Origin of the sequence: Billgrantia desiderata (assembly GCF_900108215.1) — a bacterium.
Lineage (GTDB): Bacteria > Pseudomonadota > Gammaproteobacteria > Pseudomonadales > Halomonadaceae > Halomonas > Halomonas desiderata.
In genome coordinates, this window is sequence record NZ_FNVC01000017.1 from 1 (window position 1) to 54,928 (window position 54,928).

Below are 54,928 nucleotides of genomic sequence, written 5' to 3' on the forward strand. Positions count from 1 at the left end.
TTCAGAAACCCAGCTTCGAGAGAGGCTGGGTTTCGCCGTTTGGGGGTCCCAAAACGTCCCCCTGATCGCCAGCGGGACGACCCGATGGTGTGCTTGCCAACCCGGGGACGGCCTCGGACCCTCAAGAAGGAAATCTCAATGGCCTGGTTGTTGTTGGTCGTGGCCGGTCTTCTCGAAGTGGCGTGGGCGTTGGGCCTGAAAGCGTCACACGGCTTTACCCGGCCGCTCCCCAGTGTACTGACCGTCATCGCCATGGTGGCCAGCTTCTACCTGCTGGCACAGGCAATGAAGGTGCTGCCCGTGGGTACCGCCTACGCCATCTGGGTAGGCATTGGTGCGGTGGGTACGGTCTTGCTGGGCATTCTGCTCTATGGCGACAGCGCTTCGCCGCTGCGGCTGCTCAGCCTGGTGTTGATCCTGGCCGGCCTGGTGGGTTTGAAGCTGGCTGCTTAACAATTGATAGGCAAGAAAGTACCCGTATGAAGCAAAGCCCTGGCCGTGAAGGCCAGGGCTTTGTCGTGTTCGGCCGTCGGGAGTCCGACGACCCGGACGGGGCGGCTTATACGACGCCTTGATCGATCATGGCATCGGCCACCTTGCGGAAGCCGGCGATGTTGGCGCCCAGCACCAGGTTGGTGGGCTCGCCGAACTCCTCGGCGGTGCCCGCACACTGCCTATGAATCCCTGCCATGATCGCCTGCAGCTTGGTATCGACCTTCTTCAACGACCACTGCTGCATACTGCTGTTCTGCGCCATCTCGAGCTGGCTGGTGGCCACGCCGCCGGCGTTGGCTGCCTTGCCGGGCCCATAGGCGATCCTGGCTTCGAGGAAGCGGTCCACCGCAGTGGCGGTGGAGGCCATGTTGGAGCCTTCGCTGATGCAGTGGACGCCGTTGCCGAGCAGCGCCATGGCGTCGGCCTCGGTCACTTCGTTCTGAGTGGCGCTGGGGAAGGCAACCTCGCCCTTGATGCGCCATACGGCATGGCCGTCGCTCGGGTAGTCCTGAGCATCGATATACGTCGCCTCGGGATGGTACTCCACATACTCGCGCAATGTGGTCCGCTTGACCTCCTTGAGCAGCTTCAGCGTCTCGAGGTCGATGCCTTCCGGGTGGTGAATCGTGCCGCGGGAGTCCGAGCAAGTAATGGGGCGGGCGCCGAGTTGGTAGAGCTTCTCGATGGTGTAGATGGCCACGTTGCCGGCGCCGGATACCAGGCAGGTCTTGCCGGTGATGCTGTCGCCGCGCGCCTCGAGCATGTTCTGCGCAAAGTAGACTGCACCGTAACCGGTGGCTTCCTTGCGGCCGAGCGAACCGCCCCAGTTCAGCCCTTTGCCGGTGAAGACGCCCTCATAGCTGCCGGTGAGACGCTTGTACTGGCCATACATGTAGCCGATCTCTCGGGCACCTACGCCGATGTCGCCGGCCGGTACATCGATGGTCGCGCCGATATGGCGATACAGCTCGTTCATGAACGACTGGCAGAAACGCATGATTTCGCCGTCGGACTTGCCCTTGGGGTCGAAGTTGGAGCCGCCCTTGCCGCCGCCGATGGGCAGCCCGGTCAGAGCATTCTTGAAGATCTGCTCGAAGCCCAGGAACTTGATGATGCTGGCGTTGACGCTGGGGTGGAAGCGCAGGCCGCCCTTGTAGGGACCCAGGGCCGAATTGAACTGGACGCGATAGCCTTTGTTGACCTGTACCTTGCCGGCATCGTCGACCCAACTGACACGGAACATGATCTGACGCTCAGGCTCGACGATGCGCTCGATGATGCTGTGCTGGTGGTAGCGCGGCACCGTTTCGAGCAGCGGGCGCAGGCACTCGAGGACCTCCTCGGCCGCCTGATAGAACTCGCTCTGGGCAGGGCTGCTCTTTCTCAGCCCTTCGAGGGTGTCGTGCACGTAAGTCATGGCTGTGTCCTGATGGTAAATAGGTGCGCTCACTATAATTCAATGCACCAATATGCAGCAATTGCATAGGCTATGTCGGAATTAGACATTGATATGAGTCGAAATCGCTTTCAAATTGCCGTTTTTTGCGCACCAATATCGAGCATTAGGTAATTTTAAAGGACGATTTTTTAACGATATCGAGATGGCCGACAGCGAAGGCCAGGGCTGGTACCATGCGTCACCAACGAATCCGTGAGAGAAACGCCGATGTCCAGCCTGGCAGAACGCATGGTGCCCGATCAGCTGCTCTTCTACTGTCGTCCTGGTTTCGAAGCCGATGTGGCGGCCGAAGTGGCGGCAAACGTCGAGCGACTCGGCTGGCAGGGCAGGGCCGAGTTCATCGATCAGTCCGGGTTCGTGAACTTGGTCGTCGACGATGAGCGGCCGGCCAATGAGCTGCATCGTCAGCTGGCGTTCGAGCGGCTCATCTTCGCGCGTCAGAGCCTGGTGGCGCTGCCGTCACTGCAGCTGGAGCGTGACGACAGGCTGTCTCCCATCCTCAAGCAGGTGGTGGAGAGCGGCTGGAGTTTCGATTCGATCTGGCATGAGACGCCCGATACCAACGAGGGCAAGGCGTTGGCGGGGTTGATCAAGGCGTTGACGCGCCCGCTCGAGTCGGCACTGCGCAAGCGGGGGGCGCTCCGGCGCAAGGGCGGCGGGCGTCGTTTGCATCTGTTCTGGATGGATGGCGATCTCGTGCAGTTGGGCATGAGCTTTCCGGGTAACCGCAGCGAACTGCCCGGCGGTATTCGCCGGTTGCGCTTCCCCGCGGCGGCGCCCAGCCGCTCGACGCTGAAGCTCGAGGAGGCCTGGCACGAGTTCATTCCGCGCGAAGAGTGGGACGTGCGCCTTTCCGAGGGAATGCAGGCGGCGGATCTGGGGGCGGCACCCGGCGGGTGGACCTGGCAACTGGTCGCTCGGGGCATGCATGTCTATGCCATCGACAATGGCCCCATGAAAGGCGACCTGATGGCCACGGGCATGGTCGAGCATCTGCGCGAAGACGGTTTCGTCTGGGAGCCGCCCTATCGGTTGGACTGGCTGGTTTGCGACATCGTCGACAAGCCCGCCCGGGTCACTGCCATGGTTCAACGTTGGCTGATTCGGCGCTGGTGCCGGGAGGCGATCTTCAATCTCAAGCTACCGATGAAGCGACGCTGGGAGGAGGTGCAGCGCTGCCTGGCGCTGTTGGAAGAGGGGCTGGAGGATGCCGGCGTTCGCGCTACGCTGCGCTGCCGGCATCTCTATCATGATCGTGAAGAGGTCACGGTGCATGTCAGGCTGCTGGACTGATACCGGGCCCGCTGCGGCGGCCAGGTACTGAGGTCAGGTACAGAGGTCAGTAGGACGGCTCGTAGACGCGGATGGTTTCGTCCTCGGTGAGCAGCGGCAGGATGCGCTGCATCACCCTGGCGCGTTCCTCGCTGGTGTACCATTCGTTCCAGGCGTTCAGATCCCGCCACTTGACGATCATCAGGCGTCGGTCGCTGCGGCCGCGTTCGACCAGGGTTTCGCCGCCGACGAACCCTCTGGCACCGAGTGAGAAACGCATCGCCTCACGGGCGGCTTCCTCGTATTCCTCTTCCAGGCCAGGCATGATGCGACGTTCGATTATGATCTTTATCATCTAGCAGTTCCCAACGAGGTCGATCGATGACGAATACCGCCGACTCGCAGCCCGTCCACCAGGTCGAGCTGGACACGACCGGTCTTTACTGCCCGGAGCCCATCATGCTCATGCACAACAAGGTGCGTGACATGCGTCCCGGCGAAATACTCAAGGTGGTGGCGACGGATCCCGCCACCACCCGTGACATCCCCAAGTTCTGCAGCTTCCTGGGCCACGAGCTGGTGGCGCAGGAGGAGTCGGACGGCCACTATCTCTACTTTATCCGCTTGGGCTGATGTACTGCCAGCCCCTGCTGCGTGCCAAGGCTCTGTTTGAAAAGTCGGCGAGCGCAGCCAGTTTTCGGGCAGAGCCTAGCCGTCGGCCCTCACGGCGGTATTGGGCATGACCATCAACGCCAGAGCTTCCAGGGTGCCAGGGTCCTGCTCACGGATTCGATTGGCGATGCTGCGCTGGAAGAAGTAGACCATCCTGTGACGGCTTCGGCCCGGATAGAGGCAGGCGTCGCCGGGCAGGATCGGCGTCGATTCGATGAGCGACTCATCGGCCAGCAGGGCTTCCACGTTACCGTCGCTGTAGAGACGCCAGCCGAACACTTGCTTGAGCTGCCAGGGACGGTCGTCGTCATCGATGCACAGAGCATGGGTGCCCTGAGTGTCGGGAATCTGCTGGATGAGGGTAATGTCGCGCGTCTCTTCGTAGTCGAAGTAGGCGGCGGCATGTTCCAGCTCACAGGCCTTGTGGGGTGGGGGGTATTCGAGCAGCTCTTCGGTTTCGGGGTCGCGATAGCCGACGAAACGGCCATGCTCGGCATCGTCGAGCTGATGGCAGGAGGTCAACGTCTCCATCCAGGGCACCAGGCCCACGACATCGCCATCTTCACGCAGGCCCCAGGCCAGAATGGGCATGCCGTAGAGGGAGTCCGGGTCCGAGGCCAGGCTGTAGACCATTTCAAGGCCGTCGAGCTCGGGGGAGAGGCGCACCAAGCGCCGCTTGGCCTGGAGCTTCTGGCGCATCGTTTCCAGGTCGATGACCCGGGCAGGTCGGGGTGACAGTGTCATACCCATGTTCCTCCCTCCAGATTCTGCATGGGCCGAGCGGCAAGGTCACGGCTGCGGCAAGGCTGACGGGATCGACTCCTACCTTCTCGCAATCACCAATATCACAGAGTTGGCATCCAAGTTAAGCCTGTCGGCACCTTTTTCGTGCAGTGCCGGGTTTCACGTGCAGCGTCTGACCAGGGCTTGCCAATGCTGCCGATGCTCGCTGCGAGCCTGGCGCAGGGCGGGCAGAGGGGCCTCGGGGTTTTCCAGCGACAGCCAGGCATGGCGATAGTCATCAATCGCCTCGGGCGGAGGCACATGGCTTGCGAGGAGGGAGTCGATCGCTTCGAGCCAACGTGTCGCCAGGCTCTCCAACCGGTCCAGCCAGGCGAATGCCGCCATGTCGGCCATCTCTTCGCTCAGCTCACCGGCGGGTGAGGCAAGCGCGGTACAGCCGCGCTGCGACTCGAGGTTGGCGGCGAGCAGTGCGTTTGCCTCGTTCAGGCGCCTTTCGGCGAGCATCAGGGCGCGCAGCAGCTCGGCGGTCAGGGGGCGGCTGCGCAGCGAATTGAGATGATTCTCCAGCGTGCTCGACTGGTGCTGCCATGCGGGATTGAACTGGTTGACGGTGGCTTGATGCAGCCACGCGAGGGCCTCGAACTGTGCCTCGATGCCGCGCGTATCGTCCGGTGCCAGGGGGGAGCTGGCGCGCGAGAAGCTGCGCACCCACTCGTCGGAGTCGAACAGGCTGTTCCAGCTCACCTTCGGCAGTTGCTCGGTCTTGATCAGCGTGAGTCGTTCGAGGCGCTCGCGGTTGGCGTCCGACAAGCTATCGGGCACGTCGCTGTGCCAGCAGGCGTGCAGGCGGCGCCACAGTTCCAGTTCGTATATCCATTGCTGACTGGGTGGCGCCACGCGCCCGAGCTGGTTGTTGCGGGCGGCGACCAGCTGGGTGATGTGGCAATCGCGCAAGGCGTAGACGTTGAGTATGCCCTCGCGGGTTTCGGCAACCTCGAAGAGGCGCTCATCGCGTTCGGGAAAGGCGCCGATGTTGGGTGGCGCCGTCCTCTCCGGCGCCGGTTGTCCCAGGGCTTCGGCGAGCGCCCTTTGGTACTCGATGAGCTTGGCATCGCCCTGTTCGCCGTTGCCGCAGCCTGTCACCAGCAATGCCATCATGCCTGCCGTCAGCAGGCGTTTCGCTTCACTCCAGCGGTATCTCCTGCTTGCCATGCGCGACTCCCTTGGCTCTGCGCCGCAGCCGCTCGCCGAGCAGCAGCGCCGCCACGGTGAGCCCAGCGATCAGGCCGATCCAGTAGCCATGCACTCCCAGCGGTTCGCTCCAGCCGGGCAGGCCGCGGGTACCCAGCCAGTGGCCGCCAGCCAGCCCTACCGCCCAGTAGGCGAACAGGGTGATGACCATGATGATCCGGGTGTCCTTGTAGCCTCTGAGCGCACCGGCCAGATTGACCTGCAGTGAGTCGGACACCTGATACAGCATGGCCAGCAGGACCAGCGACAGGGCCAGGCGTTGCACGGCCGTATCGTGAGTGTAGAGGGCCATGACCGGCTCTGCCGTGAACCACAGCAAGGTGCTGTTGAGCAATGCGATCAGCACCGAGACCAGTATGCCGTTCCAGGCCACCATGCGTGCCCGTTCGGCCTTGCCCTGGCCCAGGGTGTTGCCGACCCTGACGGTCAGTGCCATGCCCAGGGCCAGCGGCAGCATGAATAGAATCGAGGTGTAGTTCAGCGCGACCTGGTGCGCCGCCACCGTCACTTCACCCAGACTGGCGATGAACAGCGAGATCAGCGTGAACAGCGTCACCTCGACGAAGATCGCCACGCCGATGGGCACGCCCACGTAGAGCAGCTCGCCGATCAGACGCCAGCGCGGCGGGGTGGGTGAGTGCCACAGCGAGACGTTGCCGTAGGCCCGCGAGCGCCGCGTGTAGGCGATCATGGTCAGGCACATGACCCACATGGAGAGTGCGGTGGCGATGCCGCAGCCCAGTGCGCCCAGCGCCGGCAGGCCTTGTATCCAGCCGGGCAGCCAGCCGCCGAAAAGCGCCGTGAGTCCGTCGCCGCCGTATATCAACACGTAGTTGCTGGGAATGTTCACCCCGAGCCCTACCAGGCTGATCCACAGCGAGGGGCGGGTGTGGTTCATGCCGTCGGAGAAGGCGCGCAGCGCCTGGAACAGTGCGATGCCCGGCATGCCGAAGGCCACGGCCGAGAGATAGGCCGCCGAGCGGCGTGCCACCTCGGGGGGAACGTCCATCACACGGAAGATCGGCATTACCGTGAACCACAGCAGCAGTGCCGCCACCACGCCCAGGGCGAGGGCCACCCACAGCGCCTGGTGCACGCTGGGGCGGATGCGCTCCGTGGTGCCGGCGCCGAGCAGATGAGCGACGATGGGCGTGAGCCCCATCAAGGTGCCGGTCATGAACAGCATCAGCGGCAGCCACAGGCTTGAGCCCACCGAGACCGCGGCCAGGTCGGTGGCGCTGAGTCGCCCCGTCATCATCACGTCGGCCACACTCATGCCGGCCTGGGCCAGCTGGGCGCCGCAAATGGGCAGGGCGAGACGAATCAGCGGCCGCGTTTCCGTGCGGCTGACGCTCAGCAGGTCGGAGAAGAACGTTGCCAAGGCAGAAGGCTCCATGCGTGTCGAAAGCCTGACCAATGCGTCAGGAGAACCGAATATGTTAGCAATATCCGGTGAATTTCGCTGCGTGCTCGACTCGCCTATACTGTCCCGCCGTTCAGCCACACAGGACGCCAGCGTGACGCATCGCCTCGAGGACGTGATCGCCCTGTTCGACGGGCTCTTCGTGCCGCGCTTCAACACCCGGCTGGTGCGCGGCGGCAACGAGCCGCTCTATCTGCCTGCCGATACGGCCTGTCCCCACCACCGTGTCATCTTCGCCCGTGGCTTCTACGCCAGCGCTCTGCACGAGATCAGCCATTGGTGCATCGCCGGCGAGCGGCGTCGCCAGCTCGAGGACTACGGCTACTGGTATCTGCCCGATGGGCGCGATGCCGAGCAGCAGCGCCGCTTCGAGGCGGCGGAAGTGGCGCCTCAGGCGCTGGAGATGCTTTTTTCACACGCCTGCGGGCTGCGCTTTCACGTCAGCGTCGACAACCTGGGCGGAGACGTGGAGGTCGACCGCGAAGCCTTCGCGGCCCGTGTCACGGCCCGTGCGGCGCGCTACGAGCGAGAAGGGCTCCCCGCCCGGGCGGCGGCCTTTCATGCCGCGCTGCAGGGCTTCTACCGGCAGGGGCTCTCCATCGAGCGTGCCGTGGCCAGCGGTCTCGATCGCTTGGCTCAGGCAGAGCCGGCCGACTCCCATGCCTGCCTGCCGAGCTGAAGCAGCGGCTCGAGGGCGGGCATGGCCTGGCGCGACGGGTAGGCCACGCCGACGGTCTGGCGAATGGCAAGGCCACTGAGCGGCCGGCACTGCACGTCCGGACGATCGAGGATCTCCGGCCAGGCCGGCACCAGCGAAGCACCGACGCCGGCCGCCACCAGCCCCAGGGTGTATTCGATGGTGCGCAGGCGAGCGCGGACCTGACAGCGTACGCCGGCATCGCTCAACGCCGATGCCAGCTGCTCCATGGCGGCGCAGGGGTGGCGCCAGATGAACGGCAGGCCGTCGAGCTCGCTCAAGGTCACCGTCGCTTTCAGCCCCAATGGGTGGCCGCCGGGTAGCGCCAACAGGTAGCTGTCGTGCCAGATGGGCTGAAACGCCTCGCCGGCTGCCAGGTCCTGTTCGCCGATGATGCGGGCGTCGCAGCGCTCCTCGGGGTTGACCAGGGTCAGGGCCAGGTTGTCGCCCTGACCGATGTACTCCTTGAGCAGTGCCGTCATGCGGCTGGCGCCGAGCGAGCGCATCAGGCCCAGGCGCACCGGCGTCGATGGCGCCGGCGTGCGAAACAACCGGCCGATGGCATTGAGGTCTTCACTGACCTGACGTGCCAGGGGGTAGAGCCGGTGGCCCTCTTCGGTCGGCGTGATGCCGCGCCGATGGCGTTCGAACAGCGGCGTACCCAGGCGCTCCTCCAACTGAGCCAGCGCCGTCGAGATCGAGGGCTGCGCCACGTGACAGCGTCGGGCGGCGGCACTGATCGAGCCGCCCTCATAGGCGGCGATGAAGTAGCGCAGGCTGCGAATATCCATAGGCATGACCTATATCTGGGGCAGAAGATCGATATTATCGCTTTGCCTCCCGGGCGCGCTAGGCTAGAGGCATCTACTTCTGCCTGCGGAGTCAGCATGGCGTTCGAACCCCTACCTCAAGAGCAGCGTTTCTACACCGCCCTGCGCAGCGGCGACTGGCCAACCCCCGAGCGCGACTGGTCGTTCGATGAGGTCGGGCTCTCTGCCGCGGGTCTCGCCGAGCTGTTCGAAACCCAACTGATGAGCCGCCACCTGGACCTGCACGCCCGGCGCCTGCAGGCTCGCGGCGAGGCCTTCTACACCATCGGCAGCGCCGGTCATGAGGGCAATGCCGCCATCGCCCGCGCCTTTCGTGCCACCGATCCTGCCTTTCTGCACTATCGCGATGCGGCCTTTCTGATCCAGCGCAGTCGCGGTGTGCCGGGGCAGACCCCGCTGTGGGATCTGCTGCTGAGCTTCGCCGCCTCGGCGGAGGAGCCGGTCTCGGGCGGGCGGCACAAGGTGCTGGGCTCGAAGTCGCTGCACGTGCCACCGCAGACCAGCACCATCGCCTCGCACCTGCCCAAGGCCGTGGGAGCCGCCTACAGCTTCGGCCTGTGGCGGCGGTTGGGCGGCGGCGGCGAGTGGCCCGCCGACGGCGTGGCGATCTGCAGCTTCGGTGACGCCTCGTTCAACCACTCCACTGCCCAAGGCGCGCTCAACGCCGCCGGCTGGGCGGCCTATCAAGGGGCGCCGCTGCCGCTGGTGATGGTGTGCGAGGACAACGGCATCGGCATCTCCACGCCCACGCCAAACGGCTGGATCGAAGCCAGCATGCGTTCGCGCCCCGGCTTTCACTACCTGGCCTGCGACGGCCTCGACCTGCTCGACACCTGGCGGGCGGCCAGGGAGGCCGAACGCATCGCCCGGCGGCGCAGGCAGCCGGTGTTCCTGCACATGCGCTGTGTGCGGCTCTACGGCCATGCCGGCTCCGATGCGCAGCAGGCCTATCTCTCTCCCGCGCGGATCAAGGCCGACGAGACCCGCGACCCGCTGCTGGTCACGGCCGGGCTGCTCGAGCGTCACGGCGTCCTCGGGCGCGATGCCATCGAGGCGCTCTACCGCTCGGTGGCCGAGCGGGTCGCGCATGTCGCCGAGGAGGCGATCCGTCGGCCCAAACTGGAGACGGCCGCTCAGGTCATGGCCAGCATCGTGCCGCCGCCACGAGCCAGTCGTGAACGGCCGTGGCAGGGTGAGGTGGAGCCCACGCCGGCGCCCATGGCCAAGCTGCTGAATCAATCGCTCGCCCGTCTGATGGAGCGCTATCCCCATCTGGTGATGGCGGGCGAGGACATCGGTCGCAAGGGCGGCGTCTACGGCGTCACCCAGCGCCTGCAGGCCCAGTTCGGGCCGCACCGGGTGATCGACACCCTGCTCGACGAGCAGAGCATCCTCGGGCTCGGCATCGGGCTGGGGCAGAACGGCCTGGTGCCGATTCTCGAGATCCAGTTCCTGGCCTACCTGCACAACGCCGAGGATCAGCTGCGCGGCGAGGCGGCCACGCTCAGTTTCTTCTCCAATGGCCAGTACACCAACCCCATGGTGGTGCGCATCGCCGGGCTCGGTTACCAGAAGGGCTTCGGCGGCCACTTCCACAACGACAATGCCATTGCCGTGCTGCGCGACATCCCCGGCCTGCTGGTGGCCTGTCCGTCGAACGCCGCCGATGCCGTGGGTCTGTTGCAGGAGGCGGTGCGCCTGGCCGACGAGGAGCAGCGGGTGGTGGTGGTGATCGAACCCATCGCGCTCTACCACACCCGCGATCTGCATGAAGAGGGCGATCAGCAGTGGTGCTTCGCCGACCCGGGGCCCGAGCATCGCCTGGCGCAGGGGGCACTCGGCCAATGGGGCGAGGGGCGCGAGCTTGCCATCGTCACCTACGGCAACGGGGTCTACCTCTCGCGACAGGCGGCGGCAAGGTTGGAGGCTCAGGGCGTGCACCTGCGCATCGTCGACCTGCGCTGGCTGACCGCCATCGACCATGATGCCGTGCACCGTCGCGTCGCCGAATGCGGCCAGGTGCTGATCGTCGACGAATGCCGGCGCAGCGGCTCGCTCAGCGAGGAGCTGATCACCGCGCTGGTGGAGCGCGGCATGCCGAGCGACAGGCTGCACCGGCTGACCGCCGAAGACAGCTTCATCCCGCTGGGGCGGGCGGCCACGGTCACGCTGCCTTCGGTGGCGGCGATCGTCGAGCAAGGGCTGCGCCTGGCTGCACCCAGCGCGAAGGATGAAGCAACGACCGAGACGCCGCGCCAGGCGACGGCAGGGAGCGACAACCCATGAGCCAACGGCACGCTAACGAGCCCCGGAGCGCTGGCCGCGAACGGCTGCTGATCGTGTGCCCCGGTCGCGGCACCTACAACGCCGCCGAGTGGGGCACCCTGAACCGGTTGGCGGGCGGCAGCGAGTGGCTGGCACGCTTCGATGCCAGGCGCCGCGAGGCCGGCATGCCGACGCTCACGGCGCTGGACGGTGAGATGCCCTTTCGCCAGAGCCTGCATGGGCGCGGTGAACACGCTGCCCCGCTGATCTATGCCTGCGCCTGGGCCGATCTGCTGGCCATCGACCGCGAACGCTACGAGGTGGTGGCGGTGACCGGCAACTCCATGGGCTGGTACATCGCCCTGGCGGCGGCAGGTGCGCTGGGGCCCGACGAGGCGCTGCACCTGATCGGCAGCATGGGGCTGCGCATGCAGGAGACCCTGGCCGGTGGGCAGGTCATCTACCCCTGGGTCGACGAGAACTGGCGCCCGGACTGGTCGCTGCGGCGTGAGCTGCTGGTGCTGCTCGAGCGCATCCACGGCCGGGACGAGGCGGAGCTCCATCTCTCCATCGACCTGGGCGGTATGCTGGTCTTCGGTGGCAACGAGGCGGGGCTGGCGCGGCTGACCGAGAGCCTGCCACCGCGCGAGCGCTTCCCGCTGCGGCTGCACCAGCACGCCGCCTTCCATACGCCGCTGCAGGAGGGGGTGAAGCGCGAGGCGCGCCGCGCGCTGGCGAACCTGCCGCTGCGCTCACCCGAGGTGCCGATGATCGATGGCCGCGGCCATGTCTGGACGCCCTGGAGCACCGACCCGCAGGCGCTATGGGATTACACCCTGGGCGAGCAACTGGTCGCGCCCTACGACTTCACGGCGGCGATCCGGGTCGGCGTGCGGGAATTCGCGCCGGATCGCATCGTGATCCCCGGCCCGGGAGCGACCCTGGGCGGGGTCACCGCCCAGGCGCTGATCCAGCTCGGCTGGCAGGGTTGGGCGGACAAGACCGCTTTTCAGCGAGGCCAGGCCGAGGAGCCCAGGCTGCTGTGCATGGGCCTGGCGGAGCAGCGCGAGTGGCTGCTGTCTCGACGGGCGTCACTCCCCGCCTAGGCGCTCGTGCAGCCGCAGCATCACTTCCACTTCGTGCTCGGGCCGCATCGGCTCGAGCCCCATCTCGCCGAACAGCTCGTTGCGGGCGCGGCTCCACTCGCCGGCCGAGAGGTCGGGGTAGAGGCTGTCGGCCGGGGCCAGCTCGACGAAGGGGTCGATGCCATAGGTGTCGAACAGCCGAGCCAGGGCGGCTTCGTCGCCGCTGACACCGGCGGTAAACAGGGTGGCGTTGAAGTGATCGCTCTCCAGCTCCCGGATCACATCGAGCGGACTCGCGCCGAAGCTGTGCAGCTCCTCCAGGCTGTAGCCGTTGAGCTCGTTGAACTCGTCGTCGAGCCAGTCGTCGTCGGGCTGGATCAGCGTGTGCTTGATCCTGCCGTCGGTCAGTACCCAGGCAATGGCCAGGGGCAGATCGCTGTCGGCGCCGGTTTCCACGGCGATGAATCCGGGTATGTCGGCCATGTTACGACTCCTGTGGGGGGCGGCCATTGTCCTGGGGTTCGCCGGTCAAGGGAAGGCGAAAGAAGCGTCTTGCCGTCGCGCTGGTTGCCCGACCCAGCTCGGCTTCGTCGTTGCCGCGCCAGTGAGCGATCTCGCGCACGATCCACGGCAGCAGGGCAGGCTCGTTGCGCCTGCCCTTGAGTTTGGCAGGTAAATCGCGCGGTAGCAGGTAGGGGCAGTCGGTTTCCACCATCAGGCGCTCGAGCGGGATCTCCTGGACCAGCTCGCGCAGGTGATGGCCGCGACGCTCGTCGCAGATCCAGCCGGTCAGGCCGATATGCAGATCCAGATCGAGATAGCCGTGCAGGGTGTCGCGATCGGCGGTGAAGCAGTGAACGACTGCATCGGCGATGTCGTCGCGCCAGGCCTTGAGCATCTCGCGCATGCGTCGGCCGGCGTCGCGCTCGTGGATGAACAGCGGCTTGCCGCTCTCCGCGGCCAGCCCCAACTGGGCCTCGAAGGCGCGTTCCTGCTCCAGCGGCGTGGAGAAATTGCGGTTGAAGTCGAGGCCGCACTCGCCCACGGCCACCACCTCGGGGCGTCGGTGCAGCTCGGCCATGCCTGCCGCCAGGTCGGTATTCCAGTGGCTGGCATCGTGGGGGTGCACGCCGGCGGTGGCATACACGCCCGGGAAGCGCTGGGCCAGCGCCACGGCCTGCTCGGCGTGAGCGAGATCGGTGCCGGTCACGATCAGCGTCGTGACGTTGGCGGCTCGCGAACGCTGCACGACCGCTTCGAGATCGCGGGCGAAGCTGTCATGGGTCAGGTTGGCGCCGATGTCCACCAACGGGGCGGGCGAACGAAAGCGCAGTGCCTCGGGCAGAAAATCGTCGAAGGCGGCGTCGGTATCAGCCAATGGGAAGCGCTCCTTTGCAGCTTTCGCGCATTGTAACCAAAGCCACGGCGAGCCAGCCATGCGTTACACTAGCCGCCTTGATGAACGATGAGGTGAGCGTGTGACCCTGCTACGTCTGGAAGGCCTGCAACTGGCCTATGGTACCCATGTGCTGCTCGACGGCGCCGACCTGGTGCTGGAGAAGGGCGAACGTCTGGCACTGGTCGGGCGCAACGGTACCGGCAAATCGACTCTGCTCAAGCTGGTGGCAGGGGAGATCCTGCCTGATGACGGCAGCATCTGGCGCGCGCCGGGGCTGAAGATCGGCGTGCTGGAGCAGGACCTGCCGTCCGCTTCGGGGGAAACGATCTTCGACGTGGTGGCCCAGGGCCTGCCCCAGGCCGGCGAGCTGCTGGCCGAGTACCACCACCTGGTGCAGGCGGCCGAGCCCGACATGAAGCGCATGGCGACCCTGCAGAGCCGTCTCGAGGCCATCGACGGCTGGTCCTTTCATCAGCGCATCGACGTGGTGCTGACCCGGCTCGGGCTGCCCGCCGACGACCTCATGAGCTCGCTCTCCGGTGGCTGGCGGCGGCGCGTGGCGCTGGCCCGGGCGCTAGTGGCCGAGCCCGACCTGCTGCTGCTCGACGAGCCCACCAACCACCTGGACCTCGACACCATCGCCTGGCTCGAGGAGCAACTGCTCGATTTCAACGGTGCGGTGCTGTTCATCACCCACGACCGGGCCTTCCTGTCGAAGCTGGCCACGACCATCCTCGAGCTCGATCGCGGGCGGCTGGGGCGCTACCCGGGCGATTACGCCAAGTACCAGCAGCAGAAGGCCCACGAGCTCGAGGTCGAGGCGCGGGAGAACGCCGAGTTCGACAAGAAGCTGGCCCAGGAGGAAGCCTGGATCCGCCAGGGCATCAAGGCGCGACGCACCCGCAACGAGGGCCGCGTGAGGGCGCTGGAGCAGCTGCGCCGCGAGCGCAGCCAGCGCCGCGAGGTGCAGGGCCGCGCCAGTTTCGGCATCGACAGCGGCGAGCGCAGCGGCAAGCGGGTGGTCGAACTCGTCGGCGTGACCCACCGATTCGGCGACGAGACGATCGTTCGCGACCTTTCGCTCGAGATCCAGCGCGGCGACCGCATCGGCCTGATCGGGCGCAACGGTGCCGGCAAGACCACCCTGCTCAAGATCCTGCTCGGCGAGCTAGAGCCCAGCGAGGGCACGGTAAGGCTGGGTACCAACATCAAGGTGGCCTACTTCGACCAGCTGCGCGCCGGCCTCGAACCGGAGAAGAGCGTCTACGATAACGTCGCCCAGGGCAGCGACAGGATCGCCGTGGGCGGCAAGGACAAGCACGTCATCAGCTACCTGCAGGACTTCCTGTTCACCCCGGAGCGGGCGCGCCAGCCGGTCAAGGCGCTCTCCGGCGGCGAGTCCAACCGGCTGCTGCTGGCCAAGCTGTTCACCCAGCCGGCCAACGTGCTGGTGCTCGACGAGCCGACCAACGATCTCGACGTCGAGACCCTGGAGCTGCTCGAGGAGCTGCTGCTCGACTTCGACGGCACGCTGCTGCTGGTCTCCCACGATCGCGCCTTCATGGACAACGTGGTGACCGGCGTGCTGGCCTTCGAGGGCGACGGCGTGGTGCGCGAGTACGTGGGCGGCTACAGCGACTGGGTGCGCCAGGGCGGAAAACTGCCGCCGGCACCGTGGGAGGGGGCGGCGCGTCAGCAGGTGGAGCCCACGGCCAAGGCGGTGGAGAAGGCGCCCGCCAGCCCGGCCCCCTCAGCGCCGCCGGCCAAGAAGCCCGTCAAGCTCTCCTACAAGCTGCAGCGCGAGCTCGATGCGCTGCCGGCCGAGATCGAGCGGCTCGAGGCCGAGGTGGCGGAGTACGAAGCCAGGGTGGGCGACCCGGCGTTCTATCAGCAGGAGGCGGGGACGGTGTCCGAGGTGCTGCAGGCCATGAGCGACAAGCAGGCCGAACTCGACGCTGCCATGGAGCGGTGGATGGAGCTTGAAGCCCTCGCCGCAGGGGAACAATAAAAAGAAACTCGACAGGAAGCGCTGTTTATCGTTACGAGCGAAGATAGGCTGGCTGCCGCCGGAGCGGAGCTACCGCAGTGTAGCCTGCTACATGAGGATAGCGACGGTCCGACGTATCGGCACCGCCGGCGGCCAGAATGGCTAGGTTCGTTCCCGACGAACCAACGCACTTCCCACATCCCTGTGGGTCGTCGAGCGCAGTAGATAAACAGGGTTTCCGCTACTCGGCGCTCTCGCCCTTTTTTCCTACCCTGACGGCGAGCACGTCGCACTGGGCGCCGTGCAGTACCCCGGTGGAGGTGGAGCCGAGCAGCAGGGCGAAGCCGTGCCGGCCGTGAGAACCGACCACGATCAGGTCGACACCGTGCTCCTCGGCGAAGCGGTGGATCTCGGTATCCGGCATGCCCACCAGGACGTGCTGGTTCTCCTTGGCCACGTGCGGATCGGCAATCTCGGCCAGGCGCTGCTTGGCATGCTCGTCGAGCTGATCCTGGATGCTGGTCAGATCCATGGGAATGTCGCCGCCGTAGGCGAAGCCCAGCGGTTCGAGAGTATGCATGATCGACAGTTTGGCCTGGTTGCGCTCGGCGATCTGCAAGGCGCGTTCGAGCACCTTGTGGGAATCCTTGGTCAGGTCCACGGCGACCAGGATGTGGCGGTACTCATTGCTCATGTCAGACTCCTGCGAAGCGGCACGATATGATTGATATGCCTTAACTCTAGGACGCCTGACGAGTCAAGACAACGACTTGCGTCAAGAAACGGAGATAGCGATGGTCTGGGTAGTAATCGTGGCGGCGCTTTTGCTTATGATCTCGCCGGTGATGTGGCTCAAGCCCAGTGCAAGGCAGCGCCGGCTGGCGCCGCTGCGTAGCGCGGCGATGAAAGCCGGGGTCAAGGTCGTCATGGAGAAGCCGCCGCTGCACGGTATCGGCACGCCCATGCCGGGCTATCGCTGGAGCTACCCGAGCGATGCCCCGGGCCCGCGCTTCGTGCTGGTGAGGGCAAGCGAGGCCAGCGACGTGCTCGAGCCCTGCGTGGCCGACTGGCGCTGGCGCATCGAGCCTCTCCGGCCCCTGCCGGAGGCGGCTCGCCAACCTCTCGAGGCGCTGTTGATGCGCCTGCCGCAGGATGCGCTGGTCGTCGAGTCCTCCGAGTTCGCCATCACCCTGTGGTGGTGGGAGTCGCAGACGGCCGAGCGCTTCCTCAGCTACGTCGAGGACTTCAAGCGACTGCGTGACGCCCTGGCAGGGCATGCCGACCGGCCCGGGGCCAAGCGTGCCTTCGGCTCGCCGGGCAACTGACCTCAGCCGTCGCTCTCTCTGGCCTGGATCGCCAGGCCATTGTTCTCGATGTGCTCCAACAGGGAGTCGAGCTGCCGGATCTCCGCCTCGCTGAGGCCTGCCAGCATTTCGCGCCGCGCCTGATTCACGACGTCGTCGATCTTCTCCAGCAGCGGCGTGGCCGCCTGTGTCAGAAACACACGTTTGGTACGCCGGTCCTGATCGCAGGGGCAGCGTTCGATCAGCCCCTGCTCGGAGAGTTGATCGAGGGTGCGGACCAGGGAAGGCGCTTCCACACCTATTGCCCGTGCCAGGTCGCATTGGGGCTGTCCGTCACCTAGCCGCCATAGGTGGTAGAGCGTGATCCAGCGGGTTTGGGTCAGGCCCAGCGGCGCCAGGCGTCGATCGATGATGGCGCGCCACAGCCGGGGCAGGCGGGACAGTCGGAAGCCGATGTTCTGATGCATGGGACTCCGCAATAATATCGTTGAATTTGTCGAATTGTCCGGACCCCTTGCGTGTAATGCAACTTGTCTGGCGAAAACGCATGTGGAGCGGCATGGCGGCAGGCCACCGCTTCGCGGCCGACGCGGCTCCGTCCAGTGCAGCTCTTGCCACTGAAGCAACTATGCTGTCAGCCAGTTCGTTGACTTCCATGACCAACCGTGCCGATCGGTACGGCCAACAAAGCATCTCCAGGGGCTTGACGTGCCGGCTGGAGTGGACCAAGCTTTCCCAAATCAAACGGCCGTATGAAATCTGGCACTCCGCCAACGCCAACCTCTGTGTGGAGATTCGTGGATGATCTATCAAGGCAATGCCATCACGGTGGCCCGCGGTACCAAGAACGGGGGCGACGATGTCGCCATGCTCACCTTCGATCTGAAGGATGAATCCATCAACAAGCTGTCCAGCGCCGTGATCGCCGAACTCGACGAAGCCGTCCAGGCGATTCGCGCCGAGAGCGGTCTCAAGGGGCTGGTGATCGGCAGCGCCAAGGAGTCGTTCATCGTCGGTGCCGACATCACCGAATTCCAGACCATGTTCGGCAAGGGCGCCGAGTTCCTCGAGTCGATGCTGATGAAGGTGCACGACATCTTCAATGCCATCGAAGACCTGCCGTTCCCCACGGTGACGGCGATCAACGGCCTGGCGCTGGGCGGCGGCTGCGAGGTCACGCTGACCACCGATTTCCGGGTGATGGGCGACAAGGCCAAGATCGGCCTGCCCGAGACCAAGCTGGGGATCCTGCCCGGCTGGGGTGGCTGCGTGCGCCTGCCGCGCATGATCGGCTCGGACAATGCCGTCGAATGGATTGCCGGCGGCACCGAGAATCGTGCCGATGCCGCACTCAAGGTGGGAGCGGTGGATGCCGTGGTGCCGAACGATCAGCTCGAGGCGGCGGCGCTGGACATCCTGGCGCGTGCCAATGCCGGCGAGCTCGACTACCAGGCGCGCCGCGCCGAGAAGACCGGCCCACTCAAGCTCAACGCCATCGAGCAGATGATGGCCTTCGAGACCGCCAAGGGCTACGTGGCCGGCAAGGCCGGGCCGCACTACCCGGCGCCCATCGAGGCGATCAAGGCGATTCAGAAGGGCGCCGGCGAAGAGCGTGCCCGGGCCCAGGCCATCGAGGCCAAGGCCTTCGCCAAGCTGGCCATGACCGATGTGGCCTTCAATCTGGTCGGCCTGTTCATGAACGACCAGGTGGTCAAGAAGAAGGCCGGCAAGTTCGAGAAGCAGGCCAAGGCGGTCAAACAGACGGCCGTGCTGGGCGCCGGCATCATGGGCGGCGGTATCGCCTACCAGAGCGCTTCCAAGGGCACCCCGATCCTGATGAAGGACATCAAGGAGGAGGCCGTCGAGCTGGGGCTCAAGGAGTCGCGCAAGCTGTTCGCCAAGCAGGTGGAGCGGGGTAAGCTGACCACCGAGCAGATGGCCGAGAAACTGACCCTGATCCGTCCGACGCTCTCCTACGGCGACTTCGGCCACGTCGACCTGGTCGTCGAGGCGGTAGTGGAGAACCCCAAGGTCAAGGACGCGGTGCTGACCGAAGTGGAAGGCCTGGTGAGCGAGGACACCATCCTCACCTCCAACACCTCGACCATCTCGATCACCCGCCTGGCGCAGAACCTCAAGCGTCCCGAGAACTTCTGCGGTATGCACTTCTTCAACCCGGTGCACCGCATGCCGCTGGTCGAAGTCATCCGTGGCGAGAAGACCGGCGACGCCGCCGTGGCCGCCACCGTGGCCTACGCCCGGGCCATGGGCAAGACGCCGATCGTGGTCAACGACTGCCCCGGCTTCCTCGTCAACCGCGTGCTGTTTCCCTACTTCGGCGGTTTCAGCCTGCTAGTGGAGCAGGGCGCCGACTTCCAGCGCGTCGACAAGGTGATGGAGAAGTTCGGCTGGCCCATGGGCCCCGCTTACCTGCTCGACGTGGTGGGCATGGATACCGCCGTGCACGCCAACGAAGTAATGGCGGAAGGCTTCCCGGAGCGCATGGCACGCGACGGCAAGACGGCGATCCAGGTGATGTACGAGAACGAGCGCCTGGGGCAGAAGAACGACAAGGGCTTCTACGCCTACGAGGAAGACAAGAAGGGCAAGCCGAAGAAGGTCAGCGACGACAAGGCCTACGAACTGGTCAAGCAGGTAGTGGTCAGCGAGAAGGAGTTCTCCGACGAGGAGATCATCGCGCGCATGATGGTGCCGCTGTGCCTGGAGACGGTGCGCTGTCTCGAGGACGACATCGTCGAGACGCCGGCCGAGGCCGATATGGCGCTGATCTACGGCATCGGCTTCCCGCCGTTCCGTGGTGGCGCGCTGCGCTACATCGATGCCATGGGCGTGGCCGAGTTCGTCAAGCTGGCCGACGGCCTTGCCGAGGAGCTGGGGCCGCTCTACGCCCCCACCGACAAGCTGCGCAAGATGGCCGAATCCGGCGAGCGTTTCTATCCCAGCCAGGCCCAGGGCTGAACCCACCACGAGCAGGAGGTAAGTTGAAATGAGTTTGAATCCGAGAGACATCGTGGTGGTCGACGGCGTCCGCACTGCCATGGCCAAGGCCAAGAACGGCGCCTTCCGCAACGTGCGCGCCGAGAACCTCTCCGCCGCGGTGATGCAGGCACTGTTCGATCGCAATGCCAACCTCGACCCGGCCGAAGTCGACGACGTGATCTGGGGCTGCGTCAACCAGACCCTCGAGCAGTCGATGAACATCGCCCGCAACGCGGCGATCATGACCGGCATCCCGCGCACGGTACCGGCCCAGACGGTCAACCGCCTGTGCGGCTCCTCGATGACCGCGCTGCACATCGCGGCGGCCAACATCAAGGCCGGTATGGGCGACTTCTACGTCATTGGCGGCGTCGAGCACATGGAGCACGTGCCCATGGCTCACGGCGTCGACGTCAACCCGGCGGCCAGCAAGTACGCCGCCAAGGCCGCCATGATGATGGGCCTGACCGCCGAGCTGCTGGGCAAGATGCACGGCGTCACCCGTGAGGATCAGGACAAGTTCGGCGTGCGTTCGCACCAGCGCGCCGCCGCGGCCAGCGACAAGGGCTATTTCGACAACGAGATCGTCGGGGTCGAAGGCCACGACGAACGTGGCTTCCGCCAGCTGGTCAAGCGCGATGAAGTCATCCGCATCGACGCCAGCCTGGAGGAGATGGCCAAGCTCAAGCCGGTGTTCGATCCGCGCGGCGGTACCGTCTCGGCCGGTACTTCCTCGGCGCTCTCGGTCGGCGCTTCCGCCATGGCGATCATGAGCTACGAGCGTGCCCGTGCGCTGGGGCTCGAGCCCATTGCCCGGGTGCTCTCCACCGGCGTGGCCGGCTGCGATGCCTCGATCATGGGCTACGGCCCGGTGCCGGCCTCGAAGAAGGCGCTCAAGGCCGCCGGTCTCTCTGCCCAGGACATCCAGACCGTCGAGCTCAACGAGGCCTTCGCCGCCCAGGCGATCCCGGTACTCAAGGACTTGGGTTTCCTCGAGGCCATGGACGAGAAGGTCAACCTCAACGGCGGTGCCATCGCCCTGGGCCACCCGCTGGGCTGCTCCGGGTCGCGTATCTGTACCACGCTGCTCAACGTGATGCGCCAGCAGGACACCACCCTGGGGCTCGCCACCATGTGTATCGGCATGGGGCAGGGTGTGGCGACCGTTTTCGAACGCCTGAAGTAAGTGCCTGTGTGACCGACGGCCCCGTCCTTGCCGGACGGGGCCGTCGGCGTTTGTTGCGTTGACGTTTTGATGTGCGAACAATAAGATTCATTTTGTATGCTTATTTTAACTGCTGCGAGGTGACTTCCGTGGAGCGGCTCAAGAAACTGTTCAAGAAAGACAAGGCGCAAGACAAGCAAGCCGTTCAGGCTTTCGAGCCTGGAGCACCGGCGGCACCTGCCACGGATGCCAACGTGGACGGAAGCCACGGTGTCGACGCAGCCAAGAAGGCAAAGCACGGGCAACCCGGTACCTGCTGCGGATCATGCAGCAACTGACCCCCGCCCGACGGCCGCTAGCCACGTCAAACGGGTGTGCCCTGGGACACACCCTTTTTGCACCTGAAGGCCAAGTTTGGCCGGTGCGCTACAGCACGCCGGCCTCGAGTCCTGCCGCCAGGTAGAGGCCAAGCTCCTCGACCTGCTCGATGAAGTCGTCCTGCCACTCGCCGTGCAGGATCAGCGGCTCCTGCACCCAGCGCCAGCGTAGCCCGGTGACGATGCTCTCCACCGCGCGGCGTGTACCGGTGCCGTCATGGCCGGCGCGAACGTAGAGTGCGCAGGGCAGGCCCTGTTTCTGCTCCAGCACGGGGTAGTAGCTGCGGTCGAAGAAGTCCTTCAGCGCGCCGCTCATGTAGCCGAGGTTCTCGGTGGTACCGAGCAGAATGGCATCGCAGTTCAGCACGTCATCCGGGCCGGCTTCGAGCGGCGCTTTCACCATCGCCTCGACGGCGTCGATATCCGGGTGGCATGCGCCGCGCATGGCGGCGTCCCGCAGTCGATGGGTATTGGGCGAGGGCGCATGGGCCACGATCAGCAGACGTTTCATGTTTGACAGTCTAACGGCTTTTTCCGACGCTGTTTCGGCACCTTCCGTATTCGTCAGACAGGAGGAAACACGCACATGGCCTTTGCACTCTCGAACATGCAGGTGGAAAGCTCGGCCTTCGAGGCACATGGAGCCATCCCGACACGACATACCGGAGAGGGGGATGACCTTTCGCCACCGCTGAGCTGGCGCGATGCCCCGGAGGGCACCAAGGGCTATGCGATCGTCTGCCATGATCCCGATGCCCCTCTCGTCCAGCATGGCAGCTACGGCTTCGTGCACTGGCTGCTCTACAACCTGCCGGGCTCGACCACGTCGCTTGGCGAAGGCAGCAGTGACGGCACCCGTGGCAAGAACGATTTCGGCAAGGTGGGTTATGCCGGCCCCATGCCGCCGGAAGGGCACGGCGTGCACCACTACTACTTCTGGGTGCTGGCGCTGGACAAGCCCACCGACCTGCCCGAAGGGCTGGGGCTCGGTGAGCTGCTCAAGCAGCTCGAGCCGCACCTGCTCGGCATGAACCGTCTGATCGGCACCTACCAGCGCGGCTGATATTCATGACGTTCATGGCAATCAGGGAGGATTGCGATGTTCGACTGGCTTTTCGAGCACGGAGACAATGTCTCCGTGCTGACCGACATCGGCACGTTGATCGTCTGGGTCGTCTATGCCCAACTGCTCTACTTCAGCTTTCGCCGTCAACGCCGGCCTCGCCTGCTGATCAATCGGGGCAGGAAGAAGGACATCGATGCGCTGTGCATCATCAGCAACATGAGCGCGGAACCCGTCTTCATCCAGCACGTCGTGGCGGAACTGGAGACGTCCCATGGTGTGGTGCGCGTCGATGTGACCGATCGCACCGAGAGCTACAGCGATGGCGACGATAACCGCGATGCAGATGCCTCTGGTCCGGCCTCGGAACAGTCGCCCAGCGTGCGGGACGGCTCCCACCAGGGGCCTGTGGGGCCGGGCGATTTCGTCCATATCGACAGCTTCGGCGATCTGACGCGCCGTCTGGCGCAAGATGGCGGCTTCGAGATGGAAGGCTACCAACCCCAACAGGGGGTGGTGTTCCACTCGCTGACCATTCGCATCATCTGCATCTATGGCTCCGAAGATCTGCCGGTCGGGGCTGAGCGGTGTTTCGAATTCATCGACCGCCAGCCGAGCTGCGGCCTGGTACCGGCGACCTGGGATACCAAGCGCCTGTCGTCTTGGTGGCAGCGCAAGCGTCTGTGCCGGGAGATCGTGCAGTTGAACGACAAGGATGACTTTTCCTCGCTGCACCCATCCCGCACCTGACGGCCTGTCAGTGGAAGGTTGTCAGTGGAATGTTCCGCTCGATCCGCGCTTACGGTTAATTTTCTTTGCGCAATAGGCCGATACAAACTCGCTTTGCATGCAAACGTTTCCAGGTCTAGGTTGAATCATTACCAGTTCGGATGACTGGCGTTTCGCTTGGATCAAGGAGGAGCATGCGATGAAGAACGATGTCCAGGACCTGTTCCCGACGCGATTGGAGCGCAAGTTGGGAATGTTCGAGCGTATCGACCCCGTGGTTTTCACCGATGAGGCGGAGCGTAGCGATGGGCCGCTGAGCGAAGCTCAGGTTCGTGAGTATGAAGAGAAGGGATTCCTGTCGTTCGAGGGCTTTTTCGACCGCGAAGAGATGGAAGCCTTCATACAGGAGCTGCGCGAGTACGAGCAGGATGAAGACCTCAAGCTCTCGGAGGGCACCATTCTGGAGCCGGGCCGTGAGGAGATCCGCTCGATCTTCGGCATTCATGAAATCTCCGAGCGCTTCAGTCGCCTGACACGGGATCCGCGACTGCTGGCGATGGTCGAGCAACTGCTCGGCAAGGGTGTATACATTCACCAGTCACGGATCAACTACAAGCCCGGCTTCAAGGGCAAGGGCTTCGATTGGCACTCCGATTTCGAGACGTGGCACAGCGAGGATGGCATGCCCCGGATGCGTTCGCTGAGCTGCTCCATCATTCTGACCGACAACGGTGAATTCAATGGGCCATTGATGCTGATTCCCGGCTCTCACCGCTATTTCGTGCCCTGCGTAGGTCGCACGCCAACGGACAACTACAAGGAGTCGCTCAAGAGCCAGGATGTCGGGGTGCCCGACAATGCCAGCCTGCGCGAACTGATGCTCAAGGGCGATATCGAGGCGCCCAAGGGGCCGGCGGGTACACTGGTGATGTTCGAGTGCAATACCATGCACGGCTCCAACATCAACATGTCGTGCTGGCCACGCAGCAATCTCTTCTTCGTCTACAACAGCGTCGAGAACGGGCTGATGAATCCATTCTGCGGCAACCGCCCGCGTCCTGAATTCCTGGCCAATCGCACCGACTGGAATCCGCTGGAGCCGGTCGGCTGAGCCGCGCCCGCCCTGGGCACACCGCAGATATCGTTCGCTCGCATCTCTCACGACATTCGCCCCGGCTGCGGGGCGAATCCTTCAGCACAGCGCCTTGACGCGCAGGCGAACGTAGTCGGCCGTCCAGTTGCCATGGCTGTCGCGCAGGCTCGGCGCCAGCAGGGCCAGGGCGTCGTTGAGTATCGCCTCGCGCAAGTACTCGTCCAGGCCGTGCAGGAAGGGAGCGGCAAAGGTCTCGAGCCAGCCGGTCATACCCGTTGGCAGGCGCGTCGGGCGTGGAATCAGTTCGATGCTCTCGACCGTGAAGCCTACCGCTTCCAAGCTTTCGGTGTACTCTTCGACGGTGGGAAAGAACCACGGAAAGCGGGCTCTGCCGCTGATTCCCCGCGCCTGCAGCGCCGCCAGCATGGCGGTGCAGATGGCCGCCACGTTGCCGTGCCCGCCAAACTCGGCGACGAAACGCCCATTCGGCTTCAGCGCACGGTGGAGGCTGGCCAGGACGGCCTCGTGGTTGAGCATCCAGTGCAGGGCGGCGTTGCTGAATATCGCATCGAACTCATGCTCGAAGGGCAGGTTGTGGGCATCCATGACGCGAGCGTCGAGGCCTCGCGCCTTGGCGGCGGCAACCATGTCGGGGGAGGTGTCGATGCCGACCACGGTGGCGCCCGCTTTCACCAACGTCTCCGTCAGGGAGCCGTCGCCGCAGCCCACGTCGAGAATGCGCTCGCCGGGACGGGGGGCGAGCAGTTTCGCCACCTCATGGCCCAAGGCAGAGACGAAATCGGCATTGTGCCTGTAGTCGGCAGCGTTCCAGTGCTGGCCCGGGGCGTTATGCGGAGCTTCGGTCATGGTATGCCTCTCTCTGGTCTCGGGCCTCACTTCAAGCTTACTCCACCCCGAGGTTGTCGGCATAGCCGACCGTATGCCGTGACAGCTGCATTCGGCGTCAGAAGGAGAGCTCCCCTCGGGCGGCCAACTCCTGAGGCAACAGCGCCGCATAGACGGCGGCATGGATCGGCGTTTCGACGCCGACCGCCCGGCCCAGGCGCACCACGGCGCCATTCTGTGACTCCAGCTCGGAGGGTTCACCGGCCAGGATGTCGCGCTGCATGGAGGAGGTGCTGTCCGCCGGCATGGCATCGATGAACTGCATGGCTCGCGACACGGCGTCGCCGGGGAAGGCAACGCCATGACCATGGGCCACCTGATGGATCTCCTCCAGCATGCCCTGGATCAGGGCGCGCGTTTCGGGCAGCTGGCGGGTGATGCCGATGGGCGCCCGGCACAGGCTGCCGATCCCGCTCATGGCGCAAATGAAGAGAAACTTGCTCCATTGCGCGACGACGATGTCGTCGGGTATCTCCGCACTGACGCCATGTGCCTTGTCGAATGTCGCCTTGAGACGGGCCGTGCGCTCGCTGGTGCGATTGTCGCGTTCGCCGAAGCGCACGAAGGGGTCTACGCCGGCATGACGAATGTGGCCCGGCGATTCACGCCAGGCCAGGATACCGCACAGCCCTTCGAGGACCGGCGCCTCGCCGAGTACCTCGGCCAGGATATCGGCGGCCTCGACACCGTTTTCCAGTGGCAGGACCAAGGTGTCGGGCCCGACCAGCGGACGGATGGTTTCCGCTGCCTCGCGCACCTGCCATGCCTTGACGGCCACGATCACACAATCCACCTCTCCCAGCGTGGCAGGATCGTCGGTGGCCTTGACAGGCTTTACCACCACATCGCCCTTGATGCTGCTCACGTGAAGTCCGTCGCGCTGCATGGCGGCCAGATGCCGACCGCGGGCAATGAAAGTGACGTTCTCGCCGGCTTCGGCCAGGCGTGCACCGAAATAGCCGCCGACACCGCCGCTACCCATGATGGCGAACTTCATGCTGTCTCCTTTCCTTACAGGTGTTGCGAATGGTGTTACTCGGAGCATAGCGGCAAAGCAGCGATTTGGTGATCTCCAGCTCCTGCTGTGGAGCTTGTCCTGGATCATGAGCGCTCATCATGGCGCTGCACAGGTTGAGGCAAATGAGGCAGACTGAAACGCATCGACCAGCCGAAGGCGGGCGCCACATGAACGACACTCGACCCACTAACGCGGCCAGCGACGTGACTGGCGCAGAAACGGGATTGCCTCTGGCGCTGTGCCGCGTGGCGATCGACACCTATCGCGAAAACGTCGCCTACCTGCACCGCGAGTGCGACCTGTACCGCGCCGAGGGGTTTCAAGCGCTTTCCAAGGTGGAGGTCCGTGCCAACGGCAAGCGGATACTGGCCACGCTGAACGTGGTGGATGACGTGGCCATCGTCGGCCATACCCAGCTCGGCCTTTCCGAGGATGCCTTCGCCCTGCTCGGGGTGGCGGAGGGGCATCCGGTCAGCGTTTCGCAGGCGGAGCCGCCCGCATCGATCCCGGCCCTGCGGCGCAAGATCGCCGGCGAGCGCCTTTCGCGTCAGGACTTTCGCGAGATCGTGCAGGACATTGCCGAGCTGCGCTATTCGAAGATCGAGCTGACGGCCTTCGTGGTGGCCTGCGAGCTGGGCGAGTTGGATCGCGAGGAGGTCTTCTATCTCAGCGACGCCATGGGCAGGGTGGGGCGACGCCTCGACTGGCACGAGCATCCGGTGGTGGACAAGCATTGCATCGGTGGAATTCCGGGCAATCGCACCTCCATGCTGGTGGTGCCCATCGTGGCCGCTCATGGGTTGCTGTGTCCCAAGACCTCGTCGCGGGCGATCACCTCGCCGTCCGGCACCGCCGATACGATGGAGGTCCTGGCCAAGGTCGAAGTCCCGTTCGACGAGCTGGGTGAGTTAGTGCGTACTCACCGCGGCTGCGTGGCCTGGGGCGGCACCAGCGAGCTGTCGCCGGCCGACGACGTGCTCATCGCGGTGGAGCGTCCGCTCTCCATCGATTCGCCGGGGCAGATGGTGGCCTCAATCCTCTCCAAGAAGATCGCGGCGGGCTCCACCCACCTGCTGCTCGACATCCCGGTAGGGCCGCACGCCAAGGTGCGCAGCATGCCGGAGGCGCGCCGGCTGCGAAAGCTGTTCGAGTTCGTGGCAGGGCGCATGGGGCTGGTCCTCGACGTAGTGATCACCGACGGCAGCCAGCCGATCGGGCGCGGCATCGGCCCGGTGCTGGAAGCCCGCGACGTGATGCGAGTACTCACCAACCATCCCGATGCGCCCATGGACCTGCGTCAGAAATCGCTGCGTCTGGCGGGGAGAATGCTGGAGTTCGATCCCGACATCCGCGGCGGAGACGGCTTCGGTATCGCCCGCGACATTCTCGACTCCGGGCGTGCCCTGGAGAAGATGCAGGCCATCATCCGCGCTCAGGGCGAGAAGCCCTTCGATCTCGACGATCCCGAACTGGCACCGCACCGCTTCGAAGTGCTGGCGCCCCAGGCCGGTGTGGTCACCGCTATCGACAACCTGCGCCTGGCCAGGATCGCGCGCCTGGCCGGCGCGCCCAAGGCCAGGGGCGCGGGGGTCGATCTGCTGGCCCGCATCGGCGATCGCGTCGAGCAGGGCCAGCCGCTCTATCGGGTCCATGCGGCCTATCGCAGCGAACACGGCTTCGCGCTTCAGTGCAGTGAGCGGGACAGCGGCTTCGATATCGGCCAACCTGACGAGATACAACGCCTGAACGTGGAGTTCTGATGCAAGTGAGTCTGCTCTATTTCGACGAAGAATCTCCCGCCGCCCAGCGCTTGGCAGCGGCGGTCGGCATCGAGGCGCTGCGCATGGAACGCCACCGCTTTCCCGATGAAGAGCTGTGCCTGCGCCTGCCGGACGCCGAGCTGCCAGAGTGTCTGGTCGTCTATCGCAGCCTGAATCGACCCAACGACAAGCTGGTCGAGCTGATGCTGCTGGCGCGTCACGCACGTGAGCGAGGCGTCAGGCGCCTGGTGCTGGTGGCTCCCTATCTGGCCTACATGCGCCAGGACATCGCCTTCCGCCCGGGCGAGCTGGTCAGTCAGCGGCTGGTCGGCGGCTTTCTTGCCGAGCTGTTCGATGCGCTGATCACCGTCGATCCGCATCTGCATCGCATCGAGCGCCTCGAGCAGGCGGTGCCGTTGCGCCAGGCCGTTGCGCTCTCCGCGGCCCCGGCACTGGCCGAGGCCATCGCCGAACGACGCCGCGATGCGCTGCTGCTGGGGCCCGACGCAGAGTCGGCGCAGTGGGTGGAAAGTGCCGCGCGGGCGACGGGGCTGGCGTACGGCGTGTGCACCAAGCAGCGCCATGGCGACCGAGAGGTCGAGATTGCGCTGCCGGAGCTGGCCCTTGCCGGTCGTCGTGTCGTGCTGCTGGACGACATTGCCAGCTCGGGGCGTACCCTGGCCCAGGCGGCGAGACGAGTGCTGGCCGCCGGTGCTGCCGGCGTGGACGTGGCCGTGACGCACGCTCTGTTTGCCGGCGACGCGCTGAGTGTGATTCGTCAGGCCGGGGTGGAAGAGGTCTGGAGCACCGACAGCATTCCCCACCAGAGCAATGCCGTGCTCCTGGCACCGGCGCTGGCAGCGGCCCTGAACAATGTCATGGCGGAACACTGGCACCACAGCCAAGTGTGAAACTGGGCCGGGAAAACAGGGCCAAGCTGAAGGCACCGCTGCGCTCCAGTTGCATGATCTGCTGTGGATCCCAAACAACGAAGCTCACCAGCACGCCACCGAGCAGTTCCCGGCGCGGTAGCGCGCCGGCCTCGCGTATGGCCTCGCGTATGGCCTCGCGGCTGGCACGAGCGGAGGCTCCCGGTGGAAAGATGGCTACCATGGTCTGCGGTGCCGTGAAGCCGTGAGCAGCCTGGCGAGCGACCGTCAGGCCAAGACCCAGGCTCACCACCAAGGCCAGCGAGAAGAAGCCAAGGGCAAAGACGTGGCGGCTCAGAGCGAGGGCGGGCATGGCTCACTCTCCTGCGCCCAGCATGGCTGGCTTCAGAGCAGGTCGTTCGCGAATGGGCAGGTGTACCAAGCCGGCCGCCACGCCCAGCGCCGCGGTGAGCCACCAAACGAGTTCGTAGCTTGCGGTCGCTTCGAACAGCCTGCCACCCAGCCAGACGCCGAAGAAGGAGCCGATCTGGTGGCTCAGGAAAATCAAGCCGAACAGCGTGGCCATGAAGCGCGTGCCGAACATCAGCGCCACCAGCCCGGATGTCAACGGGACGGTGGAAAGCCACAGCAGCCCCATCGCAATGGCGAACGTCAGTACGCTAATGGAGGTGATGGGCAGCGTCATGAACAGCACGATAGCCAGAGCCCGAGCAAAGTAAATGAAAGAGAGCAGTCCGCGCTGGCTCAGCCGGGTGCCGAGTATGCCTGCGGCGTAGGCGCCCAGCACGTTGGCCAGGCCGATGGCGCCGATGGCCCAGCTGGCCACTCTGGCATCCACGCCTTGGTCGTTGAGGTAAGGAGGCAGGTGGACGGTGATGAAGGCAAGCTGGAAGCCGCAAACCGAGAAGCCCAGCAGCAGGTAGACGTAGCTGGGGTGATGAAGTGCCAGACGCAACGTTTGCCTCAGCGACAATGGCGGTCCCTGCTCGGCGAGGGTCGCTTGCGGTGTGCCGCGCACGCCAAATGCGAGCCCCACGACCAGCGCCACGCCAACGGCGAGCAGTAGCGCGGCGGTCTGCCAGCCATAGCCGGAGATGAAGGCCTGTCCCAGTGGGGCAAACAAGAATTGACCGAGCGAGCCTGCCGCCGTGCCCATCCCTAGCGCCCATCCACGATGTGAAGCCGGTACCAGCTTGCCCAGCGCGCCCAGCACTGTGACGAAGGAGGCACCGCCCATGCCGAGACCCACCAGGACCCCGGCGCTGAGAGTCAGCGACAGCGGCGAGGCGCTCACCGCCATCAGGGCCAGTCCGGCGGTGTAGCATACAGCTCCGGTAACCAATACCCGCACGGGACCGTAGCGGTCGACCAGGGCACCGGCAAAGGGCTGCGTCAGGCCCCACATGAGATTTTGCAGCGCGATGGCAAAGGCAAATGTTTCCCGTGTCCAGCCATGCGTTTCGACGACCGGATCGGTGAACAGCCCGAAGATAGAGCGCACACCGAAGGTGATGAGAGAGATGGCACAGGCACAGCCAACCAGCACCAGTAATGGCGGTGTGTTGGATGCCAAGGAAGGTGGGGCAGGGGAAGCGGTCATTTTGAGACCCTCCATAGCAAGGGCGACAACATGACCGCATTGCAACCGAGCGCAACGGATGGCTCAAACGAAACCTTTTCGCTCCCGGTTGAGAGAAATTCGTCAGGGGTGACTCACTGCTGTTGTGCGGTAGGCTTCTGCTGGAGTAGCCAGTCACGAAACAGCGCAATCACTGGCTCGTGCTGTCGGCGTGGTGGAACCGCCAGCCAATAGCCGGTTTCGACGGCCACGCTGTCCTGCCAGGGCTGGACCAATCTTCCCTGTTCCAGCTCGGTGTCGACCAACGGACGCCTGCCCATGGCGACGCCGAAGCCGCTGCTGGCTGCCTCGTAGGCCAATTGCAGTGTGTCGACGAAGAGCGCTCTCTCGGGGGCAGGCAGGGGGTGACCCGTGGCTTCGCACCAGCGTTGCCACTCCTCGTTAACGGTACGCAAGTGGATATGGCACACTGCCATCGGGCTGACACGAAGCTGCTCCACCAGGGTGGGAGCACACACCGGCACTAGGCGCTCGCGGAAAAGGAGATCGCTGACCAGTGCTGGCCAGTCACCCCTACCCATCCGGATCGCCAGGTCCGCGTCACCTTTCTCCAGCGATACCTGCTGCTGTGAGGTATCGAGCAGCACCGTGATGTCCGGGTAGAGTGTACGAAACTCGCCGAGTCGTGGCAGCAGCCAGCGTACGGCGAAGAAGGGCGGCACGCTGATGGCTAGCCGGCGTGGTGCCTGAGCGCCTAACATTCGCTCTGTGCCCTCGCTCAGCAGCGTCAGCGACTCTCGTACCAGCGATGCATAGCGCTCGCCTTCGGCTGTCAGCCGCAGGCCCTGTGGGGTGCGCTGGAATAAGGCGATGCCGAGCCATTGCTCGAGCGTGCGAACGCCGTGGCTCACCGCGCTTGGGGTCAGTGACAATTCTTCTGCCGCCACCTTGAGCTGGCCATGTCGCGCTGCGGCTTCGAAAAGCCGTAGCGTGTTCATTGGGGGGAGCCGTCGTGCCATGTCATCTCTCGTTCGGTGGATACTTAGTTCATTACCACGGCAACCTCGAGGTAGCCATCATCCAGGCTCCAGGTATAGCCAGCGGCTCGACAAACGCGTAAAAAGCGCAGCATGCCATCGCAAGCTCAGGGAGAACGAGATGTCGTACAAAACATTGGCCAGTGCCTTGATCCTACTGCTGTTCCTGTATGGGTGCGCCGGCCCCTCTCGGGCGCCCGCCCCGCAGGAGGCTCCGTCCCCCGAGCAGGTCGAGCCGGCCACCACGCCGCCGCCCGCAGCAGTGAGCGGCACCACGCGGGAAGACCGCTTTTGGGTTCCCCCGCACTTTGCTTCGCAAGACGATGAGATCCACTACTACATCAGCCGTCTGGCCGACAGGCGTTTCATCGACGTGTATGGCGGCGAAGAGCACCCGCGGGTGTGGTACATCGCCGCGGAGCGGCTGGGCCAGATCGGCGAGCCCGCGGTGCCGATGCTGTATGCGCTGATCGACACCCGCAACCAGTACGAACTGATGCTGGTGCTCTATGCGCTGCAGCTGGCGACCCAGGATCCGCAGCTCATGGCCCAGACCGGCGGGGATTACGTGCGCCTGAGCGAAACGCTCAGCGAGAGCGCCAATGCCGACAACCGTGAGATCGCCCAGGCGTGGTGGGAGCGCCATGGCTGGCGCTGGCAATGATGATGCAGTGTGAGTGCAGGGTTGTATCGGTGACCGAGGCTGCCTGCGCCGAGGTGTGTTGACGGGCAGTCTTTCACGGCATCTGCTAAGGTCACCGCAACGCCGGGCACGCCTTGTCAAAAGGAGAGCGTTTCAGATGGACCATTACATGCAAGCGGCAATCGATGAAGCCCGCAATGGGCTGGCCGAAGGTGGCATTCCCATCGGCTCGGTGCTGGTGCACCAGGGCGAGATCATCGGGCGTGGGCACAACCGCCGAGTGCAGGCGGGCAGTACGGTGCTGCATGGTGAGATGGATGCACTGGAGAATGCCGGCAGGCTGCCGGCATCGGTCTATCGCAACTGCACGCTCTACACGACGCTCTCCCCTTGCCCCATGTGCAGCGGGGCGATCCTGCTGTATGGCATACCCCGCGTGGTGATCGGCGAGAATCGCACGTTCCTCGGTGAAGAAGAGCTGCTGCGTTCTCGCGGCGTGGCGGTCGAAGTGCTGCAGCTCGAAGAGTGCATCGAGCTGATGACGCACTTCATCGAGGCGTCTCCCGAACTGTGGAACGAGGATATCGGCGAGTAGGCGCGTCGCTGTCATGAAACTGTCACACAGGATGGTTACCGTTCGCCAGCAGTCACCTGGGTGTCACGCATCCGTCACATTTCCTGCAGAGAGTAAGTGGCCCTTTCATGTCGAAACCACCTCCTTCTTCCAGCGGAACGCAACGCGCAGCACTGGCTCGTGAACCGGTTCGTGAAGTGCCGGCCTGGATGCGCGGCATCTATGCCGGCCTTTGTCTCTATCTCTTTCTGGCGGCCCTGAACGTCCTTGGCGCGGGCCTCGGTACCTTCGGCCGTGCCAGCGACTTCCTGACCCAGCTCTTCGCCTACGGGGAGAACCCCTTCATCGCGCTGCTGGCCGGCGTGCTGGTCACCATGATCGTGCAGAGCTCCTCGTTCACCTCGGCGCTGATCGTGACGCTGGTGGCGAGCGGCGAGATGACGCTCGGCACCGCGGTCTTCGCCATCATGGGCGCCAACATCGGCACCGCGGTGACCGGGGTGATCGTGGCGCTGGCCAACATGCGCATCAAGCGCAACTTCCGGCGCTCCTTCACGGCGGCGCTGATGCACGACTTCTTCAACATTCTCACCGTGCTGGTGGTCTTTCCGCTGGAGTTCGTCAGCGGTCTGTTTCACGAGACGGGGCGCGGTATCTTCTCGCGGCTGGCGGGCTGGCTGGCCGATCTGATCGGCCTCGACGAAGTGGCCCGGCCCAACAGCCCGATCAAGGTCATTACCCAGCCGGTAGTTGATCTCTTCAACATGATCGGTGGGTGGCTGACGCCCACGCCGGCCGCTCAGGGGCTGCTGGTGGCCGGGCTGGGGCTGCTGCTGATGTTCATCGCCCTGATCTTCATGGTGCAAAACCTGCGCGGCGCGCTGCTGCGGCACATGGACGGCCTGTTCCGCACCTATTTCTTCCGCAGCGACCTGCGCGCCTATGGCGTCGGTCTGGTCTCCACCGTGCTGGTGCAGTCGAGCACCATCACCAGCAGCCTGATGGTGCCCCTGGCCGGCGCCGGTGTGGTGCGCCTGCGTCGGGTGCTGCCGTTCATGATGGGGGCCAATCTGGGCACGACCGTGACCAGCGTACTGGCGGCCACCGCCAACCCGGTGGCAGCGGCCATGACCGTGGCGCTGTTCCATGTCATCTTCAATCTGACCGGTACCGCCATCTGGTGGCCGCTGCGCTATATTCCGCTCAAGGTGGCCACTTGGTACGGCAAGCTGGCGGCTCGCCAGACCCGCTATGCCTTCATTTTCCTGATTGGCGTGTTCCTGGTGATCCCCCTGCTGGGAATCGGTGCCGTCGAACTGTTCACGAGCCTGCGCTGAGCGCGGTATTTCAGGAGTTTCCTCGATGTTTCGTCAGCTATTCAGCGCCTTGACCTCTGAAAACACCATCAATCTCGCCTTTGAGGATCTCACCCAGATGCTGCGTGACGGCGCCTGGATGTTCGACCGGGCCAACGAGGTGCTGCACAGCACGGTGCCCGCCGATGAAGTGCGCCAGCCGCTCTACGAGCGCGACCGCAGCATCAATGAACTCGAGCGCTCCATTCGGCGCAAGGTGCTGCGCCACCTGACGGTCAATCCGGGCCACGACGTGGCGATCTGCCTGGCCTTGATGAGCGTGGCCAAGGACGCCGAACGCATCGGCGACTACTGCAAGAACGTCTTCGAGGTAGGACACTTCTACCGCGAAGGTTTTCACGTCACCAAGTACCAGGAGCCGCTGGACCGCATTGCCGCCCAGGTGGCGGAGATGTTCGGCATGGTCATCAAGTCGGCGCACAAGTCCGACGAGGCCAGTGCGCGCAAGGCCCTGGCGCTGGCTCGTGAGGTGCGTCCGCACTGCGACCGGCTGATCGAGGAGCTGTTCCGCGATGAGGACAGGGTGGAGTTCCACGAGGCCGTGGCCTACTCGCTGCTGGCGCGCCACTACAAGCGCGTGGCGGCCCATCTGGCCAACATCGCCACTGCGGCTCTCGGTCGCCTCGAGGACCTCGACTTCTACTCCGACGAGGACGAATCCGAGGCCTGAGTCGTCAGGCAGTCGGGCAGGCTGTCGCGCAGCGAGCGCGGCAGGATATCCAGGTCGGCGAAGGTGCCAACGTCTTCGCCGACCGTATTGTCTTCGCTCATCATGAAGACCTGATCGCGGGTCAGCGGTGAGCCGGGCAGCGGTGCTGCCAGCAGGGCGGCCAGGTGCCACAGCGGGAAGGGAATGGCCAGCAAAGGGCGCTCGCGTTCCAGCTGCGCCTGCAACAGCTTCACCGCGTCGCGATAGCGCAGCACGTCCGGGCCGCCCAGCTCGAACAGGCGGCGCTGGGGCGGATTGGCGCCCAGCAGCCTGGCAATGGCACGGGCGACGTCTACCACGTGCACCGGCTGCAGGCGGGTCTGGCCGTGGCCGAACAGCGGTATCACCGGCAGCCGCGTCAAGCCCGCCAGACGGGAGATGAAGGCGTCGCCGGCGCCGAACATCACGCTGGGGCGCACGATCACCGCCTTGGGGTACTCTTCGACCACCTTCGCTTCCCCGCGTCCCCGCGCACTGACATAGCGTGAGCGCGACGTCGGGCTTGCGCCAATGCCGGAAAGCTGGACGAAGGTTTCCACCCCCGCCGTCCGGGCCAGGCGTGCCATGCGACCGGCCCCCTCGACATGAATGTCATCGAAGTTCAGCTCGGCGCTCTCCACGTAGAGGCTTACGGCATTGACCGCGCCACCGGCTCCCTCGAGCGCACGGCCGACCTCGGCCTCACTCCGCACATCGGTCACCAGCGGCTCCAGCGGATCGCCGGGTTCGGCCCAGTCAGGCAGCCTCGGGTGGCGGGCCGCTATACGCACCCTGTGGCCCGCTTCGAACAATTCGCGAACGATCCGAGTGCCCAGAAAGCCGGTTCCGCCGAACACCGTGATCGGGGCCTTCGTCATGTCTTCTCCATTCATCGCCTACCGCTTGAACCGCCTTGCCGAGGAAAGCCTCACTGGATGGGCAGGGCGCCGTTCTCCTTGATCGTACGTATCGAGAAGCTGCTGTCCACGGCACTGACCGCCGTCAGCTGACGAAACTGTCTCAGCCAGTGCTCGAAAGTATCGATATCGGTGGTGATGACCTGGAGCAGATAGTCGAAGTGGCCGGAAACGCTATGGCACTGAATCACTTCCGGCATGGCACCAACGGCGTGTTCGAAGTGCTCGACCTGTTCCCGCTGGTGCTGGTCGAGGCGTACCTGGACGAAACTGGTTACCGCCAGGTCGAGGAGTGTCTTGTCCAGCTCGGCGCGATAGCGCGTGATCAGTCCTGCCTGCTCTAGCCTGCGGATGCGGCGAGCGCATGGAGAAGGGGAGAGGTTCACCAACTCTGCCAGTTCGGCAGTGGTCAGACGGGCGTCCTGCTGCAGAGCTTCTAGCAGCATGCGGTCAATGCGGTCGATTTTGAGGTTACGCATGGGGTGCCTCGTCAATGTGGCGTTCAGTGGTTCCTTGGCCGATACCGCTAACCATCATTGCAAGTCTGGCGAATGCGGCCCGTGCTCGCCAGTTTCCAGGCGTATTCGAGACGCAGCCGCGGCTTTTTTCACCATACGCAAGACGCTGAGGCGCGATGAGGTGGGAGGGCAGGACGAAACGTTGAGGGCATTGAGAGTCTCATTCGCTCATCTTGCTTACACTTTAATGAGACATAGCAGGTAGCCTCAATTGGGTTAGTCTGTGGTTCAGACGAATTGGTTAGGAGGTCGTCATGACAGCCATGAGCAGCGCTCTGCGAGCCTGGCGTGCCGTGGAGCATCGGTGGCAGTCATGGCCGCCCGCCGTACGTCAGACCAGTCGGCTCATGATCCTGGTGGCACTGCTGGCCTTGGGCACCTTGATCGTCTATGTCACTGGGGGGACACGCTATGCCTACCCCTATCTGATGCTGATACCGGTTTTGCTGGCGGGTGCCTGGTATACCTGGCGTGGCTCGCTGCTCGTCGCGCTGATGGCTGGCTTGCTGATGGCGGCGATGCCGCTGACGGTGGCCTCGGGGGAGGCCCAGGCCACCCTCAACTGGGTGATCCGCCTGTGTCTGTACCTGGCTATCGGTGCCTTTGCCGGCGTTCTGTTCGAGCGGCTTAGACAGAGTCATCTCAACCTCGAGCGGGCCGCACGAACCGATCCGCGCGCTGGCTTGCCCAACGAGATCGCCCTGGAGGCGGATCTGTCACGCTTGTTGCAGGCCCCAGCGCGGCTGGATGGGCGCAGCACGGGAGTGATCCTGATGCGCATCGAGGACATCACCGAGATCATGGAGGCCCTGGGAGCGGACGCCTGTGACGACTTGGTACTGGCCATCGACCGCCGTCTGGCTCGGCTGGGACCCAACCTGCTGGGGTGTTATCGGGTGAGCGGGGCCGAGTTGGCTCTGCTGCTGTGGCCAGTCGGGCTCGATGAGCTCAATCGGATCGCTGCCCGCGTGGTGGAACTGGGTGAGGACAATCTGGTGGCCCTCGGTGTTCCCCTGCGTGCTCAGCTGGTGTTGGGTAGTGCCTTGCACAAGTCTCCCGACGATACGCCTGGCGGCCTGGTGCGTGAGGCGCGTATCGCCATGCTGGCCGCAACGGAGAAGCAGCGCTCCTATTGCCACTTCCAGCCTGCCTTCGCTCGTCGTGGCGTGCAGAATGTCAAGTTGATTGCGCAGGTGCGCCGCAGCTTGGCCAAGGGGGAGTTCGAACTTCATTATCAGCCCAAGCTGCGTCTTGCCGACGGTGAGCTGACGGGCTACGAAGGGCTCATTCGCTGGCGAGACGCGCAGGGTAATCTGATTCCCCCCGGGATGTTCATGCCCAAAGTGGAAAACACCACCTTGATCGCACCCGTCACCCGCTTCGTGGCCACCGAGGCATGCCGTTTCGCGATGCGCCAGGAGAAACGGGTCAGCATCAATTTCTCGGTGCGCAATCTGATGGACGATGCGCTGCTGGAAGAGCTGGGCGAGCATGTCAGACAGTCGGGCATGGAGCCGTCCCGGCTGGAAGTGGAGATCACCGAGAGCGCGCTGGTGCATGACCTTTTTGCCGCCAAGCGGGCCTTGGAGCGAATTCGCAGCTGCGGGATCCGGGTCAGCATCGACGACTTCGGCACCGGCTTTTCCTCCTTCGAGTACCTGCGTCACCTGCCTCTCACGGGACTCAAGATCGATCGTGCCTTCGTCGAAGGTCTGGAGCACGATCGACGGGCGCGCAAGCTGATGGCCTGTCTGATCGATGTGGGTCATGCGCTCGATCTCGAGGTAACCGCGGAGGGCGTCGAGACCCAGGAGCAGCACCGGCTGCTGCAGGAGATGGGCTGTGATCAGGCCCAGGGCTTTCTCTATGCCAAGGCGCTTCCCGCCGAGGAGGTGCTGGCCTGGCAGCGTGAGCGCGAACGGTCCTCCCTCGGAAGTTCCCATTCGGCATCAGTCGATAGTCGTCACAAATAGGAATGATTCTATTTATTGATGACATCGGCGCCGAACGTGCCGCTATCTCACTGCCTGCGAGGCCCTTTTCGTCACTGGGACTTCACATCGAATCCATACAGGACTAAAATGGTCCCAAATGGAGCGATGGCACTACTCCGCATCGTGAGACCCAGGAGTCAGGCATGCTGAAGCTTTCCCGGCTGACCGATTACGCCGCCGTGATCCTGGCACAGATCGCCAGGCATCCCGAGCAGCCCCATGCGGCGACGGAGCTGGCCGAGACCGTACAGTTACCGCATCCCACGGTGAGCAAGACCTTGAAGATGCTGGTCAAGGCGGGGCTGCTGGAGTCGCGCCGCGGTGCCCAGGGGGGCTACTCTCTGGCGCGCCCGGCATCGCGTATCACCGCCATCGACATCATCACCGCCATCGAGGGGCCGGTGGCGATGACCGAATGCAGTCACGCCGAGGGCGATTGCGACCTGCTCGCCACCTGCGGCGTGTCGGACAACTGGCAGCGCGTGTCGCTGGCCGTGCGCACTCTGCTCGACAGCGTGACCCTGGCCCATCTGGCCGACAGCGCACCGATCAAGCTGCCGGTGCAGCTGCCCATACAGAGCGTGAGCCTGGCCGCCGATACGGCCTGAGCCAGCGAACCGGATTCATTACCCGAGGCGAGTACGCTCGCCGGCCCAACCGCCCGGGAGGGGAGAGACCATGGCAAGTCAGGAAATGGAACAGCTGGTCCGCCGCGAATACAAAGAGGGATTCGTGACGGACATCGAGAGCGAGACGGTACCGCCGGGGCTCGACGAGAGCGTGATCGCCTTCATTTCCAACAAGAAGGGCGAGCCCGAGTGGATGCTCGAGTGGCGCCTCAAGGCCTACCATCAGTGGCTCAAGATGAAAGAGCCGTCCTGGGCGCATCTGGACTATCCGCCCATCGACTACCAGGCGATCTCCTACTACAGCGCGCCCAAGCGCCCCGAGGACCGCCCCCAGAGCCTCGACGAGGTCGACCCCAAGCTGCTCGAGACCTACGAGAAGCTGGGCATTCCGCTGCACGAGCGTGCCGCCCTGGCCGGGGTGGCGGTGGACGCGGTGTTCGACTCCGTTTCGGTGACCACCACCTTCAAGGAGAAGCTGCACGAGGCGGGAGTGATCTTCTGCTCGATCTCCGAGGCGATCCGCGACTACCCGGAGCTGATCAAGCAGTACCTGGGCACGGTGGTGCCGGTGGCCGACAACTACTTCGCCGCGCTCAATTCGGCGGTGTTCACCGACGGCTCCTTCGTCTTCGTGCCCAAGGGCGTGACCTGTCCGATGGAGCTCTCCACCTACTTCCGCATCAACGCCGCCAACACCGGCCAGTTCGAGCGCACCCTGATCATCTGCGAAGAGGGCGCCCAGGTCTCGTATCTGGAGGGCTGTACCGCGCCGATGCGCGACGAGAATCAGCTTCACGCCGCGGTGGTCGAGCTGGTGGCGCTGGACGACGCCTACATCAAGTACTCCACGGTGCAGAACTGGTACCCCGGCGACGAGGATGGCAAGGGCGGCATCTACAACTTCGTCACCAAGCGCGGCGACTGTCGCGGCGATCGCTCGCGCATCAGCTGGACCCAGGTCGAGACCGGTTCCGCCATCACCTGGAAGTACCCCTCCTGCGTACTGCGCGGTCGCGACAGCATCGGTGAGTTTTACTCGGTGGCGGTAACCAACGGCCGCCAGCAGGCCGATACCGGCACCAAGATGATCCACATCGGCGAGGGCACGCGCTCCTACATCGTCTCCAAGGGCATCTCCGCCGGCCGCAGCAACCAGTCCTACCGCGGCCTGGTCAAGATCGGCCCGCGGGCCAAGGGGGCGCGCAACTTCACTCAGTGCGACTCGCTGCTGATCGGCGACAAGTGCGGCGCGCATACCTTCCCGTACCAGGAGATCGGCAACAGCACGGCCACTATCGAGCACGAGGCGACCACCTCGAAGATCGGCGAGGACCAGCTGTTCTATTGCCAGAGTCGCGGCATCTCCGAGGAGGACGCGGTGAGCATGATCGTCAACGGCTTCTGCAAGGACGTGTTCCAGGAGCTGCCGATGGAGTTCGCCGTGGAGGCCGAGGCGCTGCTCAACGTCACGCTAGAGGGAGCCGTCGGTTAAAGCGCTATTGCGCTCGGTCACTCTGTGTTGGAAGCCCGACTCGGCATGCTCACTGAGCAGCAGACAACTCCGCTGCACTCGTCGGGCTTCCGCCTTGATTGACCTTCGCTCATGACGCGCTTGCAGGCGGGGTGGAAACAAATTTTTTTCGGGTCGCGGTGGCGGCTCGCCAGAATCGAAAAGGTACTCATGATGCTCGAAGTCAAGGATCTGCACGTCAAGGTGGAAGGCAAGAACATCCTCAAGGGCCTCACCCTGACCATCAACGCCGGGGAAGTGCATGCCATCATGGGCCCCAACGGGGCCGGCAAGTCGACCCTCTCGGCGGTGATCGCGGGCAAGGACGGCTATGAGGTGACTCAAGGTTCGATCACCTTCGAGGGCCAGGACGTGCTGGAGATGGAAGTCGAGGAGCGCGCCCAGGCGGGCCTGCTGCTGGGCTTCCAGTACCCGGTGGAGATCCCCGGCGTGAAGAACATCTACCTGCTCAAGGCGGCGCTCAACGCTCAGCGCGAGGCCCGCGGCGAGAGCGAGATCCCGGCGCCGGAGTTCATGAAGCTGGTCAAGGAGAAGCTGGCGCAGATGAAGATGGATGCCAGCTTCCTGCAGCGCGCCGTCAACGAGGGTTTCTCCGGCGGCGAGAAGAAGCGCAACGAGATCCTGCAGATGCTGGTGCTGCAGCCCAAGCTGGCCATGCTCGACGAGATCGACTCGGGGCTCGACATCGATGCCATGCGCGTGGTGGCCGACGGCGTCAACTCGCTGCGCGACGAGAAGCGCGCCATCCTGCTGGTGACCCACTACCAGCGTCTGCTCGACTACATCGTGCCCGACCGCGTGCACGTGCTGGTCGACGGCCGCATCGCCAAGAGCGGCGATGCCGAGCTGGCCAAGGAGCTGGAATCCCGCGGTTACGACTGGGTCGTGGAGGAGTCGGCTGCATGAGTGAGGTAAACAGCGAAGTGACGACCTTTCTGGCGCGCCTCGAGGAGCGCAGCGCCGCGCGCCGCGCCGCACAGGGGGCGGAGCCGACCTGGATCGCCGCCCGCCGTCAGGCCGGCGCGGCCCGCTTCGAGGCACTCGGCTTCCCCACTCGTCGCGACGAGGCGTGGAAGTACACCGACGTACGCGCCATCGCCCGGGGCGATTTCGCGCTGAGCGACAGCGCCGAGTTCTCGCCGGCCTCGGCAGCGGCGATCACGCTGCCCATCGAGGCGCATCGGCTGACCTTCGTCGACGGCGTGTTCTCGGCGGCACTCTCCGACCTGGGCGAGCTGCCCGGCGGGGTGGCGGTGCTGCCGCTTTCCCAGGCGCTGGCCGACAATCACGAGGCGGTGGGCGGCCCCCTGGGGCGGCTGACCGGCGTCGAGTTCTCGCCGTTCTCGGCGCTGAATGCCGCCTTCATGGAGGAGGGTGCCGTGGTGCGTCTGGCGCCGGGCAGCGTGGTGGAGAAGCCGATCCTGCTGCAGTTCCTGTCCCGAGCCAATGCCGCGCCGGTGATGAGCCACCCGCGCATCCTGGTCGAGGCCGGCGCGCGCAGCCAGGCCACGCTGATCGAGCATCACGTCGGCGAGAGCGAGGCGGCCAACTTCACCAATCTGGTGGCCGAGCTGATGCTCGACCGCGGGGCGATCCTGACCCACTACAAGCTGCAGGAGGCGCCGCTGGCCGATCTGCACGTGGCCAGCATTCACGTCGAGCAGAACCGCGACAGCCGCTACACCTCGTTCAACCTTAACCTGGGCGGCGGACTGGTGCGCAACGACCTGATCGGCGAGCTCAACGGCGAGGGGGCCGAGGCCAACTTCTACGGCCTGTTCTACGGTCAGGGGCGTCAGCACATCGACAACCACACCCTGGCCAACCACAACGCTCCACGTACCTTCTCCAACGAGAACTACAAGGGCATCCTCGACGATCGCGCCCGCGGCGTGTTCAACGGCAAGGTGGTGGTCAAGCGCGACAGCCAGAAGATCGAGGGTTTCCAGAGCAACGCCAACCTGCTGCTCTCCGACCGCGCCGAGATCGACGCCAAGCCGGAGCTGGAGATCTACGCCGACGACGTCAAGTGCTCCCACGGCACCACCACCGGGCAGCTCGACGAAGAGGCGGTCTACGCCCTGCGCACCCGCGGCATCGACGAACAGACCGCCCGCGGCCTGCTGACCCTGGCCTTCGCCGGCGAGGTGATGGAGCTGGTCGATCTGGACGCCATCTCCGAACGGGTGGAGCTGGCGGTGGCCGGTAAGCTGCCGGAGCGTTTCAACCTGGCCGGGCTGGTGGAAGCCGCCGTGGCCCTGCACGACGAGTGAGCGAGGAGAGTGCGATGAATCACCTGGCCACCGAGCACGAGCTCGACACTCCGGCCCTCGATGTGGCCGGGATTCGCGCCCAGTTCCCGATCCTCGAGCGGCAGGTGCACGGCCGGCCGCTGATCTATTTCGACAATGCCGCCACCAGCCAGACGCCGCTGGCGGTGATCGATACGTTTCGCGACTACTACAGCCGCTACAACGCCAACATTCACCGTGGCCTGCATACCCTGGCCGATGAGGCGACGGCGGCCTATGAGGCCACCCGCGAGACGGTGCGCAGCTTTCTGAATGCCGCCGACCGCCGCGAGATCGTCTTCACCCGCGGCACCACCGAGGCGATCAATCTGGTGGCCAACAGCTGGGGTCGGGCCAACCTCGAGGCCGGCGACGAGGTACTGGTGTCGCTGCTGGAGCACCACTCCAACATCGTGCCGTGGCAGTTGCTGGCCAGCCAGCTCGGCATCAAGGTCAAGGTGATCCCGGTGGACGAGCGCGGCGTGCTCGACCTTGACGCCTACCGTGCGCTCTTCACTGAGCGTACCCGGCTGGTGGCGGTGAATCACGTTTCCAACGCCTTCGGCACCATCAATCCGGTGGGCGAGATGGCGACCATCGCCCATGAGCACGGCGCCCTGATCCTGGTCGACGGCGCCCAGGCCACGCCGCACCAGACGGTGGACGTGCGCGCCATCGACGCCGACTTCTACGCCTTTTCCGGTCACAAGGTCTACGGCCCCACGGGGGCCGGTGCGCTCTACGGCAAGGCAGCGCTGCTCGAGGCGATGCCACCGTGGCAGGGCGGCGGCGAGATGATCAAGAGCGTCTCCTTCGAGGTGCCGACTACCTTCGCCGACGTGCCGCACAAGTTCGAGGCGGGCACGCCGGCCATCGCCGAGGTGATCGCCCTGGGCGTGGCGCTGGAGTGGGTGCGCGGCGTGGGGCTCGATGCCATCGGCGCCTGGGAGGCCAGGCTGCTGGAGCGTGCCACGGCGGCGGTGTCGCGCATCGACGGGCTGCGCATTCTCGGCACCGCGCCGCACAAGGCCGGCGTGCTCTCCTTCGTCGTCGATGGGGCGCACTCGCAGGACATCGCCTTGCTGATCGATCAGCTCGGGGTGGCGATCCGTACCGGCAACCACTGCGCCCAGCCGCTGCTGGCGCACTTCGGCGTGACGGCGACCTGCCGTGCCTCCTTTGCCGCCTACAACACGCTGGAGGAGGTCGATGCCTTCGCCGACGCCCTGGAGCGTGTCATCGGAATGGTGCGTTGAGCATGACCAGCATCGAACAGATCGCGAGCCTGCAGAAAGGTCAGAAGCTGCCGCTGCAACGCGACGTGGACGCCATCTCGATCCCCTTCGGCAAGACCATCTCGCTGCCCGAGGATAGCGAGGTCACGGTCATGCAGGCCAAGGGCAGCTCGGTCAGCGTGGGCTATGAAGGGCGCCTCTACCTGATCGAGGGCAGCAATCTCGATGCCCTGGGCCTCGAGCCGCTGCCGCGACCGACGCTGCCCGAGAATGCCAGCGACGAGGAGATCGAGCAGTTCGTGTGGGACCAGCTGCGCACCTGCTTCGACCCCGAGATCCCGGTCAACATCGTCGACCTGGGGCTGGTCTATGGTTGCCGCATCGAACGGCTGATCAGCGGCGAGCGTATCGTCACCATTCGCATGACCCTGACCGCGCCCGGCTGCGGCATGGGCGACGTGATTGCCGCCGATGCGCGCAACAAGATCCTCGGTGCCCCGCAAATCAGCCGGGTGCATACGGAAATCGTCTTCGATCCGCCCTGGAGCCGTGAGATGATGAGCGATGAGGCCAAGCTGGAACTCGGTATGTTCTAGCGGCTGGCCCTCGCTATGGGTGAGGGCCGTCCATCTCCTCGAGCGGTGACGGTGAATGCAGGCGCTGTTGTGGAAAACCTTCAAGTTCCTTCTGATGACGCTCGGCGCCGTGCTGTTGCTGGCGGCGCTGCTGTTCGTCTCCGCCAACCTCTGGGTGTTGGGCAAGACCTATTCACGCATCGAGCATGAGCTGCCGCTGTGCGGCCCGGAGCGGGTCGGCATCGTCTTCGGCACCTCGAGCTGGACTCGCAGCGGCGTACGCAATCCGCATTTCGATGCGCGCATGAATGCCGCTTCCCGTCTGCTGCGGCTGGGTCGGGTCGAGCATCTGCTGCTCTCCGGCGACAACCGTACCCGCCAGTACAACGAACCGATCAGCATGTGGCGCGACCTGCGCCGGCAGTACGTGCGCGACGAGGACATGACCCTCGATTACGCCGGATTCAGTACCTTCGATACGCTGGCGCGGGCGCGTGACGTTTTCGGCGTCGAGCAGGCGCTGCTCGTCACCCAGTCGTGGCATCTGCCCCGGGCGCTGTTCATTGCCGACGCGCTGGGGCTCGAAGTTCGCGGCTGCAGTGCGCCTTCACGCCCGGTGACAGGGCTCTGGCGGTTGCAGGCGAGGGAATGGATGGCGCGTGCCGCCACCGTGGGGGATCTCTACGTATGGGGACGTGAGCCGTACTTCCTGGGGCCGCTGGAGCCGCTGCAGATCGTCCCGCCGACCTGGCGCCAACTGCTGGATCTCGAGCCCGATCTGGACTTCGACTTCGAGTAGCGGCCCTCTGGGATCAGCGGCGACGCTCTTTCTGCAGCCGGTAGAGTTCGCGGATCAGCGCCCGGCACTCCTTCCAGCACTGCTCCACGACCGGCTCGAGGGGATTCGGCAGGGGGTGGGTATAAAGCGTTGCCAGGGCCTGCATCAACACGCGCTCCTGCTCGAGCAGTTCGCCGATGACGACCTGGCTCTCGTTGCCGACGAAGCTCTTCAGGCGGCTCCACAGCCACATGTAGTCGTCGCGCTCGACATCGGCATCGCGCGGGAGCAGCTTGAGGTGCCGTCTGGCCAGCTCACGGAGCTTCTGCAGGGCCTTGGCGCGTGCCTCGTAGTGCGGCTTGAGCGTTTCACGCAGGGAAGGGCGCAGGCGCTCGAGATTGTCCTGGAAATAGTCGATGCTGTCAGCCAGCGCTTCCAATACGCTGTCCATCGCCACCTGGCGATTGTCGAGAAACATGAGCGGTCACCTCCTCCGGTGACGCAGATTGTGGCGGGGGAAACACTGTTTTGCTACCCCCGCAGGCGAAATAAGTAGCCTTTCTACAAAAACAGGCGCTTTTCTCGCAATTACCCTTTGGGCTTGGGCGGTGCCTTGCGCGAGGCGCTGGCATTCTTCTCGATGTGCTCGATGATCAGCCCGGCGATGTCCTTGCCGGTAGCCGTCTCGATTCCCTGCAGCCCCGGTGAGGAGTTGACCTCCATGATCACCGGCCCGTGATTGGCCCGTAGCAGATCGACGCCGGCGACCCGCAGCCCCATCGCCTTGGCTGCACGAATGGCCGTGGAGCGCTCCTCCGGGGTGATGCGAATCAGGCTGGCCGTGCCGCCGCGATGCAGGTTGGAGCGAAACTCTCCTTCGGCCGCCTGGCGCTTCATCGAGGCGACCACCTTGTCGCCGATGACAAAGCAACGGATGTCGGCGCCGCGGGCCTCCTTGATGTACTCCTGCACCATGATGTTGGCCTTCATGCCCATGAAGGCCTGGATCACCGACTCGGCAGCCTGGTTGGTCTCGGCCAGCACCACGCCGATGCCCTGGGTGCCCTCCAGCAGCTTGATGACCAGCGGCGCGCCCTTGACCATGGTGATCAGGTCGGGAATGTCGTCCGGCGAGTGAGCGAAGCCGGTGATCGGCAGGCCCAGGCCCTTGCGCGAAAGCAACTGCAGCGAGCGCAGCTTGTCCCGCGAGCGGGTGATGGCGACCGAGTCGTTGAGAACGTAAGTGCCCATCATCTCGAACTGGCGCAGCACGGCGCAGCCGTAGAAGGTGACCGACGCCCCGATACGGGGGATCACCGCATCGAAGCGCTCGATCTCCTGTCCCTTGTAGTGAATCGAGGGGTGATGGGCGGCAATGCTCATGTAGCAGCGCAGGGTATCAATGACCCGCACCTTGTGGCCGCGCTGTTCGGCGGCTTCCACCAGGCGTCGCGTGGAGTAGAGGTTGCGATTGCGTGACAGCAGCGCGATGTGCATCTTGGGCTCCGGACGTATGGCCGAGTGGGTCAGGGTTCGCCGTGCAGGAAGGTGACGCCGGGCGCCACCAGCAGCCGGCGCAGGGCGCGTCGGCCCAGCAGCATGGGGTAGCGCATGTCACTGCGGTCGGTCAGGGTCAGTTCCACCATCATGTCGAGTTCGCCAAGCAGCATCGGCGTGCGAATCACGTAACGCCACTCCTTGTGACCGTTGGAGCTCGTCACCCGCCGACGGTCGTGCAGATGGGTGCGGTGCTGGTGCGGTGGCGACTCCAGCCCGCCGCTGCGCGTCGTGAAGCTGACCCACAGATGGCCCTCCTCCTCGAAGATCTCGATATCTTCCGCATGCAGCGCCGAGGTATAGGCACCGGTATCGATCTTGGCGCAAACGGTCATGCCGATGGTCGGCAGGGTAGCCATCTCGAGGCGGCCGATGACGGCTTTCGGAGTATAGGGCAGTTCCTTCATGACATTATGTCCCGCTATCCATACTCAGTGGCCCAGCTCGGCCAAGCGCTGGCCGATGGGGGTGTCACGCCGCGATTCGCGCAGCACCATCAGCACGGGCAGGCGCAGACGGGGAATCAGCGCCAGGTCGCGTGCGGCAGAGGCGAAGTCGGCGCCTGGCTGCTGCGCCAGCCGCTCGAGGAAACGTGGCAGCCGCTCACCATGTTCCAGGTGGTTCCAGCCCCGCGCGGCAATGGCGGCCAGCAGGTCGGGGCCGCAGGCCGCGGGGTCGTCCAGCAGGGCATCGTACCAGGTGCCGGCCAGTGCCGGGCTGGCGCCACCCACGGCGCGCACGCAGGCGCACAGGGTTTCCACATCGCCGGCTTGCGCGGCCTGCTCGCCCCGGTGTTGCAGCGCGGTGGCGAGCTCATCGGCAATGGCCACGTGCTCGAGGCAATAGCACAGTGACACCAGCACCTCATTGGGCAGCTGCGGCAGCGAATCGATCAACACCTGGGCCGATTCGCTGTCCAGGCGGATGACGAAATCGGCCAGCCCCTGCAAACCGAGAAACTGCCAATCTACCGGCTGTTGGCCGCTGAGATAGGCTTCCACCGGCTCCAGGTGGGGGCTCGCCGGCTTGTCGAGATCGCAGGTGGCACGTGCATGCAGCATGGCCTGAAAGGGCAGCGATGGGGTGAAGGCCAGCGGGTTGTCGTGCATCAGGTTGTCGATTTGCCCCTGCCGTTCGGGCTCGCGACCGGCGCGCTCCACGTTGCGCCCCAGGGTGACCAGCAGACGCTGCAGGAAGGCATCCCGCGGCGCCGCCACCAGTTGCCCCTGCTCGTCCAGCGGCAGCGCCAGAAACCAGATCAGCGGATCGCTGAGGTCACCCAGACGAAAGACGATGCCCAGGCGCGCCTGACCTTGCCAGGGCAGCGGCCAGGCGGCTCCATCGTCCTCCAGGCTTGCCAGGGTCGCCATGGAGCACGGTTCGACCCGGCGCCCCATGTGATAGAGATGGACGTCGGCCCCGGTACGGAGGAAAAAATCGTGAAGCGAATGAATCGGCTGCATATCGGCTCCCTTTTGAGCGTGCACTCTACCGTGGAGACTGGTCCGTTGTCAGCCACTCCTCAAGCAGGCGGTAGAAGCGTTGATCAATTTATGACCATGCCTGGCGGCCCCCCGGTTTCTCTGCTACGCAGCTGCATTTCCAGAGCTTTTCCACAGCCTCTTGCAGCGAAACTGTGAACAGTCCGGGTGACGTCACTGGCCAGCAGCAGGGGCTGACGGGATATAATGAGGGTACATTCGCTTCAGGTATCCTGACATGACGGTCCACGATGAGCTCGATGTGGCCCTGCGCCGCCTCGAAGCCACGATGAAAGCCACCAACATGTGGCGCATGAACGCTCCGGCGCCCGGTGCGTACGAGAGCCAGCAACCCTTCTGCATCGATACCATGGACCTGCCGCAGTGGCTGCGCTTCGTGTTCATCGCCAGGCTCGATGCACTGATCGAAGCACAGGCGCCGATGCCGGAGAAGTGCGATGTGGCGCCGGTACTGGAGACCTACCTGACGCAGCGGGGAACACGTGCCAACGACCGCCTGCTACTGTGCAAGGCAGTGGAGGAGATCGACCGGCTGGTCACGGAGAATTGAGCCGAAACGCAACGGGGCCCGCCAACCAGCGGGCCCCGTTGCGTGAGCCTACCCTTAGAAGCGGTAGCTGATGCCGGCCATGAAGACCCAGGGGTCGATGCTGACCTTGCCCAGGTCGTTGCCGTCCAGGCTGACGTCGGTATCGATGTCGATGTACCAGGCCGCAGCATTGAGGCCCCAGTTGTCATCCAGGCGCACGTCGAGACCCAACTGGCCTGCCAGACCCCAGGAGCTGTCGAGTTCCAGATTGCCGAGCTCGCTCTTCTCACTGAAGAAATGCGTGTAGTTGAGGCCGATACCGGCATAGGGCTGGAGCTGCGCGCCGGTACCGCCCAGGGGGTAGTACTGCACGGTCAGGGTCGGCGGCAGATGCTTGGTGGAAGCAAGATCCTCACCATTCAGCCGAATGTCATGCTTGAACGGCAGCGCCGCCAGCAGCTCGACGCCGAAGTTGTCGTGGAACAGGTAACCCAGCGTGAAACCCAGGTTGGTGTCGCTGCGAACGTCGACGTCGATGGTGCCGTCCGCCAGGCTGCCGTTGTTGCTCTTGGGGTCGACATGGGCAACGCCCACGCGGGTGATGAAATCGCCCTGGTTGTAGGCGAGCGCCTGGCTGCTGGCCAGCAGGGCGGTGGCGGCAAGGCCGGCAGTGACGAGCGTGGGAAGGGTGTGATTGCGCATGGGTCGACTCCTGTCGTTTCAAAGGGGCAGTTGTGAAGCTGCCATATGATGAAAGGAGTCTACTCAGCGGCTGCGAGGCAATTCTTGATCCAGGGCAATAGTTTCTGTTGAGACAAAAATAGGTATTTCAAATATTTCTTATGCCGTGTAGGACGCTCCTACGAAAACGCCGGGCCCCAGGGCCCGGCGTGGTTGGCATGGTGCGGCCTCGCTTAGAAGCGGAAGGTCACGCCGCCGCCGATGGTCATCGGATCCACCTTGACGGTACCGATGGCATCGCCCTCGGAGGAGAGGCGTGCGTCGACATCGGCATAGTTGGCGAAGCCGTTGAGCATGAAGTTGTCGGTGATGGCCAGATCGATCCCCACCTGACCCACAGCGCCATAGGAGCGGCGGGCGTCGACGCCCTCGGGCTCTCCGGAGAAGCGGGTGTAGTTGAGGCCCGCGCCCACGTAGGGCTGCACGCGGGAATCGAAGCCGCCCAGCGGGTAGTAGTTGACCAGCAGGTTCACCGGCATACGGTCGATGGTGCCGAGGTTAGTACCACCCAGGGCGATGTCATGCTCGAACTTCTCGGAGCTGTTGAGCTCGATACCGATGTTGTCGGTGAACAGATGACCGGCACCAAAGGTAAAGCCGCGAGCGGTATTGAGATCGAAATCCTCACCGCCGGCTTGGCCGTTGTCCGAGCGCACGTCCGACTGAGCGACGCCGCCGCGCACGAAGGTGTCGCCGGCGCTGTAGGCCAGGGCTGCCTGGCTGGCGAAGGTGAAGCCGGCAGCGAGAGCTACCGCGGGAATCAGGCGAGTCGGTTTCATAACAGCGTCCTCCAGGTTTCACTCGAGCCGGAGGTTCCGGCAGTCGTTGAACGTTTCTCAACTATACGAACACTGTTTCTAAAAGTCTTGTTTAAATTTGTTATGGCACTCATTGGCCTGATTGATTGTCGTAATGCCAAGGCTCTCTAATTTCGTAAGCACGCATATGATGATTGGTAGTGGCGATTGTACAATTATTGCTGTTCTGCATCATGGCGAGACGAGGCGCTTGCAGCTAAGCCTTTAACAGGACAAGCAGGAGGCAGACGATGCGAGTCGAGGTACAGGATCCCCCCATCTGGCTCAATCTCGGCGCGATGCTGGTGGCTGCGGCGCTTGCGCTGTGGCTGCTCGTGCGTCCGGAGCTCATCAGCGGATTGCCCATGGCACTGAGGTTGCCGGCCATGGCGCTGGGCATATGGGCGTTGGGGGCGGCGTTCATGCAACCGCTGGGGCTGGAGCTGCGGCGCCACTGGCAGCGGCGTGCCACCAGTCCACCGATCAGTCTGGCGGCGCTGGCTGCCTTCACGCTGCTGGTGGTCGTGCGTGCGCTGTGGCTGGCATGAGGGGTTGCTTGAGCAAGCACGAGAAAGCCGCCCGGAGGCGGCTTTCGTTTGCGGTGAGCTACTGCCTGTCGATCATGCTTCGTCGAAGGTGTCGAAGTCGGCGGTGACACGCAGGTCGGGCTCTTCCGTGGCCAGGCTCGCCACCACGATGGCGATGTAGGCCAGGATGACACCCGGCACGATCTCGTAGAGGTCGAAGATGCCGCCGGACAGCTCGGCCCAGACCACCACGGTCACGCCGCCGGTCACGATACCGGCCAGAGCACCCCACTTGTTCATGCGGCGCCAGTAGAGCGACATGATCAGCGCCGGGCCGAAGGCTGCACCGAAGCCGGCCCAGGCGTAGGCGACCAGGTCGAGCACGGTGGCATCGGGGTTGAGCGCCAGCAGGTAGGCGACGATGGCGATGGCGATGACGGCGAAGCGTCCCACCCACACCAGCTCGGCCTGGCTGGCATCCTTGCGGAAGATCGCCTTGTAGAAGTCGTCGGTCAGCGCTGAGGAGGAGACCAGCAGCTGCGAGTCGGCGGTGGACATGATCGCGGCCAGGATGGCGGCGAGCAGGATGCCGGCGATCACCGGGTGGAAGATCAGATTGACCATCACCATGAACACGGTCTCGCCGTCGGCCAGATCACGCTGCACGAAGCCGACACCCAGCAGGCCCACGGCCACCGAGCTGATCAGGGCGATGGCGGTCCAGGTCACGGCGATGCGGCGCGCGGCGGGGATGTCGCGGTCGCTGCGAATGGCGGCAAAGCGCGCCAGGATGTGCGGCTGGCCGAAATAGCCCAGGCCCCAGGCCAGCGAGCTGACGATGCCGATGAAGGTCAGCGCCTCGCCGGTGGAGGCGTCGCGGAACCAGGCCAGCATATAGGCGCTCTCGTCGGCGAGTGCCGCGGCGGCGCCGGCGGTACCGCCCAGGTCGCCGAAGGCGATGATCGGCACGATGGCCAGAGCTGCCGCCATCATCAGACCCTGGATCAGGTCGGTCCAGGAGACCGCCAGGAAGCCGCCGAAGAAGGTGTAGGAGATCACCGCGATGGTACCGATGGTGACGGCCAGCGTGTAGTCGTAGCCGAACACCGTCTCGAACAGCCGTCCGCCGGCGACCAGGCCGGAGCTGGTGTAGAAGAGGAAGAACAGCAGAATGAAGATCGCCGAGATCACCCGCAGCAGCTGCGACTTGTCGCGGAAGCGATTGGCGAAGTATTCGGGCAGCGTCAATGCATCGCTGACCTTGAAGCTGTAGAGGCGCAGGCGGCGCGCCACGATCAGCCAGTTGAGCCAGGTACCGATCAGCAGGCCCACGGCGATCCAACTGGCGGAGATGCCGCTGACGTAGGCCGCGCCGGGCAGGCCGAGCAGCAGCCAGCCCGACATGTCGGAGGCACCGGCGGAGATCGCCGAGGTCCAGGGCCCCAGCGAGCGCCCACCCAGGATGTAGTCGGAAAGGTTGGTCGTGCGCTTGTAGGCAACGATACCGATACCGAGCATCAACAAGAGATACACCACGAAGGTGAAGCCGATAGCCATGTTGTTCTGAACCATAAGGGGTTCCTTCAATGTTGTTGTGGTCAATGACGAGTGCGGTTACTCGTCTCCCAGCGCAAGCAGTGACGCGTTACCGCCCAGCGCGGCGGTATTGACGGTCACGGTCTTTTCCGTGGCGAAACGCAGCAGGTAGTGCGGTCCGCCTGCCTTGGGGCCGGTGCCGGAGAGCCCCTGTCCGCCGAATGGCTGCACACCCACGACGGCGCCGATGATATTCCGGTTTATGTACACATTGCCAACGCGAATTTTCTGCGCAACGAGCTGTGCAAAGGATTCATTGCGGCTGTGAACGCCGAAGGTCAACCCATATCCTCTGGCATTGATCGAATCGAGCACCTGCTCGATCTCGCTGGCCTTGTAGCGCACCACATGCAGCACCGGGCCGAACTGTTCCCGCTCGAGGGCATCGATGGCGTCGATGCTGAACGCCACCGGCGGTACGAAGGTGCCATGGGCGGTATGTGCCGGATCCAGGCGGGTTTCGGCCAGCAGGCGTCCCTCGCCCTTGAGCTTCTCGATATGCGCCAGCAGATTCTTGCGTGCATCCTCGTCGATCACCGGGCCCACGTCGGTGCCCAGGTCGCGGGGATCGCCGACGTGCAGCTCGTCCATGGCGCCGCGCAGGATCTCGATGACTCGGTCGGCCACATCTTCCTGCAGGTAGAGCACACGCAGTGCACTGCAGCGCTGGCCGGCGCTCTGGTATGCCGACTGGATCACGTCGGCTACGACCTGCTCCGGCAGGGCGGTGGAGTCGACGATCAGCGCATTCATGCCGCCGGTCTCGGCGACCAGCGCCGGCAGCGGGGCGTTCTCGCGAGCGGCCAGCGCGCGGTTGATGATCTGCGCGGTGTCGGTGCCACCGGTGAAGGCCACCCCGGTGATGCGCGGGTCGGAGGTGAGTACGCTGCCCACGGTGGGGCCGTCGCCCGGTAGCAGCTGCACCACGTCGCGAGGCATGCCGGCCTCGTGGAGCAGCTCGATGACACGGTGAGCCACGATGGAGGTCTGCTCGGCGGGCTTGGCCAGCACGCTATTGCCGGCCACGGCAGCGGCCACCACCTGACCGCAGAAGATCGCGACCGGGAAATTCCACGGGCTGATGGCGGCGAACACGCCCTTGCCACTCAGCATCAGGCGGTTCGATTCGCCGGTGGGACCGGGCAGCTCGAGCGGCTCGCCGAACTGCTCCTCGGCGCGCATGGCGTAGTAGCGGCAGAAATCCACCGCTTCACGAATTTCATCGACGCCGTCGGTGAGCAGCTTGCCGCCCTCGCGGGAGCACAGCGTCATCAACTCGGCCAGGTTCTCCTCCATCAGGTCGCCCAGGCGGCGAATGATGGCGGCACGCTCGGCGACCGGCGTGGCTTCCCAGCGCGGGAACGCGGCCCAGGCGGCATCCACCGCGCGAGCGGCCTGGTCGCGGGTAGTCCACTGCACGCTGCCGACCCGCTGACGGCGGTCGTAGGGGCTGAAGACCTCATGCACGTTGCCCGCGATGCGTTCCACGTCGAAGGCCAGCAGCGGCCCGACCTCATAGCTGCGCTCCATGAAGCCCGACATGGCCTTCATCAGCGGTTCGTAATGGCTGCGCACGTTGAGGTTGACTCCCCTTGAGTTGCGTCGTCTTTCGCCGTAGATGTCCTTCGGCAGTGGAATTCGTGGGTTGGAGAAGGTGCGGTACTGGCCGAGCGTCTCCACCGGATGCACGCACAGGGTTTCCACCGGCACCTTGGGGTCGACCAACTGATGCACGAACGAGGAGTTGGCACCGTTCTCCAGCAGTCGGCGCACCAGATAGGGCAGCAGATCCTTGTGTGCCCCTACCGGCGCGTAGATGCGGCAGTAGGTGCCCTTGGGGGCGCGCTTGAGGGCGGCATCGTAGAGCGCCTCGCCCATGCCGTGCAGACGCTGGAACTCGAACGGCCGGGTCGCTTCGTCGGCCATCTCGAGGATGGTGCTTATGGTGTGGGCGTTATGCGTCGCGAACTGGGGGAAGATGCGACCGCGGGTCTGGTCGGAGAGCAGGAACCGCGCGCAGACCAGGTAGGCCACGTCGGTGCAGGCCTTGCGGGTATAGACCGGATAGCCCTCGACGCCGAGCTGCTGCGACTCCTTGATCTCGCTGTCCCAATAGGCGCCCTTGACCAGACGTACCGGAATCTCGTCACCCTGGCGGTCGGCCAGGCGGTTGAGATAGTGCAGCACCGGCAGGGCGCGCTTGGAGTAGGCCTGCACCACCAAACCGAAGTGACCCCAGCCCTTGCAGGCTTCGCTCTCGTAGACGGCGCGGAACACTTCCAGCGACAGTTCCAGGCGATCCACTTCCTCGGCGTCGATGGTCAACGCCACGTCACGCTCGCGGGCCATGGTCACCAGCTCGCGTACGCTGCCTACCAGCTCGCGCAGGATCTGCTCGCGACGACCGAACTCGTAGCGCGGGTGCAGTGC

At 64.7% G+C, this 54,928-nt stretch carries 56 protein-coding genes (1 of these 56 cut by a window edge); 30 read left to right on the forward strand and 26 right to left on the reverse strand.

What is annotated here, in order from left to right; translation table 11 throughout:
- The first annotated feature begins 138 nt into the window (after positions 1-138).
- Positions 139-453 carry a quaternary ammonium compound efflux SMR transporter SugE gene (gene sugE / locus C4S71_RS14805; protein ID WP_176342892.1) on the forward strand — a complete coding sequence of 105 codons (315 nt, stop codon included), beginning with the start codon at positions 139-141 and terminating at the stop codon, positions 451-453.
- Between the two features lie 106 nt (positions 454-559).
- Here sugE and gdhA read toward each other — a convergent pair whose 3' ends face one another.
- Positions 560-1,912, reverse strand: coding sequence for an NADP-specific glutamate dehydrogenase (gdhA, locus tag C4S71_RS14810; protein WP_086510711.1), 1,353 nt, complete (start codon positions 1,910-1,912; stop codon positions 560-562).
- Positions 1,913-2,161: 249 nt separating this feature from the next.
- Here gdhA and rlmM point away from each other — a divergent pair, with 249 nt between their 5' ends.
- Positions 2,162-3,247 carry a 23S rRNA (cytidine(2498)-2'-O)-methyltransferase RlmM gene (rlmM, locus tag C4S71_RS14815; RefSeq protein ID WP_086510712.1) on the forward strand — a complete coding sequence of 362 codons (1,086 nt, stop codon included), beginning with the start codon at positions 2,162-2,164 and terminating at the stop codon, positions 3,245-3,247.
- Positions 3,248-3,293: 46 nt separating this feature from the next.
- On the opposite strand, the gene C4S71_RS14820 is transcribed toward rlmM, so the two are convergent.
- Positions 3,294-3,581, reverse strand: a complete 288-nt coding sequence (locus C4S71_RS14820) for an antibiotic biosynthesis monooxygenase family protein (RefSeq protein WP_086510713.1) — start codon at positions 3,579-3,581, stop codon at positions 3,294-3,296.
- A gap of 26 nt (positions 3,582-3,607) precedes the next feature.
- Here C4S71_RS14820 and tusA point away from each other — a divergent pair, with 26 nt between their 5' ends.
- Positions 3,608-3,859 (forward strand): sulfurtransferase TusA, encoded by a 252-nt coding sequence (gene tusA, locus C4S71_RS14825; RefSeq protein WP_086510714.1) that lies wholly within the window; start codon positions 3,608-3,610, stop codon positions 3,857-3,859.
- 75 nt (positions 3,860-3,934) lie between these two features.
- Here the strand turns inward: tusA and C4S71_RS14830 are convergent, their stop codons facing one another.
- The 3 genes from C4S71_RS14830 to C4S71_RS14840 form a co-directional block, all read right to left on the reverse strand.
- Positions 3,935-4,648: a hypothetical protein gene (locus C4S71_RS14830; RefSeq protein ID WP_086510715.1), complete on the reverse strand. Its 714-nt coding sequence runs from the start codon at positions 4,646-4,648 to the stop codon at positions 3,935-3,937.
- Between the two features lie 153 nt (positions 4,649-4,801).
- Positions 4,802-5,854 (reverse strand): DUF3080 family protein, encoded by a 1,053-nt coding sequence (locus tag C4S71_RS14835; protein WP_234239849.1) that lies wholly within the window; start codon positions 5,852-5,854, stop codon positions 4,802-4,804.
- Complete coding sequence (locus C4S71_RS14840) at positions 5,826-7,274, reverse strand: MATE family efflux transporter (protein WP_103969655.1); 1,449 nt, start codon at positions 7,272-7,274, stop codon at positions 5,826-5,828. Before C4S71_RS14840 ends, C4S71_RS14835 begins: the two co-directional genes overlap by 29 nt.
- A 136-nt stretch (positions 7,275-7,410) precedes the next feature.
- Between C4S71_RS14840 and C4S71_RS14845 the strand changes: the two genes are divergently transcribed.
- Positions 7,411-7,995, forward strand: a complete 585-nt coding sequence (locus C4S71_RS14845) for an elongation factor P hydroxylase (RefSeq protein WP_086510717.1) — start codon at positions 7,411-7,413, stop codon at positions 7,993-7,995.
- Here C4S71_RS14845 and C4S71_RS14850 read toward each other — a convergent pair.
- Complete coding sequence (locus C4S71_RS14850) at positions 7,953-8,810, reverse strand: LysR family transcriptional regulator (RefSeq protein WP_235014503.1); 858 nt, start codon at positions 8,808-8,810, stop codon at positions 7,953-7,955. The genes C4S71_RS14845 and C4S71_RS14850 overlap by 43 nt on opposite strands.
- Positions 8,811-8,900: 90 nt before the next feature.
- Here C4S71_RS14850 and C4S71_RS14855 point away from each other — a divergent pair, with 90 nt between their 5' ends.
- Positions 8,901-11,129 carry a thiamine pyrophosphate-dependent enzyme gene (locus C4S71_RS14855; RefSeq protein ID WP_103969657.1) on the forward strand — a complete coding sequence of 743 codons (2,229 nt, stop codon included), beginning with the start codon at positions 8,901-8,903 and terminating at the stop codon, positions 11,127-11,129.
- The gene (locus C4S71_RS14860; RefSeq protein ID WP_103969658.1) at positions 11,126-12,214 is read left to right on the forward strand and encodes an acyl carrier protein; all 1,089 of its coding nucleotides are present in this window, start codon (positions 11,126-11,128) and stop codon (positions 12,212-12,214) included. The genes C4S71_RS14855 and C4S71_RS14860 overlap by 4 nt, the downstream gene beginning before the upstream one ends.
- Here C4S71_RS14860 and C4S71_RS14865 read toward each other — a convergent pair.
- Both C4S71_RS14865 and C4S71_RS14870 read right to left on the reverse strand, forming a co-directional pair.
- On the reverse strand, positions 12,200-12,676 hold the full coding sequence (locus C4S71_RS14865) for a hypothetical protein (RefSeq protein ID WP_086510721.1): 477 nt from the start codon (positions 12,674-12,676) through the stop codon (positions 12,200-12,202). The genes C4S71_RS14860 and C4S71_RS14865 overlap by 15 nt on opposite strands.
- A gap of 1 nt (position 12,677) precedes the next feature.
- Positions 12,678-13,571: a TatD family hydrolase gene (locus C4S71_RS14870; RefSeq protein ID WP_103969659.1), complete on the reverse strand. Its 894-nt coding sequence runs from the start codon at positions 13,569-13,571 to the stop codon at positions 12,678-12,680.
- Positions 13,572-13,671: 100 nt separating this feature from the next.
- On the opposite strand from C4S71_RS14870, the gene C4S71_RS14875 reads away from it, so the two are divergent.
- Complete coding sequence (locus C4S71_RS14875) at positions 13,672-15,600, forward strand: ATP-binding cassette domain-containing protein (protein WP_103969660.1); 1,929 nt, start codon at positions 13,672-13,674, stop codon at positions 15,598-15,600.
- Positions 15,601-15,820: 220 nt separating this feature from the next.
- Here C4S71_RS14875 and C4S71_RS14880 read toward each other — a convergent pair whose 3' ends face one another.
- On the reverse strand, positions 15,821-16,273 hold the full coding sequence (locus C4S71_RS14880) for a universal stress protein (RefSeq protein ID WP_086510724.1): 453 nt from the start codon (positions 16,271-16,273) through the stop codon (positions 15,821-15,823).
- Positions 16,274-16,373: 100 nt separating this feature from the next.
- On the opposite strand from C4S71_RS14880, the gene C4S71_RS14885 reads away from it, so the two are divergent.
- Positions 16,374-16,904, forward strand: a complete 531-nt coding sequence (locus C4S71_RS14885) for a preprotein translocase subunit YajC (protein ID WP_103969661.1) — start codon at positions 16,374-16,376, stop codon at positions 16,902-16,904.
- A gap of 2 nt (positions 16,905-16,906) precedes the next feature.
- On the opposite strand, the gene slyA is transcribed toward C4S71_RS14885, so the two are convergent.
- The gene (gene slyA, locus C4S71_RS14890) at positions 16,907-17,350 is read right to left on the reverse strand and encodes a transcriptional regulator SlyA (protein WP_086510726.1); all 444 of its coding nucleotides are present in this window, start codon (positions 17,348-17,350) and stop codon (positions 16,907-16,909) included.
- Between the two features lie 334 nt (positions 17,351-17,684).
- Here slyA and fadB point away from each other — a divergent pair, with 334 nt between their 5' ends.
- The 3 genes from fadB (at position 17,685) to C4S71_RS14905 (ending at position 21,386) form a co-directional block, all read left to right on the forward strand.
- Complete coding sequence (gene fadB / locus C4S71_RS14895; protein ID WP_103969662.1) at positions 17,685-19,862, forward strand: fatty acid oxidation complex subunit alpha FadB; 2,178 nt, start codon at positions 17,685-17,687, stop codon at positions 19,860-19,862.
- A 28-nt stretch (positions 19,863-19,890) separates the two neighbouring features.
- Positions 19,891-21,069 (forward strand): acetyl-CoA C-acyltransferase FadA, encoded by a 1,179-nt coding sequence (gene fadA / locus C4S71_RS14900; RefSeq protein WP_086510729.1) that lies wholly within the window; start codon positions 19,891-19,893, stop codon positions 21,067-21,069.
- A 128-nt stretch (positions 21,070-21,197) separates the two neighbouring features.
- Positions 21,198-21,386: a CCGSCS motif protein gene (locus C4S71_RS14905; RefSeq protein WP_103969663.1), complete on the forward strand. Its 189-nt coding sequence runs from the start codon at positions 21,198-21,200 to the stop codon at positions 21,384-21,386.
- A gap of 88 nt (positions 21,387-21,474) precedes the next feature.
- Here the strand turns inward: C4S71_RS14905 and C4S71_RS14910 are convergent, their stop codons facing one another.
- Positions 21,475-21,936, reverse strand: a complete 462-nt coding sequence (locus C4S71_RS14910) for a flavodoxin family protein (protein WP_103969664.1) — start codon at positions 21,934-21,936, stop codon at positions 21,475-21,477.
- A gap of 75 nt (positions 21,937-22,011) precedes the next feature.
- On the opposite strand from C4S71_RS14910, the gene C4S71_RS14915 reads away from it, so the two are divergent.
- The 3 genes from C4S71_RS14915 (at position 22,012) to thpD (ending at position 24,328) form a co-directional block, all read left to right on the forward strand.
- Complete coding sequence (locus C4S71_RS14915; RefSeq protein WP_103969665.1) at positions 22,012-22,488, forward strand: YbhB/YbcL family Raf kinase inhibitor-like protein; 477 nt, start codon at positions 22,012-22,014, stop codon at positions 22,486-22,488.
- A gap of 36 nt (positions 22,489-22,524) precedes the next feature.
- Entirely contained in the window at positions 22,525-23,238 is a 714-nt protein-coding gene (locus C4S71_RS14920) for a hypothetical protein (protein ID WP_103969666.1), read from the forward strand.
- Between the two features lie 178 nt (positions 23,239-23,416).
- Positions 23,417-24,328 (forward strand): ectoine hydroxylase, encoded by a 912-nt coding sequence (gene thpD, locus C4S71_RS14925; RefSeq protein ID WP_103969667.1) that lies wholly within the window; start codon positions 23,417-23,419, stop codon positions 24,326-24,328.
- Between the two features lie 81 nt (positions 24,329-24,409).
- Here thpD and C4S71_RS14930 read toward each other — a convergent pair whose 3' ends face one another.
- A complete protein-coding gene (locus C4S71_RS14930; RefSeq protein ID WP_086510735.1) occupies positions 24,410-25,177 on the reverse strand; it encodes a class I SAM-dependent methyltransferase in 768 nt (255 codons plus the stop codon).
- A 97-nt stretch (positions 25,178-25,274) separates the two neighbouring features.
- Positions 25,275-26,213, reverse strand: coding sequence for a 2-dehydropantoate 2-reductase (locus C4S71_RS14935; RefSeq protein ID WP_086510736.1), 939 nt, complete (start codon positions 26,211-26,213; stop codon positions 25,275-25,277).
- Positions 26,214-26,401: 188 nt separating this feature from the next.
- On the opposite strand from C4S71_RS14935, the gene C4S71_RS14940 reads away from it, so the two are divergent.
- Positions 26,402-27,994, forward strand: coding sequence for a thymidine phosphorylase family protein (locus tag C4S71_RS14940; RefSeq protein WP_086510737.1), 1,593 nt, complete (start codon positions 26,402-26,404; stop codon positions 27,992-27,994).
- Positions 27,994-28,905 carry a ribose-phosphate diphosphokinase gene (locus C4S71_RS14945; RefSeq protein ID WP_103969668.1) on the forward strand — a complete coding sequence of 304 codons (912 nt, stop codon included), beginning with the start codon at positions 27,994-27,996 and terminating at the stop codon, positions 28,903-28,905. Before C4S71_RS14940 ends, C4S71_RS14945 begins: the two co-directional genes overlap by 1 nt.
- Here C4S71_RS14945 and C4S71_RS14950 read toward each other — a convergent pair.
- From C4S71_RS14950 to C4S71_RS14960, 3 genes are all read right to left on the reverse strand, one after another.
- Positions 28,871-29,236 carry a hypothetical protein gene (locus C4S71_RS14950; RefSeq protein ID WP_103969669.1) on the reverse strand — a complete coding sequence of 122 codons (366 nt, stop codon included), beginning with the start codon at positions 29,234-29,236 and terminating at the stop codon, positions 28,871-28,873. The two genes, C4S71_RS14945 and C4S71_RS14950, sit on opposite strands and share 35 nt — an antisense overlap.
- A gap of 3 nt (positions 29,237-29,239) precedes the next feature.
- Positions 29,240-30,484 carry an MFS transporter gene (locus C4S71_RS14955; protein WP_103969670.1) on the reverse strand — a complete coding sequence of 415 codons (1,245 nt, stop codon included), beginning with the start codon at positions 30,482-30,484 and terminating at the stop codon, positions 29,240-29,242.
- Positions 30,485-30,597: 113 nt separating this feature from the next.
- A complete protein-coding gene (locus C4S71_RS14960) occupies positions 30,598-31,482 on the reverse strand; it encodes a LysR substrate-binding domain-containing protein (RefSeq protein WP_103969671.1) in 885 nt (294 codons plus the stop codon).
- 139 nt (positions 31,483-31,621) lie between these two features.
- On the opposite strand from C4S71_RS14960, the gene C4S71_RS14965 reads away from it, so the two are divergent.
- The 4 genes from C4S71_RS14965 (at position 31,622) to C4S71_RS14980 (ending at position 34,763) form a co-directional block, all read left to right on the forward strand.
- Positions 31,622-32,164: a hypothetical protein gene (locus C4S71_RS14965; protein WP_103969672.1), complete on the forward strand. Its 543-nt coding sequence runs from the start codon at positions 31,622-31,624 to the stop codon at positions 32,162-32,164.
- 136 nt (positions 32,165-32,300) lie between these two features.
- Positions 32,301-32,738, forward strand: a complete 438-nt coding sequence (locus tag C4S71_RS14970) for a nucleoside deaminase (protein WP_086510740.1) — start codon at positions 32,301-32,303, stop codon at positions 32,736-32,738.
- A 107-nt stretch (positions 32,739-32,845) separates the two neighbouring features.
- Positions 32,846-34,054: a Na/Pi cotransporter family protein gene (locus tag C4S71_RS14975; protein ID WP_234239835.1), complete on the forward strand. Its 1,209-nt coding sequence runs from the start codon at positions 32,846-32,848 to the stop codon at positions 34,052-34,054.
- 25 nt (positions 34,055-34,079) lie between these two features.
- Positions 34,080-34,763: a phosphate signaling complex PhoU family protein gene (locus tag C4S71_RS14980; RefSeq protein ID WP_086510742.1), complete on the forward strand. Its 684-nt coding sequence runs from the start codon at positions 34,080-34,082 to the stop codon at positions 34,761-34,763.
- Here C4S71_RS14980 and C4S71_RS14985 read toward each other — a convergent pair.
- Both C4S71_RS14985 and C4S71_RS14990 read right to left on the reverse strand, forming a co-directional pair.
- The gene (locus tag C4S71_RS14985) at positions 34,733-35,659 is read right to left on the reverse strand and encodes a complex I NDUFA9 subunit family protein (RefSeq protein WP_234239834.1); all 927 of its coding nucleotides are present in this window, start codon (positions 35,657-35,659) and stop codon (positions 34,733-34,735) included. The two genes, C4S71_RS14980 and C4S71_RS14985, sit on opposite strands and share 31 nt — an antisense overlap.
- A 50-nt stretch (positions 35,660-35,709) precedes the next feature.
- Positions 35,710-36,177 carry an Lrp/AsnC family transcriptional regulator gene (locus tag C4S71_RS14990; RefSeq protein ID WP_103969674.1) on the reverse strand — a complete coding sequence of 156 codons (468 nt, stop codon included), beginning with the start codon at positions 36,175-36,177 and terminating at the stop codon, positions 35,710-35,712.
- Positions 36,178-36,470: 293 nt separating this feature from the next.
- Here C4S71_RS14990 and C4S71_RS14995 point away from each other — a divergent pair, with 293 nt between their 5' ends.
- From C4S71_RS14995 to C4S71_RS15030, 8 genes are all read left to right on the forward strand, one after another.
- The gene (locus C4S71_RS14995; protein WP_103969675.1) at positions 36,471-38,189 is read left to right on the forward strand and encodes a putative bifunctional diguanylate cyclase/phosphodiesterase; all 1,719 of its coding nucleotides are present in this window, start codon (positions 36,471-36,473) and stop codon (positions 38,187-38,189) included.
- Between the two features lie 164 nt (positions 38,190-38,353).
- On the forward strand, positions 38,354-38,818 hold the full coding sequence (locus C4S71_RS15000) for an SUF system Fe-S cluster assembly regulator (RefSeq protein ID WP_086510746.1): 465 nt from the start codon (positions 38,354-38,356) through the stop codon (positions 38,816-38,818).
- A 70-nt stretch (positions 38,819-38,888) separates the two neighbouring features.
- Positions 38,889-40,331: a Fe-S cluster assembly protein SufB gene (sufB, locus tag C4S71_RS15005; protein WP_086510747.1), complete on the forward strand. Its 1,443-nt coding sequence runs from the start codon at positions 38,889-38,891 to the stop codon at positions 40,329-40,331.
- 192 nt (positions 40,332-40,523) lie between these two features.
- Positions 40,524-41,276, forward strand: a complete 753-nt coding sequence (gene sufC, locus C4S71_RS15010; RefSeq protein WP_086510797.1) for a Fe-S cluster assembly ATPase SufC — start codon at positions 40,524-40,526, stop codon at positions 41,274-41,276.
- Positions 41,273-42,643: a Fe-S cluster assembly protein SufD gene (sufD, locus tag C4S71_RS15015; protein ID WP_235014506.1), complete on the forward strand. Its 1,371-nt coding sequence runs from the start codon at positions 41,273-41,275 to the stop codon at positions 42,641-42,643. Before sufC ends, sufD begins: the two co-directional genes overlap by 4 nt.
- A gap of 14 nt (positions 42,644-42,657) precedes the next feature.
- Positions 42,658-43,917, forward strand: coding sequence for an aminotransferase class V-fold PLP-dependent enzyme (locus tag C4S71_RS15020; RefSeq protein WP_103969676.1), 1,260 nt, complete (start codon positions 42,658-42,660; stop codon positions 43,915-43,917).
- A gap of 2 nt (positions 43,918-43,919) precedes the next feature.
- Positions 43,920-44,492, forward strand: coding sequence for a putative Fe-S cluster assembly protein SufT (gene sufT, locus C4S71_RS15025; RefSeq protein WP_086510749.1), 573 nt, complete (start codon positions 43,920-43,922; stop codon positions 44,490-44,492).
- A gap of 55 nt (positions 44,493-44,547) precedes the next feature.
- Positions 44,548-45,270, forward strand: coding sequence for a SanA/YdcF family protein (locus C4S71_RS15030; RefSeq protein ID WP_103969677.1), 723 nt, complete (start codon positions 44,548-44,550; stop codon positions 45,268-45,270).
- A 13-nt stretch (positions 45,271-45,283) separates the two neighbouring features.
- On the opposite strand, the gene C4S71_RS15035 is transcribed toward C4S71_RS15030, so the two are convergent.
- From C4S71_RS15035 to C4S71_RS15050, 4 genes are all read right to left on the reverse strand, one after another.
- On the reverse strand, positions 45,284-45,727 hold the full coding sequence (locus tag C4S71_RS15035) for a hypothetical protein (protein ID WP_010627730.1): 444 nt from the start codon (positions 45,725-45,727) through the stop codon (positions 45,284-45,286).
- Positions 45,728-45,837: 110 nt separating this feature from the next.
- The gene (gene rimK / locus C4S71_RS15040) at positions 45,838-46,746 is read right to left on the reverse strand and encodes a 30S ribosomal protein S6--L-glutamate ligase (RefSeq protein ID WP_103969678.1); all 909 of its coding nucleotides are present in this window, start codon (positions 46,744-46,746) and stop codon (positions 45,838-45,840) included.
- 29 nt (positions 46,747-46,775) lie between these two features.
- Complete coding sequence (locus C4S71_RS15045) at positions 46,776-47,213, reverse strand: ATP-dependent zinc protease family protein (RefSeq protein WP_086510753.1); 438 nt, start codon at positions 47,211-47,213, stop codon at positions 46,776-46,778.
- 24 nt (positions 47,214-47,237) lie between these two features.
- On the reverse strand, positions 47,238-48,269 hold the full coding sequence (locus C4S71_RS15050; protein WP_103969679.1) for a DUF3549 family protein: 1,032 nt from the start codon (positions 48,267-48,269) through the stop codon (positions 47,238-47,240).
- A gap of 256 nt (positions 48,270-48,525) precedes the next feature.
- On the opposite strand from C4S71_RS15050, the gene C4S71_RS15055 reads away from it, so the two are divergent.
- A complete protein-coding gene (locus tag C4S71_RS15055) occupies positions 48,526-48,858 on the forward strand; it encodes a YqcC family protein (protein ID WP_086510755.1) in 333 nt (110 codons plus the stop codon).
- Positions 48,859-48,912: 54 nt separating this feature from the next.
- Here C4S71_RS15055 and C4S71_RS15060 read toward each other — a convergent pair whose 3' ends face one another.
- Positions 48,913-49,539, reverse strand: a complete 627-nt coding sequence (locus tag C4S71_RS15060) for an OmpW/AlkL family protein (RefSeq protein WP_086510756.1) — start codon at positions 49,537-49,539, stop codon at positions 48,913-48,915.
- A gap of 212 nt (positions 49,540-49,751) precedes the next feature.
- The gene (locus C4S71_RS15065; protein WP_086510757.1) at positions 49,752-50,357 is read right to left on the reverse strand and encodes an OmpW/AlkL family protein; all 606 of its coding nucleotides are present in this window, start codon (positions 50,355-50,357) and stop codon (positions 49,752-49,754) included.
- Between the two features lie 269 nt (positions 50,358-50,626).
- Here C4S71_RS15065 and C4S71_RS15070 point away from each other — a divergent pair, with 269 nt between their 5' ends.
- Positions 50,627-50,923 carry a hypothetical protein gene (locus C4S71_RS15070; RefSeq protein ID WP_086510758.1) on the forward strand — a complete coding sequence of 99 codons (297 nt, stop codon included), beginning with the start codon at positions 50,627-50,629 and terminating at the stop codon, positions 50,921-50,923.
- Between the two features lie 72 nt (positions 50,924-50,995).
- Here C4S71_RS15070 and putP read toward each other — a convergent pair whose 3' ends face one another.
- Both putP and putA read right to left on the reverse strand, forming a co-directional pair.
- Positions 50,996-52,474: a sodium/proline symporter PutP gene (putP, locus tag C4S71_RS15075; RefSeq protein ID WP_086510759.1), complete on the reverse strand. Its 1,479-nt coding sequence runs from the start codon at positions 52,472-52,474 to the stop codon at positions 50,996-50,998.
- A 42-nt stretch (positions 52,475-52,516) separates the two neighbouring features.
- Positions 52,517-54,928, reverse strand: the 3' portion of a protein-coding gene (gene putA / locus C4S71_RS15080; RefSeq protein WP_103969680.1) for a bifunctional proline dehydrogenase/L-glutamate gamma-semialdehyde dehydrogenase PutA. The gene runs 780 nt beyond the window's last position; 2,412 of the gene's 3,192 nt are visible here — the last part of the coding sequence; the start codon falls outside the window, past its right edge — the gene reads right to left on this strand; its stop codon occupies positions 52,517-52,519.

Bases quoted from the DNA above. Each gene is read 5' to 3' on its own strand.
- sugE (WP_176342892.1), top strand. From the start codon at position 139: ATGGCCTGGTTGTTGTTGGTCGTGGCCGGTCTTCTCGAAGTGGCGTGG.
- gdhA (WP_086510711.1), bottom strand. From the start codon at position 1,912: ATGACTTACGTGCACGACACCCTCGAAGGGCTGAGAAAGAGCAGCCCT.
- rlmM (WP_086510712.1), top strand. From the start codon at position 2,162: ATGTCCAGCCTGGCAGAACGCATGGTGCCCGATCAGCTGCTCTTCTAC.
- C4S71_RS14820 (WP_086510713.1), bottom strand. From the start codon at position 3,581: ATGATAAAGATCATAATCGAACGTCGCATCATGCCTGGCCTGGAAGAG.
- tusA (WP_086510714.1), top strand. From the start codon at position 3,608: ATGACGAATACCGCCGACTCGCAGCCCGTCCACCAGGTCGAGCTGGAC.
- C4S71_RS14830 (WP_086510715.1), bottom strand. From the start codon at position 4,648: ATGGGTATGACACTGTCACCCCGACCTGCCCGGGTCATCGACCTGGAA.
- C4S71_RS14835 (WP_234239849.1), bottom strand. From the start codon at position 5,854: ATGGCAAGCAGGAGATACCGCTGGAGTGAAGCGAAACGCCTGCTGACG.
- C4S71_RS14850 (WP_235014503.1), bottom strand. From the start codon at position 8,810: ATGCCTATGGATATTCGCAGCCTGCGCTACTTCATCGCCGCCTATGAG.
- C4S71_RS14855 (WP_103969657.1), top strand. From the start codon at position 8,901: ATGGCGTTCGAACCCCTACCTCAAGAGCAGCGTTTCTACACCGCCCTG.
- C4S71_RS14860 (WP_103969658.1), top strand. From the start codon at position 11,126: ATGAGCCAACGGCACGCTAACGAGCCCCGGAGCGCTGGCCGCGAACGG.
- C4S71_RS14865 (WP_086510721.1), bottom strand. From the start codon at position 12,676: ATGGCCGACATACCCGGATTCATCGCCGTGGAAACCGGCGCCGACAGC.
- C4S71_RS14880 (WP_086510724.1), bottom strand. From the start codon at position 16,273: ATGAGCAATGAGTACCGCCACATCCTGGTCGCCGTGGACCTGACCAAG.
- C4S71_RS14885 (WP_103969661.1), top strand. From the start codon at position 16,374: ATGGTCTGGGTAGTAATCGTGGCGGCGCTTTTGCTTATGATCTCGCCG.
- slyA (WP_086510726.1), bottom strand. From the start codon at position 17,350: ATGCATCAGAACATCGGCTTCCGACTGTCCCGCCTGCCCCGGCTGTGG.
- fadB (WP_103969662.1), top strand. From the start codon at position 17,685: ATGATCTATCAAGGCAATGCCATCACGGTGGCCCGCGGTACCAAGAAC.
- fadA (WP_086510729.1), top strand. From the start codon at position 19,891: ATGAGTTTGAATCCGAGAGACATCGTGGTGGTCGACGGCGTCCGCACT.
- C4S71_RS14910 (WP_103969664.1), bottom strand. From the start codon at position 21,936: ATGAAACGTCTGCTGATCGTGGCCCATGCGCCCTCGCCCAATACCCAT.
- C4S71_RS14915 (WP_103969665.1), top strand. From the start codon at position 22,012: ATGGCCTTTGCACTCTCGAACATGCAGGTGGAAAGCTCGGCCTTCGAG.
- C4S71_RS14920 (WP_103969666.1), top strand. From the start codon at position 22,525: ATGTTCGACTGGCTTTTCGAGCACGGAGACAATGTCTCCGTGCTGACC.
- thpD (WP_103969667.1), top strand. From the start codon at position 23,417: ATGAAGAACGATGTCCAGGACCTGTTCCCGACGCGATTGGAGCGCAAG.
- C4S71_RS14930 (WP_086510735.1), bottom strand. From the start codon at position 25,177: ATGACCGAAGCTCCGCATAACGCCCCGGGCCAGCACTGGAACGCTGCC.
- C4S71_RS14935 (WP_086510736.1), bottom strand. From the start codon at position 26,213: ATGAAGTTCGCCATCATGGGTAGCGGCGGTGTCGGCGGCTATTTCGGT.
- C4S71_RS14940 (WP_086510737.1), top strand. From the start codon at position 26,402: ATGAACGACACTCGACCCACTAACGCGGCCAGCGACGTGACTGGCGCA.
- C4S71_RS14945 (WP_103969668.1), top strand. From the start codon at position 27,994: ATGCAAGTGAGTCTGCTCTATTTCGACGAAGAATCTCCCGCCGCCCAG.
- C4S71_RS14950 (WP_103969669.1), bottom strand. From the start codon at position 29,236: ATGCCCGCCCTCGCTCTGAGCCGCCACGTCTTTGCCCTTGGCTTCTTC.
- C4S71_RS14955 (WP_103969670.1), bottom strand. From the start codon at position 30,484: ATGACCGCTTCCCCTGCCCCACCTTCCTTGGCATCCAACACACCGCCA.
- C4S71_RS14960 (WP_103969671.1), bottom strand. From the start codon at position 31,482: ATGGCACGACGGCTCCCCCCAATGAACACGCTACGGCTTTTCGAAGCC.
- C4S71_RS14965 (WP_103969672.1), top strand. From the start codon at position 31,622: ATGTCGTACAAAACATTGGCCAGTGCCTTGATCCTACTGCTGTTCCTG.
- C4S71_RS14970 (WP_086510740.1), top strand. From the start codon at position 32,301: ATGGACCATTACATGCAAGCGGCAATCGATGAAGCCCGCAATGGGCTG.
- C4S71_RS14975 (WP_234239835.1), top strand. From the start codon at position 32,846: ATGTCGAAACCACCTCCTTCTTCCAGCGGAACGCAACGCGCAGCACTG.
- C4S71_RS14980 (WP_086510742.1), top strand. From the start codon at position 34,080: ATGTTTCGTCAGCTATTCAGCGCCTTGACCTCTGAAAACACCATCAAT.
- C4S71_RS14985 (WP_234239834.1), bottom strand. From the start codon at position 35,659: ATGACGAAGGCCCCGATCACGGTGTTCGGCGGAACCGGCTTTCTGGGC.
- C4S71_RS14990 (WP_103969674.1), bottom strand. From the start codon at position 36,177: ATGCGTAACCTCAAAATCGACCGCATTGACCGCATGCTGCTAGAAGCT.
- C4S71_RS14995 (WP_103969675.1), top strand. From the start codon at position 36,471: ATGACAGCCATGAGCAGCGCTCTGCGAGCCTGGCGTGCCGTGGAGCAT.
- C4S71_RS15000 (WP_086510746.1), top strand. From the start codon at position 38,354: ATGCTGAAGCTTTCCCGGCTGACCGATTACGCCGCCGTGATCCTGGCA.
- sufB (WP_086510747.1), top strand. From the start codon at position 38,889: ATGGCAAGTCAGGAAATGGAACAGCTGGTCCGCCGCGAATACAAAGAG.
- sufC (WP_086510797.1), top strand. From the start codon at position 40,524: ATGCTCGAAGTCAAGGATCTGCACGTCAAGGTGGAAGGCAAGAACATC.
- sufD (WP_235014506.1), top strand. From the start codon at position 41,273: ATGAGTGAGGTAAACAGCGAAGTGACGACCTTTCTGGCGCGCCTCGAG.
- C4S71_RS15020 (WP_103969676.1), top strand. From the start codon at position 42,658: ATGAATCACCTGGCCACCGAGCACGAGCTCGACACTCCGGCCCTCGAT.
- sufT (WP_086510749.1), top strand. From the start codon at position 43,920: ATGACCAGCATCGAACAGATCGCGAGCCTGCAGAAAGGTCAGAAGCTG.
- C4S71_RS15030 (WP_103969677.1), top strand. From the start codon at position 44,548: ATGCAGGCGCTGTTGTGGAAAACCTTCAAGTTCCTTCTGATGACGCTC.
- C4S71_RS15035 (WP_010627730.1), bottom strand. From the start codon at position 45,727: ATGTTTCTCGACAATCGCCAGGTGGCGATGGACAGCGTATTGGAAGCG.
- rimK (WP_103969678.1), bottom strand. From the start codon at position 46,746: ATGCACATCGCGCTGCTGTCACGCAATCGCAACCTCTACTCCACGCGA.
- C4S71_RS15045 (WP_086510753.1), bottom strand. From the start codon at position 47,213: ATGAAGGAACTGCCCTATACTCCGAAAGCCGTCATCGGCCGCCTCGAG.
- C4S71_RS15050 (WP_103969679.1), bottom strand. From the start codon at position 48,269: ATGCAGCCGATTCATTCGCTTCACGATTTTTTCCTCCGTACCGGGGCC.
- C4S71_RS15055 (WP_086510755.1), top strand. From the start codon at position 48,526: ATGACGGTCCACGATGAGCTCGATGTGGCCCTGCGCCGCCTCGAAGCC.
- C4S71_RS15060 (WP_086510756.1), bottom strand. From the start codon at position 49,539: ATGCGCAATCACACCCTTCCCACGCTCGTCACTGCCGGCCTTGCCGCC.
- C4S71_RS15065 (WP_086510757.1), bottom strand. From the start codon at position 50,357: ATGAAACCGACTCGCCTGATTCCCGCGGTAGCTCTCGCTGCCGGCTTC.
- C4S71_RS15070 (WP_086510758.1), top strand. From the start codon at position 50,627: ATGCGAGTCGAGGTACAGGATCCCCCCATCTGGCTCAATCTCGGCGCG.
- putP (WP_086510759.1), bottom strand. From the start codon at position 52,474: ATGGTTCAGAACAACATGGCTATCGGCTTCACCTTCGTGGTGTATCTC.